Origin of the sequence: Companilactobacillus nodensis DSM 19682 = JCM 14932 = NBRC 107160 (assembly GCF_000615905.1) — a bacterium.
Classification (GTDB): Bacteria; Bacillota; Bacilli; order Lactobacillales; family Lactobacillaceae; genus Companilactobacillus; species Companilactobacillus nodensis.
The window spans coordinates 57,672-115,342 of the sequence record NZ_BAMN01000006.1; the positions used below are offsets into that span (position 1 = coordinate 57,672).

Below are 57,671 nucleotides of genomic sequence, written 5' to 3' on the forward strand. Positions count from 1 at the left end.
AATCCTGATTTATTGAACCCTTCACGCCGTCGTAGAATTGCTAGTGGATCTGGCCGTAATATTCAAGAAGTCAATCGCATGATCAAACAGTTCAAGCAATCCCGTGACATGATGAAACAAATGAGTAAGGGAAATATGAATGGTCTTGATCAAATGATGGGCGGAGGAATGTCCGGAAAAATTGGGAAGATGGCCATGCGTTCAATGGTTAAGAAACAAAAGAAGAATAAAAAGAAGCGCTTGAAGAAGATCAAACGTTTTAAATCATAAAAAAATACGAGGTGTAAAGAAAAAAACTTTACACTTCTATTTTTTTTGTGTATACTAACAAAGTTAAGTATTTAGGAGGAAACAAAATGTCAGTTAAGATTAGAATGAAACGTATGGGTAGTAAGTTAAGACCATTTTACAGAATCGTTGTTGCTGATTCACGTGCACCACGTGATGGCCGCTTCATCGAACAAGTTGGTTACTACAACCCAATTACACAACCAGAAGAAATCAAGTTAGATGATGACAAGATTATGGATTGGTTACAAAAAGGTGCACAACCTTCAGATACAGTTCGTAACTTGCTTAAGACACATGGTATTATGCAAAAGTATCATGAAAGCAAATATTCAAAATAATTGAATAATAAAAGTGGGATCAGATAAAACTTCGTTTTGTCAGGTCCTATTTATTTATCACGGAGGAGCCAATGGCCGAGAAATTATACAGAGTGGGTACAATAGTTAATACTCATGGTATTAAAGGTGAACTAAGGATCATACCTATTACAGATTTTCCAGAAGAGAGATTCAAGTCTGGTGCTAAGTTATATTTGCACAAAACTGGAAGTGCTGAAAAGCAACTTGTAGTGGAATCTTCACGTAAACACAAGAATTTTATTTTGATAAAATTCGAAGGTTATGACAATATCAATGACGTGGAACAGTATGTTAAGTCTGAGATTTTTGCTGACAATGAAGTGAAGCCTAAACTTGCTGAAGGTGAATTTTTGTACAGTCAGATTATTGGCTTAGACGTGGTTGATCCTGTGTTAGGCAATATTGGTAAAGTAAAAGAGATAATTGAACTCGGTCCGAATGATGTTTGGGTCGTTAAGGGTTCGAAGTATAAGGAAGTACTAGTTCCTTATATTGATGATGTTGTAAAAAAGGTGGATCTTGAAGGTCAAAAAATTGACGTTGAGATTCCGGATGGATTGATAGACTAATGGATATTACAGTTTTAAGTATTTTTCCCAGAATGTTTCAGTCATTGGATGAATCATTAATTGGCAAGGCTCAAGAAAAGGATTTAGTAAATATTGACGTTGTAGATTTCAGAGATTTTACGACTAATAAGCAGAACCACGTTGATGATTCACCGTACGGTGGTGGAGCTGGGATGCTTCTGCAAGCACAACCAATATATGACGCAATGGACTATGTTGAAGAACAAAAGCCTGGTAAAAAACGTGTTATATTATTAGATCCCGCTGGTAAAACATTTAATACTAATATGGCGCGTGACTTTGCTAAGGAAGATCAATTAGTATTTATTTGTGGTCATTACGAGGGATTCGACGAACGGATCAAGGATTTAGTAACGGATGAAGTTTCGATCGGTGACTATATTCTGACTGGTGGTGAATTGCCAACCATGAGTATGATCGATGCTACACTGAGATTTGTTCCAGGCGTCCTAGGCAATTCTGTCTCTGCTGAAGATGAATCATTTTCTAACGGATTATTGGAATACCCTCAGTATTCACGTCCTGCTGATTTTCGAGGTAAGAAGGTACCTGAGGTACTTACTAGTGGAGATCACGAAAAAATCCGTATATGGCGCTTGAAACAGTCTCTGAGAAAGACTTTGGAGAGACGTCCGGACTTATTGAATACGGTTGAGTTATCAAATGAAGAAAAACATTTCTTGAGAGAAATAAAATCAGAAAACAGTTTACACTGAAATACAATTAATGTATTATTGTAAGAGTGTTTGAGCACATATTAACGATATTCCGCTGTATACCATTTAAGGATATATAAGAGTGTCGAAACAGGAGAGAGTTTTATGAATAAATTAATTCAAGATATTACATCAGAACAACTACGTTCAGATATTCCTGATTTCCGCCCTGGAGACACAGTTCGTGTCCACGCCAAGGTTGTTGAAGGTTCACGTGAACGTATTCAATTGTTCGAAGGTGTTGTAATTAAGAAACACGGTACAGGCGTTAGTGCTACATATACTGTTCGTAAGATCAGTAGTGGTGTTGGTGTTGAAAGAACATTCCCACTAAACACACCTCGTGTTGACAAGATCGAAGTTATCAGACATGGTCGTGTACGTCGTGCTAAGTTATACTACCTACGTGATCGTAAGGGTAAGGCTGCACGTATCAAGGAACGTCGTCGCGATATCTAATATTGCAATTAAAGAGATGCCTACGAGGCATCTTTTTTTGTATCAAAAAAGGATACTCATTCGAGTATCCTTAAATTTAGAATATTTGTGAACGATACAATCCGACAACCTTACCAAGAACTTCAACATTGTCCAAAATAATTGGATCCATTGTATCATTTTCAGGTTGTAGACGGTAATGTCCGTTTTCACTGTAGAATCGTTTGCAAGTGGCTTCAATATCTTCAGTCATTGCAATGACGATTTCACCATTGTTAGCAGTATTTTGCTCGTGAACAATAACTTGATCACCATCAAAGATACCGGCATTTATCATACTTTCACCGTGAATATCTAACATGAATAGTTCACCAGAACTACGATTTAAGTCAGGTGGAATTGGGAAGTAGCCTTCAGGGTTACGCTCAGCTGTGATAGGTTGACCAGCAGCAACAGCACCTAGGATCGGAATTTGCTTCGATTTAACACCGATTGAATTCAATCCAGCAACTGTCAATTCAATTGCTCTTGGCTTAGTTGGATCACGTTGTAAGTAACCTTTTTTCTCAAGTCGTGATAAATGACCGTGTACAGTTGACGTTGAAGATAGATCAACTGCCTCACAGATTTCTCTGACGGTTGGTGGATAGCCATGATCGTCTAAATAATCATGGATGCATTGTAAAATTTGGGATTGTTTAGAGCCCTCAGCTTTTGACATTAGAACACCTCATTGTTAATATCTTATTTAGATTGTATCAGAATGATGATATAAATTCAAACAAGTGTTCGGTATAATTAGGAGATATATAGAAATGAAAGAACAAGAAGAACTAATTGCTAAGATAAATGAATTAGCACACAAGTCCAAGAATGGTGGATTGACACCTGAAGAGGCGCATCAACAAGGCGTGCTTCGTAAAAAGTATTTGGAAAATTTCCGTGCCAGTTTTAGATCACAAATCGAAATGATGAAGGTCTATGATAAGGAAGGAAAAGAAGTAACACCAAACAAAGTTAAAGAAATTCAACGTAAAAAGGGATTACGTGACGATTAGTCTTTTAATTACATTAAATTTTTTGTATCATTATAAGATGTATGGAAAGGGTGAAAATAAGATATGGGAATAACGATCGCAGTTGGAGTTTTGGCTTTATTAGTTGGATTGATCATTGGTTTCTTCGCCGCAAGATGGTATATGAAGAAGTACTTTGAAGATAATCCACCAATTAGCCTGATATGATTAAACAAATGATGGCACAAATGGGACAAAAACCATCACAAAAGAAGTTGAATCAATTGATGAGCTCAATGAAAGCACAACAAAAGAAAGAAAATAGCAAAAAGTAAAATTTAAGCATTTTAATTTCTAATAGGTAGACCTTGATTATTAAGTTAATCAGGGTCTACCTATTTTTTTGTTTAAAATACAAAATGTATAATAATTCCCGAACTATAATAATTTTAATAATTAAAATATTCTTTTTTAAAACGAATTCACGAATGATTATTAAAATTATAGATATTAATGTACGTCTTTTCCTTGAAAAATAAAATAATAGCTGTTAATATTTGAGTACTAATTAGAAAGGGTAAACAAATAATGAAAGATGTTGCAATAATCATGGGTTCCATTTCAGATTTAAAAACAATGGAAAAAACTATTGAGACACTTGAACAATTGGAAGTTAGTTATGAAGTTAAAGTGATCTCTGCACATAGGATGCCGCAAGAAATGCTTGATTTCGCAATTGGAGCAGCAGCAAATCATTTCAAAGTCATTATTGCCGGTGCTGGCGGTGCTGCACATTTGCCAGGTATGATTGCTTCTTCAACCATACTTCCAGTTATCGGTGTACCCGTTAAATCCAGTACGCTCAATGGCATAGACTCACTGTTATCTATTGTACAGATGCCTAGTGGTGTTCCAGTCGCTACCGTTGCAATTGGTGATGCTGGAGCAACTAATGCAGCGATTCTAGCTACCAAGATTTGTGCATTAGAAAACGAACAATATGCAATCAATTTGATTGATTATCAAAATCGAATGCATGACAAATCAGTAGAAAGTGGGAAAAATCTTGAATAATCAATCTTTATCTGGTTCAACAATTGGCATCATTGGCGGAGGTCAGTTGGGCCAAATGATGGCGTTGTCTGCAAAAGAAATGGGATATAAGGTAATCATTCTTGATCCACAAGACAATTGTTCAGCTGCGCAAGTATCAGATGCACAGATCGTTGCAGAATATGACGACTTGGATTCTCTGATTGAATTAGCAAAACATGTAGATGTAATGACATATGAATTTGAAAATGTTGATGCTGAAACTATCGAAGAAGTATCTCAATATACTTATATTCCACAAGGAACAAAGGCTCTGACTGTTACACAAAATCGAATTTCTGAGAAGGGATTTTTGGAGGATAACGGCTTTCCAGTTGTGCCACATGCAATCGTTGAAGATATGAAGGAATTTGAACAGGCAATAAAAAAAATTGGAATTCCATCGATAATCAAGACGACACGCGGTGGATATGATGGTAAGGGTCAAATCAGAATTGAAGATGAATCATTCAATGGTATTGGAGATTTAGTAAGTTCTTCAGAGTGTATTTTAGAAAAAACAATCGACCTAGATAAGGAAGTATCAGTGGTTATATCAAGGAATATTGCTGGACAAACGTCTATTTTTCCAGTTATAGAAAATATCCATCGAGATAACATTCTTCATCTAAGTATTTGTCCAGCTCGTATCAGTGATAAGTTGAGTCAACAAATTCATGAAATTGCTGAAGGAATATCTGAGAAGTTAGAGCTAGTAGGAACTATGTGTGTTGAATTTTTTATTTCTGCACAAGAAGACTTGTATGTAAATGAAATTGCACCACGACCACACAATTCAGGACATCTGACAATTGAATCGTGTAATATTTCTCAATTTGATGCTCATATCAGAGGAATTTGCAATTTACCGATGCCAAAAATAAACCTATTACAGTCGGCAGTTATGGTTAATTTATTAGGTCAGCATTTGGTTAATGCGAGATTAGATGTTTTCAATCATGCTGATTGGCATCTTCATGATTATGGAAAAGATGAAATCAAGCATAATCGGAAAATGGGGCATATAACTATTTTGATCAATGATGTTAATGAAACCCAAAAAAGTATTGAAGAAAATCCAATTTGGAACGTATAGGAGAAATTATGGATAATCAATTGATTTATTCTGGAAAAGCTAAAGACTTATTCAAAACTGATAACGAAGACGAATTGCTAGTGGTCTATAAGGATCAAGCAACAGCTTTGAATGGTAAGAGAAAGGAAATGTTTCCTGGAAAAGGTATCTTGAATTGTCAAATTTCTACCTTAGTATTTGATTATTTGATCGAAAACGGTATTGAAACACATGTAATTAAGAATATTTCTGATCATGAACAATTGATCAAAAAGACTGAGGTAATTCCGCTTGAAGTTGTTTTGAGAAATCGTGTATCTGGAAGCTTAGCTAAGAAGTTTGATTTGATTGAAGGTGAGATGTTAGAAACTCCAATCATTGAATTTTATTTCAAGAGTGACAAGCTTGATGATCCATTTATCAATGATTCACAAGTCATCTCACTGGGCATCGCTACCCAATCGGAAATTGATTATGTCAAAGAACAGGCCCTAGAAGTAAATCATTTGTTGATCAAATTTTTTGGTGATAAAAAACTTGATTTAATTGATTTTAAGCTTGAATTTGGACGTTTGAATGGGAAGGTCATTCTTGTCGATGAATTTTCCCCAGATAACTGCCGCCTATGGGATCAAAGTAGTCATACATCACTAGACAAAGATATTTTTAGACAAAAAAAAGGCGACTTAGTGGAAACATATCAAAAAGTGCTGGATAGATTAACGGCTAAATAAGGAGAAAAAAATGATTCTTGTAAAAATTTATGTAACTCTAAAGGATTCAGTTGTTGACGTGCAAGGTGAAGCTATCAAAGATGCAACGCATACCATGGGATACCCTGGTGTATCTGAAGTAAGAATGGGAAAGTATTTTGAATTAAAGTTCGATGATAGTACTGAAAGTCTTGAAAAAGATGTTGATGAAATCTGTGATGGATTACTAGCCAATCCTAATATTGAAAGTTACCGTTATGAAATTGCGGAGGAAGCATAATGAAATTTGCAGTTATTGTTTTCCCTGGTTCTAACTGTGACATGGATCTTTATTACGCCATTCGTGACGGAATTGAACAAGAAGCTGATTTGGTCAGCTACAAAGAAGAATCATTAGATGGATACGATGGAATTTTAATTCCTGGTGGATTCTCATATGGTGACTATCTTAGAAGTGGCGCAATTGCCAGTCATGCACCAATTATCAAGGAAGTAATAAGGTTAGCCAACGAAGGTAAACCAGTTTTGGGTATCTGTAATGGATTCCAGATTTTAACTGAAATTGGATTATTACCGGGAACACTAACTAATAATCGACAAAACCGTTTCATATGTAAACAAGTTGAATTAGTAGTTGAAAATAACAAAACCATCTTTACTAACAAATATAATTTGAATGAAAAAATTATGGTACCAATTGCACATGGTGAAGGCAGATATTACTGTGATGAAGAGACATTATGGGAATTAAATGAGAATAACCAGGTTGTTTTTAGATATAGTCAGGATGTAAATGGTAGCGTTGAAGAAATCGCTGGAATTACTAATAAGCAAAAGAATGTTTTAGGTATGATGCCCCATCCAGAAAGAGCAATTGAATCTATTCTAGGTTCAGATGATGGTTTGAAGTTGTTCAAGTCGATGTTAGAAACTCAAAAGAACGGGGTGCAAATATAGTGAGTGAACCAACACCAGTACAAATCAAAGAAGAAAAGATTTATCAGACATGGGGATTAAGTGATTCTGAGTATGAATTAATCAGTGAGAAGATTTTAGGCAGATTGCCTAACTACACTGAAACCGGCTTATATTCCGTTATGTGGAGTGAACATTGTTCATACAAGAATTCAAAAAAGGTTCTTCGTAAGCTTCCAAATGATAGCTCACGTGTATTAGCTGGTCCAGGTGAAGATGCCGGTATTATTGATATTGGCGACAATCAAGCAGTTGTTTTTAAGGCAGAGAGTCATAACCATCCATCTGCAGTTGAACCTTATCAAGGTGCGGCTACAGGTGTTGGTGGAATTATTAGAGATATTTTTTCAATGGGTGCAACACCAATTGCATTGCTCGATAGTTTGAAGTTCGGTCCAATTGACAATGACCAAACTAAACATTTGGTTAAAGAAGTAGTTGCTGGGATCGGCGGATATGGTAATTGTATTGGTATTCCAACTATTGGTGGAGAAATTACATTTGAGAAATGTTATGAAAAAAATCCATTGGTTAACGCGATGTGCATTGGATTACTTGACAATACACAGTTCAAACATGGTCAAGCAAGTGGTAACAATAATCTAATCGTATATGTTGGATCAACAACTGGTCGTGATGGAATCCATGGAGCCACATTTGCCTCAGATGAATTTTCAAACAAGAAAAAGAAGCAACGTTCAGCGGTACAAGTTGGTAATCCATTTATCGAGAAGTTATTGATGGATGCTTGTGTTGAGATTATCCAAGAACATTCAGATTGGATTCTGGGAGTTCAAGATATGGGAGCAGCTGGTTTGGTATCATCAACTGCTGAAATGGCTTCAAAAGCTCAAAGTGGTTTGATGCTGAATCTAGATAACGTTCCTCAACGTGAATCCGGAATGAGTGCATATGAAATGATGCTATCTGAATCTCAAGAGCGAATGGTTTTATGTATCAAGCCAGAGTTTGAGGATGATGTATTAGACTTCTTTGAAGCATATAACTTAGATGCTGTAATTATTGGAAAGGTAACCTCTGATAAGCAATATAAAATTTATCATCAAAATAAACTAGTTGTTGATATTCCTATTGATAGTTTGACGGAAGATGTTCCTGAATATGACCATCAAGGTGTTAAGCCAGCTAGACTTGAAAACAATAATGATCAATTCGTTCCGGAAATAAAATCTTTTAAAGAATCATGGATGAATATTTTGAGGAGTCCTTCAATTGCTTCAAAATCGTATCTATACGAAACATATGACTCGCAAGTTAAAAGTAATACAGTCGTTAGACTGGTAGTGATGCTGGAGTTGTTCGCATTAGAGGAACAAAAAAGGCTATTGTCGCAACCAACGATAGTAATTCTAGATATGTGTATGTCGATCCATATATCGGGGGTCAGATAACAGTATTAGAAGCCGCTAGAAATATTGTTGCTAGTGGTGGTATCCCTGTAGGAATAACAGATTGTTTAAATTATGGAAATCCGGAAGATCCAGAAATATTCTGGGAATTGGACCAAAGTGTTCAAGGAATTGCTGATGTATGTAACAAGTTTGATGTTCCAGTCATTTCGGGGAATGTTTCTTTATACAACGAATTTAATAAGGAAGCTATCTATCCAAGTCCAATGATTGGAATGGTCGGTCTAATTGAAGATATCAGCCATATCACGACATCTTCATTTAAGGACTCAGGTGACTTGATTTATTTGTTGGGTAATACTGGCAATGATTTTAATGGTTCAGAAATACAAGAACAACAATTGGGTACCGTTCAAGGAAAACTTAACGAGATTGATTTAGATATTGAATTGAATAATCAACAATTGATTTTGAAAGCAATAAAAAATAATTTATTAAAGAGCTGTCATGATTTATCAGACGGTGGGTTAGTTGCAGCTATTTCAGAATCAGCTTTTGAAAATGAATTAGGATTCAATATTCAAACAGTTTTAACATCTAAGCAGATGTTTTCAGAAACACAGTCAAGATATTTAGTAACGATTGAGAGCAAGGACAAGGAGTCCTTAGAAGAAATTTTTAAAGATAATTTTGAGTGTCTTGGCTTTGTAACTAATGATTCAGTATTTTCTATTCATACGAGTGACGATGAGATGGATATTGAATTAAGTGAGTCCTTGAGTAACTGGAAAGAGGCAATCCCATGTTTAATGAAGTAAAAAGTTTGAATGAAGAATGTGGAGTTTTTGGAGTCTGGGGAGCAGAAAATGCTAATTATTTAACATATCTGGGACTGCACAGTTTACAGCACCGTGGACAAGAAGGGGCTGGAATAGTCACCAATGATAATGGCAAGTTAATGAGTTATCGCAATCTTGGACTTGTATCGCAAGTTTTTTCAGATCAAAAGAACTTGTACGCATTAACTGGTAATTCAGCAATCGGTCACGTTAGATATTCTACTGCCGGAGAAAATAAAATTGAAAATGTTCAACCATTGTTATTTGATTTTACGGATGATCAATTTGCACTAGCTCATAATGGTAATTTAACTAACGCAATTACTTTAAAAAAAGAACTTGAACAAAGTGGTCACATTTTCAAATCAAGTTCAGATTCTGAAGTTTTGATGCATTTGATCAAAAAATCAAATAAGTCAAATCTCATAGACAAAATAAAAGAATCGCTTAATACGATTCAAGGTGGATTTGCTTATTTATTGATGACGAGAGATTCATTAATTATTGCTTTAGATAGTAATGGCTTTAGACCATTGTCGATTGGACAATTGGAAAACGGCTCATATGTTGTTGCAAGTGAAACTTGCGCATTAGATGCTGTTAATGCGAAGTTTGTTCGCGATGTTTTGCCAGGTGAACTGATCACTATCAATGATGAAGGTATGAAGATTGATCATTGGACGACAAAGACCAAATTAGCATTTTGTTCAATGGAGTTTGTTTACTTCGCCAGAGCTGATTCTAATTTGTTAGGAATAAATGTTCATTCCGCTAGGAAACGTATGGGAAGAAACCTTGCTGAAGAATATCCAGTTGAAGGAGATATTGTCGTAGGAGTTCCAAACTCGTCATTGTCCGCTGCCAGTGGTTATGCTGAAGCAATTAAGCTTCCGTATGAAATGGGACTCATTAAGAATCAATACATGGGACGTGAATTTATCCAGCCTACACAAGAATTAAGAGAAAAGAGCGTTCGCCAAAAGCTAGCAGCTGTTAAAGGTGTGGTGAAGGATAAACGTGTAATTTTGGTAGATGACTCAATTGTACGCGGAACAACGTGTGCATATATCGTCAAGATGTTACGTGATGCCGGTGCTCGTGAAGTTCATTTAAGAATTGCTTCACCACAATTTAAGTTTCCTTGTTTCTTTGGAATTGATATTCAAAAGAAGAGCGAGTTAATTGCTTCTCATAAATCAGTTGAAGAAATGAGAAAAATGTTTGATGCTGATTCATTGGAATTCTTGAGTGAAGAAGGATTGGTTGATGCCATTGGTTTGAGTAAGGATAGAAACCTACCTGATTCAGGTCTTGATCTGTCATACTTCAATGGAAAATATCCAACATACTTATATGACTACGCAGATGAAGTAGAAAAAGATTCATAAAGGAGATTATAATGACGAATCCTTACGAAGATGCAGGGGTAAATGTTGAGTCAGGTTATAAGATTTCCAAATTTGTTAAGCAAAAAACTGCAGATAAAAAATCCAATATCGGTAGTTTCGGTGGAATGTATGAGATTCCGGATGGCTATAAAAAGCCTGTCTTGATTTCTAGTAATGATGGAGTAGGAACTAAGTTACTATTAACGGAAAATGGGAAACTTGACACTATCGGAATAGATTGTGTCGCAATGTGTGTCAACGATATTCTTGCACAAGGGGCCAAGCCAGTATATTTTTTGGATTATATTTCAACTGGTAAGGTTGATGATAAAGTTGAAAAGATATTAACAGGAGTGATTGAGGGATGCCGTCAAGCAGGTGCCGACTTGATTGGCGGAGAAACTGCCGAAATGCCAGATGTTTACTCTGAAACAAGTTATGATATTGCTGGTTTTTCTGTCGGAATTTGTGAAAAGGATAATGTCCTTAATAAAGCAAACGTAAAGAAAGACGATGTTTTAATTGGGATTTCATCTAGCGGATTACACTCGAATGGGTATTCATTGATCAGAAAGATTTTCTTTAAAGATCATGACTTTAACATGGATACTAAATTGTCTGAATTGCCAAATGGTTCACTTGGGGATTATCTACTAGAACCTACTAAGATATATGTTAAAGATGTTCTACCATTATTGGATGATAAAAAAATACATGGAATTGCTCACATAACTGGTGGTGGATTCTATGAAAATATTCCAAGAATGTTGCCAAATGATCTTTCAGCTGTGATTGATACTGATAGTTGGGTGAAAAACGAAATATTTATGGCAGTTCAAAAGTATGGATCAATCAAGTCAGAAGATATGTATCATGTCTTTAACATGGGACTGGGAATGGTTTTAGCAGTTGATCCTAAAGAAGAATCACATGTGTTGTCAGAATTAAATAAGTCTAAGTTACAAGCGTGGAATATCGGTAAAGTGACTAACAGAGTTAAGAATAGTATTGAACTAACGGGGGTGGATGCATGAGAGTAGCCATCTTTGCTTCAGGTAATGGTACTAATTTTGACGCAATTGCTAACTCTACTGAATTGCAAGAGGCAGGATTAGATATAGAAGTTTTGGTTTGTGATCAGCCCAATGCACCAGTAATACAAAAGGCAAAAAATCTAAATATTCCAGTGTTTGTTAATGAGCTTAAAAATTTTCCTAATAGAAAAGAATATGAACGTACCATCGTTGATAAGCTAGTACCTTTTGAAGTTGAGTATATTTTTTTAGCAGGTTACATGCGAGTGGTGACCAGTGACTTTTGAATGAATATAGAAATAGAATCATTAATATTCATCCCTCGTTATTACCTAAGTTTTCAGGGTTAGATGCAATACAACGTGCATTTGATTCGGGCGATACAGAAACCGGAGTAACGATTCATTATATTGACGAGAATGTTGATACGGGACCAATTATTTGTCAAAAATATATTCCAATTTTAAAAACAGATAATGTAGAAACATTGGAAGAACGAATCCACACTAAAGAACATGAAATGTACATCAAAGTAATTCTTGATTTAATAAAAAAAGAAAGCGAGAACGTTAATTTTGAAAAAGGCATTGATTAGTGTTTCAGATAAAACTGGAGTTGTTGAATTTGCTCAGAGCTTGATTGAAAAGGGATATGAAATCATTTCAACAGGTGGAACATATAAAAAATTGCAAGAGAATAACGTTTCCGTAATTGAAATCGATGAAGTAACTGGTTTTCCAGAAATCTTGGATGGACGTGTTAAGACACTGCATCCCAAAGTACATGCTGGTTTGTTGGCTAAAAGGGATAATCCAGAGCACATGGAAACCTTAAAGAAGTTAAACATTGATACGATTGATTTAGTTTGTGTTAATTTATATCCATTTAAAGAAACAATTTCTAAGCCTGATGTAACACTTGATCAAGCTATTGAACAAATCGACATTGGTGGCCCGTCAATGATCAGATCAGCCTCAAAGAATTACAAGAGCGTATTTGTAGTTGTAGATCAACAAGATTATCAAGTTGTTATCGAACATTTAGATGATCAAGATAACTTGGATTTAAGACAAAGATTGGCAGCCAAAGCATTTAGACATACAGCTCAATACGACAGTATCATTGCTGGATATTTATCAAACCTTAACGGCGAAGAATTTCCTGATGTTGAAACATTGTCTTATGACTTTGAACAATCACTACGATATGGCGAAAATTCTCATCAAAAAGCAGCTTTTTACAAGAGTTCATTACCAACTAAGTATTCCGTTGCCTCTGCAGTTCAACTTCATGGTAAGGAATTATCTTTCAATAATATCAAAGACGCTGATGCGGCATTGAGAATTGTTGCCGATTTTGATCAACCATGTGTAGCGGCGCTCAAACATATGAATCCTTGTGGCGTTGGTGTTGATGACGAATGTATCTACAAAGCATGGCAGAAGGCATATAGTGCCGATAAGATTTCTATTTTCGGAGGAATCATTGCCTTTAACCGGGAAGTCACAGCAGAAGTTGCTGAAGAGTTGCATAAAATTTTCCTAGAAATAGTTATTGCTCCTAGTTTTACTGCTGAAGCGTTAGAGATTCTTGAATCAAAGAAAAATATCAGATTGTTGACGGTTGATTTTACTGAAGCTAAGAATGCTGATAAGTACGAGTACGTTTCAGTTATGGGTGGATTATTAGTTCAAGAACGTGATACTACAGTCGACAGCACCGATGATTTTGAAGTTGTAACAGATAAACAACCAACTGACGAAGAAGTCAAAGCTTTATTATTTGGACAAAAAGTTGTTAAACACGTTAAGAGTAATGCAATTATCATTTCCACAACTGATAAGACACTTGGTGTTGGTGCTGGACAAATGAATCGTATTGGATCAGTTAAAATTGCTATTGAACAAGAGGAAACTGGTGATACACATACACCACTAGTTATGGCATCAGATGCCTTCTTCCCAATGGATGACTGTGTCCAATATGCTGCAGAACATGGCGTAACAGCAATTATTCAGCCTGGTGGTTCGATCCATGATCAAGATTCGATCGATATGGCAAATAAATATGGCATTGCAATGATCTGTACAGGCAGACGTCACTTTAGACATTAAGAGGTAAAATATGAAAATACTTGTAATTGGGTCTGGCGCTCGTGAACACGCTATATGTGATGCACTCTCGTCAGAAAGCAATAAAATATTTTGTGCGCCAGGAAACGACGGTATGAAGTTATCAGGTATCAATATTGCCAAAATAGACGAAGATGATTTTGATGGTTTGGTAAACTTTGCCATTAAAGAAAACATTGCATATACGATTGTTGGACCTGAAGCACCGCTAGTAAATGGAATAGTTGATTTTTTTGAGGCACATGGTTTAAGAATTTTTGGCCCCAATAAGAGAGCCGCTCAGATTGAAGGTTCGAAGGCATTTACAAAATCACTTTTGAAATTAGCTAATGTACCCACGGCTGAATATTCTGAATTTAGTGATTTCAAAGCTGCAGAGAAGTATTTGAAACATTTATCTGAATATCCAGTTGTAATCAAGGCCGATGGTCTTGCGGCTGGTAAGGGTGTTTATATTGTTGAAAATGTTGATGAAGCAGTTCAAGTAGTGGACGGCCTATTGAATGGACATAAGTTTGAAACTAGTAAAATTGTTATTGAAGAGTATCTAGACGGTGAAGAGTTTTCACTAATGGCGTTCGTTAATAATGGCAAGTTCTATCCTATGCCCGCTGCACAAGATTATAAGAAATTAAAAGACGACGACAAAGGGCCTAATACTGGTGGAATGGGTGCCATTTGCCCCGTTAGTAACATTTCACAAGCTACTTATGATCGAGCGGTAAATAAGGTACTTAAACCTTTTATTGAGACCTTAACTGAAGATCACATCAAGTACACGGGTGTTTTGTATGCAGGATTAATTTTGACTAATAAGGGAATCAAGGTAATTGAATTCAATGTTAGGTTTGGTGATCCTGAAACAGAGGTTGTTTTGCCACGTCTCAAGAATAATTTGGGGCATGTCATTTTCTCAATTTTGAATGATGATAATCCTGAAATTAATTGGGAAACGTCTGGTGTCGATTTAGGTGTATTTGCATCGGTTAGTGGTTATCCCGATTCACCTATTAAGAATGCAGATTTAGGAACGGTTGGTTCATTTGAAAATTTGAATTGTGAAATAAATTATGCAGGCGTTAAACTTAATGGAGATTCACTTTGTTCTGATGGCGGTAGATTATTCGTTGTTAAAACACATGCTGATGATTTAGTTGATGCTCAAAATAGGATTTATCAAGATATGCAAAAATTGAAACAAGAGAATATATTTTATCGTAAAGATATTGGTAATAATTCAATCTAAAACAAAAAATCGGCAATTATGAACTTTCACGTTCACAATTGCCGATTTTTTTGTTTATAATTATAAGGTTATTTATTTTTTACAGGTGGAATGTATTTGAAATTAGGATCGATCTTTTCATCGATGGCATCCCATGCTAATTCCATATCCTTGTTGACTTGCTTTGTTTGTGTTTCGTCAAGTTTAGCTTTAAAATCAAAGTCGATTTCAGGGCCAACGCCGATAGTTATTTTTTGATGCTTTAGTAGTCCAGAGAATTTCAATGGCCCTTGGTAAACAAAAGGCACTAGTGGTGCTTTCGATAGTTTAGCGATTAATGATGCGCCACCTTTTAAGTCCTCGGAATATCTAGTTCCAGAAGGAAACATAATTAGTACTTGTCCTTTTTTCTTGAGTGCTTTAACAGGTGTTTTAATTACTGAAGGTCCGGGATGCTTGCGATCTACAGGAAAAGCATGGGCATGGACTAAGATATATCTTAAAATCGGATTTTTGAATAGCTCTATTTTTGCCATAAACGTTGCTTCTTTAGGTGCAATTGCTAAAGCAAAGAAAATTGGTTCCCACCAATTTCTGTGCGGTGCAACGATGATAAATGGTTTGTCAGGTATGTTTTCTTTACCGTCGATCTCAAATCGTCCATTTAACAAGAAGACGATACCTCTGGCAATAACACGGATGAATTTATAAAACATAAATTATCATTCTCCCTAAAATAATTTTTACTTTAATAAAATACCACAAAGCAGGTGTAACATGTCTAATCTTTCTCAGGATATAATTTCAAATAGTGGAATTAAAATTTTCCAGGATAAGGAATTATATTCGTTTAATCTAGATACTATTTTACTTTATAATTTTGCAAAAACCGTAAAAAAAGGCAAAATTGTTGATTTGTGTGCCGGTAATGGTGCAATTGGATTAAGTCTGGCATCAAAAACCAAAGCACAGATCTACTTGGTTGAACTTCAAGAACAGTTGTCTCGACTTGCTGAAAAAAGTGTTAGTGAAAATGGATTAGAAAACCAGGTCGAAGTAATCAATACTGATATTAAGAATATTCAAGATCATATAATGCATGATTCTATTGATATGTTAGTTTGCAATCCACCATATTTTACTTCAAAGCAAACAACTTTGATCAAGGATAATCAAGTTTTAGCAATTGCTAGGCATGAGCTCAAAACAAATATTAACGAAGTATTATATACGATCAAGGTTCTATTGAAGGAAAACGCTCATGCATACATTGTGTATCGTCCTGATCGATTAAGTGACCTATTTGCAGGGATGTCTCAGAATCTTCTGCAAGCGAAAAGAATAAGGTTTGTTAGGTCACATGCCAACGATGATGCCAACTTGGTTTTGGTCGATGTAATCAAAACTGTGAAGTCCGCTTCTTTGAGAGTGGAACCGGATTTGATAATGTATGATGGTGATAATTTGAGTACGGAGGGTAAAAGGATAATTGATGGAGAATGACGGTTATTTTGTTTACATACTATTATGTGCAGACAAAACATTTTACATTGGTACCAGTAATGATGTATCAAAGAGGGTAGCAACTCATAATGCGGGTAAGGGTGCTAAGTATACCAAGACACGTCGCCCAGTAAAGTTGTTATATCACGAAGATCAGCATACTAAGTCTGATGCATTAAAACGAGAAATTGAATTAAAAAAGTTTAGCCGCAAAAAAAAAGAACACTTTTTGCAGAGTAAAGGAATTAATTGGCGAGATTTCTTGATTTCGTGAGTAGATTCCACTATAATATTTTCTTGTATTGAATACACACACTTAACGATTCAGTTGTTGGTGCGCTACGGCGTGTCAACTGAACACGACTTAAGTGGAGGTAAAAACCAGGAGGAATTTTTTATGTCAGTTATTTCTATGAAACAACTACTTGAAGCCGGTGTACATTTTGGACACCAAACAAGACGTTGGAACCCTAAGATGAAACCATTTATCTTTACACAAAGAAATGGTATTTACATCATTGATTTACAAAAAACAGTTCGCATGATCGACGATGCCTACAACTATATGAAGGCTGTTGCCGGTGATGATGGTATCTTCTTATTCGTTGGTACAAAGAAACAAGCACAAGATGCTATTGAAGAAGAAGCTACACGTGCTGGTCAATACTACGTTAACCACCGTTGGTTAGGTGGTACTTTGACTAACTGGAACACAATTCAAAAACGTATTAAGAGATTAAAGGATATCAAAGCAATGGCAGAAGACGGTACTTTCGAACGTCTTCCTAAGAAAGAAGTTGCTTTGCTTACAAAACAACAAGCTAAGTTAGAGAAGTTCCTTGGTGGTATCGAAGATATGCCAAGAATCCCTGATGTTATGTTCATCGTTGACCCTCACAAGGAAAACATTGCTGTTAACGAAGCTAAGAAACTTAACATTCCTATCGTAGCTATGGTTGATACAAATACTGATCCAGATGACATCGATGTTATCATCCCATCAAACGATGATGCTATCCGTGCCGTTCGCCTAATTGTTTCTAAGATGGCTGATGCTATCGTTGAAGGTAAACAAGGTGAAGAATCAGTTGCTGCTGATGATTTTGCTAAAAATGATAATGCTTCATCTGACAAATCAATCGAAGATGTTGCTGAATCGTCTGATAATGGTAACGCAGAAAAATAAAAAGATAATAGTTATAGATAGAGTCATCTGAGCAAGATGGCTTTATTTATACGACTGGAGGATATTCATGGCTAAAATTACTGCTGCTCAAGTTAAAGAATTACGTGATAAGACAAGCGTTGGTATGATGGATGCTAAAAAGGCATTGGTTGCTGCTGATGGTGATATGCAAAAAGCTATCGACGAACTTCGTGAAAAGGGTATTGCTAAGGCTGCCAAGAAGAACAGCCGTATTGCTGCTGAAGGTCTAGCAGAAATCGTTATTTCTGGTAACAAAGCTGCTATCTACGAAGTAAACTCAGAAACTGACTTTGTTTCATCAAATGACAAGTTCAAGAATCTTGTTGCTAAGATTGGTAAAGCACTTGTTGAAAATGAACCAAAGACAATGGACGAAGCATTGGCACTTAAAGCCGGTGACGAAACAATCAACGACGCTATCACTGGTTTGACAGCTGTTATTGGTGAAAAAATCACTTTGAGACGTTTCCAAATCGTTGATAAGACTGATGACCAAGTATTCGGTTCATATCTACACAATGGTGGATTGATTGCTGCACTTACACTTCTTAACGGTTCTGATGAAGAAGCTGCTAAAGATGTTGCTATGCATGTTGCTGCTATCAACCCAACATACTTGAATCGTGATGCTGTTCCTGCTGATGTTTTGGAACATGAAAAGAAAGTATTTACTGAAGAAACAAAAGCTGAAGGTAAGCCTGAAAAGATCATTCCAAGAATCGTTGAAGGCCGTCTAAACAAGTACTTGTCAGAAATTAGTTTGGCTGATCAAGAGTTTGTTAAGGATTCAGATATGACTGTTCAACAATATGTTGAATCAAAGAAGAGTTCATTAGTATCTTACGTTCGTTTTGAAGTCGGCGAAGGTATCGAAAAGGCTCAAGATAACTTTGTTGACGAAGTTATGAACCAAATCAAGTAATTAATTTGTAATTTTATAGAGGGGATCGCTTAATTCATATGAATTAAACGGTCTTTTCTTGTATATAGGATATATTTCGGTCAATTTTTGCGTAAAATTAGCTATTAATTCAATCTACTGTAATTGATTATGTTAAAATGTTTAGTAGCAAAATTAAAGGAGAGTACTTATGCCTGATATCAAGTATAAAAGAATTATATTAAAAGTTTCCGGTGAAGCTTTAGCTGGAGAAAAGGGATTTGGAATCAACCCTCCAGTCATCAAAAAAATCGCTGAACAAATTAAAAGTGTCCATGAACTTGGAGTTCAAGTAGCCATTGTCTGTGGTGGTGGTAACATCTGGCGTGGTGAAACAGGTGCTGAAATGGGAATGGATCGTGCCCAAGCAGACTATATGGGTATGATGGCCACAGTTATGAATGGTTTGGCCTTACAAGACGGTTTGGAACAATTGGATGTACCAACACGTGTACAGACTTCAATCGAAATGAGACAAGTTGCAGAGCCTTATATCAGAAGAAAGGCTGTTAGACACCTTGAAAAGGGACGTGTAGTTATTTTTGCTGGTGGTACTGGTAATCCATACTTCTCAACAGATACTACTTCCGTATTGCGTGCTGCAGAAATCGAAGCCGACGTTATCTTAATGGCTAAGAATAACGTTGACGGTGTTTATTCAGCAGATCCTAAGAAAGATCCAAATGCTAAGAAGTATGACGAGTTGACTCAACTTGATATCATTAATAAGAACTTAGGCGTAATGGACTCAACTGCTTCATCATTGTCAATGGATAATAATATTCCATTGATCGTGTTCAATTTAAATGAACCAGAAAATATTAAAAAGGTTGTCCAAGGCGAAAACATTGGAACAATCATAAAGGGTGGTAGTAATGACTGAAAATAACGCAGTTTCAAAAGCTCAAGAGAACATGTCCAAATCTATCGATGTATTGAGAAAAGAATTGGCTAATATTCGTGCCGGAAAAGCTAACGCTTCGATCCTTAACAATATTAAAGTAGAATACTATGGTACAGAGGTTCCATTGAATCAAGTTGCTTCAATCAATATCCCTGAAGCACGTGTCTTATTGATTTCGCCTTATGACAAGTCATCATTGGATGCTATCGAACACTCAATCAACTCATCTGATCTTGGTTTGAACCCTGCTAATGACGGTGACGTAATTAGATTGGTTATCCCACAACTTACTGGTGAACGCCGTAAGGAAATTGCTAAGCAAGTTGGTAAAGAAGCTGAAGAAACTCGTATCGCTGTTCGTAACGTTAGACGTGACGCAATGGATGATATTAAGAAGCAAGAGAAGAAGAGCGAGATCACCGAAGATGATTTACATGATTTAGAAGATCAAATTCAAAAGGTTACTGATAAAGCAGTTGCAGATATTAATAAAATCGCAGCAGATAAAGAAAAGGAAATCACTGAAGGGTAACCTTCGGAGTGATGGTTTATGACAGAAATTAATAATAGTGAATTAAGTTCTGAGTTAAGAGTTCCAGAGCATATAGCTATCATTATGGATGGTAATGGTAGATGGGCTAAGCGCAGTGGTCAACCTCGTATTGCAGGTCATAAAGAAGGCATGAATAATGTCAAACGTATTGCCACGGCAGCTAGTCATATGGGCGTTAAGGTGTTGAGCCTTTACGCCTTTTCTACGGAAAACTGGAGTAGACCTAGTAAAGAAGTCAGTTTTCTGATGCGTCTCCCAGTAGATTTCTTTGGAACATTTATGCCAGACTTAATTAAAGAAAATATTAAAGTTTTAGTTACTGGATTCACTGAGCATTTGCCAGAAAAAACCAAAAAAGTTGTTTTTAAAGCAATGGATGACACCAAGGACAATACTGGTATGGTATTGAACTTTGCGTTCAATTATGGTGGCCGTGCAGAAATCGTCAATGCGGCAAAAAATTTGGCAAAAGAAGCAGTTAATGGTTCAATTAGTCCAGACGACATTGATGATAAACTATTTGCGGATCAGCTATTAACTAGTCCTTTGGGAAGTTTAGCTGATCCTGATTTGTTAATCAGAACAAGTGGTGAAGAACGTATTTCTAACTTCTTGTTGTGGCAATTAGCCTATTCAGAAATGGTCTTTGATAAGACCTACTGGCCTGATTTTACAAAAGATAATTTGGTTGAAGATATCAAAATTTTTAACGACCGAGATCGTCGATTTGGTGCGATTTAATTTGGGGGAAGATTATGAGACAACGTGTAATCACGGCTGTTATTGCTTTAGCAATCTTCATACCAATCCTACTTGCGGGTGGAATTTGGCTTGAAATTGCTGCAGCAGCATTGGCAGTTGTAGGTATATTTGAAATTTATATTATGCGAAAACGAATCATTGTTTCAATGGATTTTGTGATCACAGTATTAGGAACATTGGCAGTTGCTGTTCCGATGAACTTTTACAAGGGATGGTTGCCTGACAGTTTTACACGACTGGACGTATTTTACGTTTTTGCCGTCTTGTTATTGATAATCACAGTGTTATCGAAGAACAAGTTTAACTTTGAGGATGTTGGTGTTTCAGTTGTATCGATGATCTATATTGGTACAGGATTCCATTATCTTGCTTCAGTTAGAAACTCTGATGGTGGTTTAGGACTATTGATGTTTGCATTGATCGTTGTTTGGTCAACTGATATCTTTGCATATACATTTGGACGTAAGATCGGTAAGCACAAGTTGTGGCCTGCTATAAGTCCTAATAAGACTTGGGAAGGTACCATTGGTGGTGTTGTATCAGCGTTGGTCCTTTCAGGTATTTACATGTACTTTGTACCACAACAATATTCAATGATATCAATGTTATTGATTGCATTTGTTCTATCCGTATTCGGACAAATGGGTGATTTGATTGAATCAGCATATAAGAGATACTACAAGGTAAAAGATTCTGGAAATATTCTACCTGGTCATGGTGGAATTTTGGACAGATTTGACAGTATGTTAATTGTCTTACCTTTGCTACATATTTTTGGCCTAGTATAGGCGATTCGTGGAGGTAAAAATGACCGCGATAATTACATTTATTATTGTTTTTGGAATATTGGTAATTGTTCATGAATTTGGACATTACTATGCTGCAAAAAAATCTGGAATTTTGGTTCGAGAGTTTTCAGTCGGAATGGGTCCCAAACTTTTTGCATATCGAAAAAATAGTACGACGTACACATTGAGACTATTGCCACTAGGTGGATATGTCAGAATGGCCGGAGCACAAGAGGACGATTCTGAGATACAACCTGGTACTATGGCCTCTTTGGTTTTGAATGACGAACAAAAAGTTAGGAAAATCATTACTTCAAGTAAAGTATATGATGCTAATGGTGTTCCAGTTCAAATATCCAAAGCAGATTTGGTAGATGCACTGACGATCGAAGGATATGAAAATGGTGATGAAACAGCTATCAAAACATATTCAGTAGACCACGATGCTACTATCGTTGAAGAAGATGGCACTGAAGTGCAAATAGCACCGAGAGATGTTCAACTTCAATCAGTATCTGTTTGGAAGCGAATGATCACTAATTTTGCCGGACCGTTCAACAACTTTATCTTGGCAATTGTTTGTGCTATTATTGCCGCCTTCATGATGAATGGTGTGATCGATAATAGTAATCAACTGGGTCAAATTCAAAGTGGTAGTGTTGCTGCACAAGCTGGATTGAAGGCTAATGATAGAATTCTTGCAGTCGGTGGTCATAAGACTAACGATTGGACGAGTCTGTCAACGACTATTCAAAATTATCCAGGCAAGAAGACTACTTTTAAGATTAAATCAGGAAATAAAGTTTCTAATGTTACATTAACTCCGAAAACAATTAAATCATCGGGTCAAAAATATGGTCAAATCGGCATAATGCCAAAACGAGACTATAGTTTTTCGGCTAAAATAAAATATGGATTTACGTACAGCTGGCAAACAACTGTGCAGATTCTACATGTATTAGGGAAAATGGTAACTGGTGGTTTCAGTATTAATCAGTTGTCTGGACCTGTTGGTATTTATTCGATGACGTCACAAGTGTCGTCACAAGGATTGTTGAGTATAATATTATTTATGTCGATGCTGTCAATGAACTTAGGTATCGTCAATTTGATTCCTATTCCAGCTTTGGATGGTGGAAAGATTTTACTTAATATTATTGAAGCAATTAGAAGAAAACCACTTCCAGAAGAATATGAAAATGTCATTACACTTATTGGGGTCGGCATTTTGGTATTACTGATGGTAGCTGTAACTTGGAATGATATCCAACGCTTTTTCATAAAATAGGGGGATAAAAATTTGAAACAATCAAGACTGTATATTCCAACATTAAAGCAAACTCCTTCAGATGCTGAGGCAATTAGTCATCAGTTGATGTTGAGAGCCGGCTATGTAAGACAAGTTTCTGCTGGTATTTACAGTTACTTACCACTAGCTTGGTCAGTAATTCGTAAAATCGAAGACATTATTCGTAAGGAAAATGACAAGATGGATGCTGCTGAAATGCGCATGCCAGCCATTATTCCTGCGGATCTATGGAAAGAGAGTGGTCGTTATGACACATATGGTCAAACCTTATTCAAGGTCAATGATCGTCACGATAGAGAATTTATTCTCGGACCAACTCATGAAGAAACCTTTACTAGTGTTGTAAAAGAAAGTTTGAATAGTTATAAAAAACTTCCTCTAATTCTATATCAAATGCAAATGAAGTATCGTGATGAAGACCGTCCTCGCTATGGTTTATTACGTGGTAGAGAGTTCAATATGTATGACGCATATTCATTTACCGCTGACAAAGATCAACTGGATGTTATCTTCAATCAAATGGAACAGGCTTATCGCAATATTTTTGATATTTGTGGCTTGAACTACCGTTCTATCATTGGTGATGCTGGTGCCATGGGTGGTACTGACTCCAAGGAATTCTCAGCCATTGCTGAGATTGGTGAAGATACTATTGCTTATTCAGACGAAAGTGATTATTCTGCTAACTTGGAGATGGCAGCAAGTAAGTTGCCAGACAATCCCCAAGCAGAACACAAAGAATCTGAACTAGTTGATACACCGGATGTACATACAATTGATGCTTTAGCATCACTTCTAAAAGTTGAAACTTCAACAATTATGAAGGCTGTTGCATATATTGCTGACGAGAAGCCTGTATTAGTTATGATTCGTGGAGACTATGAAGTTAATGATGTTAAGTTGAAGAATTACTTAGGTGCAGACTTCTTAAAAGAAGCTACAGCTGAAGAAGTTCAAAATGTATTTAAGAGCGTACCAGGATTCATTGGTCCTAAGGGCATTGCTGAAGATGTTCAAGTATTGTACGATAGCTCACTTGAAGGATTGACAAACTTTGTCGTTGGTCCTAACCAAGCTGACAAACACTTGATCAATGCAAACTTTGAAGATATTACAGATGAAGAACCAACATTTAGAGACTTCCGTGTTGTTAAAGAGGGCGAAATGTCACCTGATGGTCACGGTAATATTAAATTTACTCGTGGTATCGAAATTGGTCACATCTTCAAACTTGGTACTAAGTTCTCTAAGGCACTTGGTGCTAACTTCCTAGATGAAAATGGTAAATCAAATCCATTGATCATGGGATGTTACGGAATTGGTATCTCACGTCTATTGTCAGCTATTATTGAACAACATAATGATGAGAATGGTATTATTTGGCCAGTAGCTTTGGCACCATATCAAGTTCACGTTGTTCCAATTAAGTACAATAACGATGTTCAAGGCAAACTTAGTGATGAGATCGTGCAATTACTACAAGATGAGGGCTATGATGTCTTATTAGATGATCGTAAAGAACGTCCTGGCGTTAAATTTGCCGATTCAGATTTGATGGGTATGCCAATCAGAATCACAGTTGGTAAGAAGGCTGCTGATAATATCGTTGAATTGAAGATCAGAAGTACTGGCGAAACAATTGAAGTAAGTAAAGATGAATTAGTAAATTCAGTAAAAATATTGCTTAAGAATCAGTAATGAGGCTTAAGCCTTTTTTTATTTTTTGAAGGGTAAGTTATGTCTGATAAAAGTCAACTTTTTAAAATTTTAATTAAACAAATAAAACTAGATAATTTATTGGAGTCAGATAAATTATTTGATACAGCAAAATTAGACAAACTAGAGGTGCATAAGAAATCACGTCGTTGGACATTTTATTTTGATTTTGATGATGTGCTTCCTTTTGAGGACTTCCAAATTTTTGTTAGTTCATTAAAAGATAGCTTTGATGGAATCGCAACCGTTGATTTTAATATCAATGCAGCTAATACACAGTTAGACGAAAAACATATTCGCGATTATTGGAATTATGTACTAGAAAACTGTGAGGAAAGATCACCGGTTGTTTCGCAACTTATGAGTCAACATCCACCAAAGCTTGAAAATGGTCAAGTTTTCTTGACAGTTTCTAACGGTTTCATCGCTGATTTTATGGATGGAAAATTAACTGCTAGTTTGCAAGATGCGTATACTTCACTGGGATTTCCACCATTCAAGATACGTGTTGATGTGGATGAAGCTAAGGGACAAGAGAAGGCACAGGCACTTGAAGCTGCCAAGCTTGAAGAGACCAAACATTTTCAGGCTCAAGCTCAAGAGGTCAGCCAAAAACGAGCTAAGAAGCCGGCTGGTAATGTAGTTAAAATAGGTCGCAAGATTCCTGACGATGCTGAAATTACACAAATGGTCGATATTACTGAAGAAGATCGTAACAAGGTCATTGAAGGACATATCTTCAATAAGGATGTTAAGAAGTTAAAGTCTGGTCGATCATTATTGCTATTGAAGGTAACTGATTATACTTCTTCATTCAGCGTCAAGAAGTTTTCTAATGGAGAAGACGATGAAGCCTTCTTTGATAATTTGGACAGTGGTGCTTGGATCCGTGCACGTGGTAGTGTGCAGGAAGATAATTTTTCACGTGAGTTGTCAATTATGGCCAATGATATTATGGTGATCAAGCATGCAGGACGTAAAGATACTGCTGATGATAACAATAAGCGGATTGAATTACATGCACACACTAATATGAGTCAGATGGATGCTATTCCTAGTGCAACCGACTTGATCAAACGTGCTAGTGAATGGGGTCAGCCAGCAATTGCTATTACTGATCACCGTGCACTTCAAGCTTTCCCGGAGGCTTATAGTGCTGGTCAAAAGTATGGTGTAAAGATTGGTTACGGTGTTGAAGTTGATTTGGTCGATGAAGGCAATCCGATTGCTTATAATTTAAGGGATGAAAAATTGAATCCTGCTGAATATGTCATCTTTGACGTCGAGACGACGGGTCTTTCGGCTGTTTATGACAGTATCATCGAACTTGCGGCCACGAAGATGAAAGATGGAGAGGTTGTTGATTCATTCGATGAGTTCATTAATCCACATCATCCATTGTCAGAATTCACAACTAGTTTGACTAGTATCACAGACGATATGGTTAAGGATGCTCCTGATGAAGCCGTAATTATTCAGAAGTTTATTGATTTCGTCGGTGATGATATTCTTGCCGGTCATAACGTAACTTTTGATATTGGTTTCATTAATTCTGCGTTGACGCGAATGGGGCATGCTCGTGTGTCAGTTCCTGTAATCGATACACTAGAAATGTCACGTACACTGCATTCGGAGTATCGTAATCACAAGTTGGATTCACTGGCCAAGCGATACAATATTGTTCTAGAACACCATCACCGTGCCAATGCTGATGCCGAGACAACTGGTTATTTGATGTATAAGTTGTTTGATGAGATGGAAGATAAATTTCAAATCACTAATGTATTACAATTGAATGATCACGTTGGTGGTGAAGAAGCATACAAACAAGCTCGTCCAAGTCATGCTATTTTGATAGCTCAGACTCAAGCTGGACTTAAGAATATGTTCAAGATCGTTTCGTATGCGATGACACAATATTATTATCGAACAGCTCGTGTTCCCAGACGCTTGTTGAATAAGTATCGTGAAGGTATCCTCGTGGGTTCTGCCTGCAAGGATGGAGAAGTCTTCAATACTATGATGCAAAAGGGGTATGAGGATACTCGAGAAGTTGCTCAATATTATGATTATCTCGAAGTTATGCCTAAGCCTGTCTATCAACATTTACTTGATGCAAAGTTGATTAAAGATGAAGCTGGATTAGAAGAAATATTGAAAAATATCGTTAAGTTGGGTAAGGAGATCAACAAGCCAGTTGTTGCGACTGGAGATGTCCATTACTTAGATCCACATGATAAAATTTATCGCGAAATAGTCATCAAGGCGGTTAAGAGTAATATTTTGGCTCGTCAAACTTTGCCAGATGTGCAATTTAGAACCACTAATGAAATGTTTGATGAGTTTGACTTCCTTGATCAAGATACTGAGCAAGAGATCATTGTTGATAATCCAAAGAAAATAATGGATATGATCGATGAGATTTCTCCCGTTAAAGATAAGCTCTATACTCCTAAAATGGAGGGTGCCGAGGATGAAATTCGTAGTTTAACTATGAATAAGGCACATGAATTGTATGGTGAAAACTTACCGGCAATCGTTCAAGAACGTATGGACAAAGAACTCAAGAGTATTATCGGTAATGGATTCTCTGTTATTTATTTGATTTCTCAACGACTAGTTTATAAGTCTAATAAGGATGGATATTTGGTTGGGTCCCGTGGCTCCGTTGGTTCTAGTTTCGTTGCGACGATGACTGGTATTACCGAGGTTAATCCGCTGGCTCCACACTATCGTTGTCCTAAGTGTAAGTATTCAGAGTTCTTTACCAAAGGTGAAGTTGGTTCAGGATTTGATTTGCCAGATAAGAATTGTCCTAAGTGTGGAACTGAATTGAAGAAGGATGGACAGGATATTCCATTCGAAACCTTCTTAGGTTTTAAGGGTGATAAGGTTCCTGATATTGATTTGAATTTCTCCGGTGATTACCAACCGGTAGCGCACAATTACACTAAGGTATTGTTTGGTGAAGATCACGTGTTCCGAGCTGGTACTATTGGTACAATTGCTGATAGAACGGCGTTTGGATATGTTAAGAATTATGAAGAATTAACTGGGCAACAGTTGCGTAATGCTGAAGAGGAACGTTTGGCCATGGGTTCGACTGGTGTTAAGAGAACCACTGGACAACATCCGGCTGGTATCATTGTTGTTCCTGATTACATGGATATTTTTGATTTCACACCGATTCAATATCCAGCTGATGATCAAAATGCAGCATGGAAGACGACCCATTTTGATTTCCATTCAATTCATGATAATATTCTAAAACTTGATATCCTTGGACATGATGATCCAACGATGATTCGTACTTTACAAGATTTGTCGGGTATTGATCCATTGACTATTCCAGTTGATGATCCGGAAGTCATGGAGTTGTTCAGGGGTACCGAATCACTTGGCGTTACACCTGAGCAGATTTTTTCTAAGACTGGTACGCTTGGTGTTCCTGAATTCGGAACAAGATTCGTTCGGGGGATGCTAGAGAAGACACATCCAACGACATTTGCTGAATTGCTACAGATCTCAGGATTATCACATGGGACTGATGTTTGGTTAGGTAATGCTGAAGAATTAATTGATGATGGTGTGGTTACTCTGAAGGAAGTTATCGGTTGTCGTGATAATATCATGATGGATTTGATCCACTGGGGTATGAAATCACAGACGGCCTTCCAAATCATGGAACATGTTCGTAAAGGACGCGGTATTCCAGACGAATGGCAACAGGATATGAAGGATGCTGATGTGCCTGATTGGTATATCAAGTCATGTTTGAAGATCAAGTATATGTTCCCTAAGGCTCATGCCACAGCATATATTCTGATGGCGTTGCGTATTGCTTACTTCAAAGTTCATTATCCGCTATACTATTACAGTGCTTACTTCTCAGTCCGTGCTGATGATTTTGATCTTGTTTCAATGACAACTGGTAAAGATGCTGTCAAGAATGCAATGAAAGAAATCAACGATAAAGGTATGGATGCTTCCACAAAAGAAAAAAATTTATTGACAGTTTTGGAACTTGCCAATGAATGTTTAGAGAGAGGCTTCAAGATCAAGATGGTTGACCTTGATAAGTCAGATGCATTTGAGTTCAAAATCATCGATGATAAAACTTTACTGGCACCATTTAATGCCATTCCAGGCCTTGGTGACAACGTTGCTAAGCAAATAGTTGCTGCACGTGAGGAACAACCTTTCCTATCTAAGGAAGACCTGTCAACACGTGGTAAAGTATCCAAAACTATCATTGAATACATGACCGATAATCATGTTTTGGACGGTATGCCAGATGAGAATCAACTCTCACTCTTTTAGTGTCAAGCGTTGAAGGTTGATTTAATTGTTAAGATATGTTAAATTAACTACTAGTTAATTATTGATTAATGAGTGAGCAGAGATGCTCACTCTTTTTATTGCCGATTACTTTGGAGGATTATTTTTGAATACAAAAATTGATGAATTAAAAGCCATCTTACAACCAGTTTTAGATAAGCATGATTTCTTTCTTGTTGATTTAGAACTTGTTCATGAACGTGGAGATTGGTATTTGCGAGTATATGCTGATAAGAAGGGCGGCATCAGTATTGATGATTGTGCTGTTATCAGTGAAGAGTATGGTGAACGATTAGATGAATTAGATCCTATCGACCCTGCTTATTACTTAGAGGTTTCTTCGCCAGGTGCGGAGCGTCCATTGGAAAATGACGAGAGCCTTTCTAATTATGAAGACGCATATGTGAATGTTTCGTTATACCAAAAGCAAGACGGTGACAAGATTTTTGAAGGTAAAATGACCGAAGTAACTGATTCACAAATAACTTTAATAATAAAAGTGAAGAATCTTAAAAAAACAATTGTTATCGATCGTGATAAGATTGCTAAGATTCGACTCGCAATTGAATTCTAGATAGTATCTAAGAACTCATTTAAGGAGAATAGCATGAGTAAAGAAATGGTTGACGCACTTGATGCGTTGGAAACTGAAAAAGGTATCAAAAAAGAATATGTTATTGAATCACTCGAAGCAGCTTTAGTTGCAGCATACAAACGTAACTACAACCAAGCTCAAAACGTTGAGGTTGAATTTGACCAAAAAAAGGGTAATATACATGTTTATGCAGTTAAAGAAGTTGTTGACGAAGTCGTTGATGAACGTTTGGAGATCTCACTTGAGGATGCTTTGAAGAAGAGCAAGGGTTATGAACTAGGTGACCATGTTCGTGAAGAGGTAACACCAAAGGATTTTGGTAGAATTGCTGCTCAAACAGCTAAGCAAGTAATTATGCAACGTGTTCGTGAAGCTGAACGTGATATCATCTATAATGAGTATAGCCAATATGAGCATGAAATCATTCAAGGTATAGTTGAACGTAGTGATAGTAGATTTGTATACATCAACTTTGGTAAGATTGAGGCAGTTATGTCGAAGTCTGATCAAATGCCAGGTGAAACTTATAATTCACGTGACAGAATTCGTGTATATGTTACAAAAGTTGAAAATGCTACAAAGGGACCTCAAGTGTTCGTATCAAGAACAGATCCAGGTTTGGTCAAGAGATTATTTGAACAAGAAGTTCCAGAAATATATGATGGAACAGTAGAAATCGTCTCAATTGCTCGTGAAGCTGGAGACAGAACTAAGATTGCTGTTAAGTCAGATAATCCTGATATTGACCCAGTTGGTACTTGTGTTGGACCTAAGGGTTCACGTGTTCAAGCTGTTGTTGATGAACTAAATGGTGAAAATATTGACGTCGTACCTTACGTTGACGATCCAATTGACTTCATTGCTAATGCATTGAATCCAGCAGAAGTTATTGCTGTACAATTTGATGACACTGATAAGAAACAATGTATTGTAATTGTTCCTGATTATCATTTATCACTAGCAATTGGTAAAAAAGGTCAAAATGCAAGATTAGCTGCTAAGTTAACAGGCTATAAAATTGATATCAAACCCGAATCACAAGTTGAATTTGTCGACGATAACGACCAAGATGTAGATATCGATGATATTGACAAGAAGTTAGACTCTGATTCAAGTTCAGATACTGATACAGAAACCGAATCAGATACTGATTCAAAAGAATAAGGGGGTGATGGGTTTGGCAACGCGTAAGATACCCATGAGAAAAGATGTTCTAACTAACAAGATGTTCCCTAAAAGAGAACTAGTTAGAATTGTGAGAGACAAAGAAGGCAACATTTCTATTGACCCAACTGGTAAGAAGTCTGGACGTGGTGCTTATGTCGGGCTAGATCCAGAAGCCGTGAAAGAAGCCAAGTCAAAGAAAACTTTGGAGAAGGTTTTTTCACATGCAGTTCCAGATGAATTTTATGATGAACTGTTTGACTTTGTTGATCATCAAAAGGCTCGAATGGACCTATTCGGAGATTTAGGTAAGAAACATTGAAAAAGTCATTTTTAGATTTTTTAGGTATAGCTTTACGTGCCGGAAAAATGATTAGTGGTACAGAGTTAACCCTGCAAGGAATTAGAAACCAAAGTGTTAAATTAGTAATAATGGCAAGTGATTGTAGTAATCGGACTAAGAAGGATCTGACGAATAAGACAAATTCTTACGATGTAACGTTGATCGATAATTTCACTAGTCAAGAACTAAAAGATGCAATCGGTAAGGATAGAAAAGTTATCGGTATTACGGATCTTGGAATTGCTAGAAGGTTAATTGAAATTATGGAAAATTAAGGAGAGTGATAGGATGGCCAAAAAACGAATTTATACTATTGCAAAAGAAAATAGTGTCGACAACCAGGTTGTGTTAGATGCTGCTGCCAAATTAGGTATCGATGTAAAAAATCACATGTCATCAGTTGATGAAACAAGTGAAAAGAAGATTGTGGGTAATCTTAAGGGTGGTAAACCAGCTGCTAAGTCAGTTCAAAAACCAGCCGCAAGACCTGCTGCTAAAGCAACTTCAAATAATACATCAAACAATGCTTCAAAAGAAAAGACAAGTGAGAACCACCAACAAAGTGGTGATCACAAGACAAAGATCAAGATTACTGCTGTAAGAAGAGACCCTAACAAGAATAAGGGTCACTATGACCATAACCGCAATAACGGTAATGGTAACGGACACAGTAATTACCGTGGAAATAATAATAATAACCAGAATGGTAACCGTAATAATACTTCTAATACAAATAATAGAAGTAATAATAACAGCAATAGTAACGGAAACCGTACTGTAAATAATAATGGGAATAACCGTCCAAACGATAACCGTAACAATTCAAACAATCGCAATGGCAATCGTAATAATTCTCAAAATCGTGATCGTCGTAACAATGGCAGTGTTAGACGTGACCGTCCACAAACAGCGCAAGCACCAAGACCTAGACAAAGTGCTGGTAACAAGTATCTAGAACAATTTAAGACAAATATCCAAGAAGCAAGTCGTTCAACTAACCGTCCTAGAACTAACAACCATAATAACCGTAATGGTAACAATGCCAGTCGTTCAAACGATAACCGCAATAATAACCATAATAACGGAAACCGTAATAACAACACTTCAAGCAATAATAACAACCGTCCTAATAACAATCGTTTCAATAATAACAATAGCAATAACAGTAACAACAGAAATAATAATACCAACAATAATAACAATAGAAGACCGGTAGCTTCAGATAACAAGGCCAAGGAGAACACAAGAGCAAATGTATCACCTGCAAGTGTTGAAGTTCCTAAGCCAGAATACAAGAAGAGCAAGCCAACTAACAATCGTGACTTTGGCCACAAGCAAAATTTGGCAAATCCTTTCGGAACTCGTAAGAAGAAGAAGGAAAGAAAGAGACAACAACGTCAAAGAACTGAACCAAAGAAGCCAATGCCACAAAGAAAAGATCGTCCATTGCCAGAAACACTTAACTACACAGTTGGTATGAACGCTCAAGATATTGGTAAGTTGATTCACCGTGAACCAGCTGAGATCGTTAAGAAGTTATTCATGCTTGGTATTATGATCAACCAAAACCAATCATTGGATAAAGACGCGATCGAGTTGTTAGCAACTGATTACGGCATTAACGCTGAAGAAAAGGTCCAAGAAGATATTGCTGATATCGACCAATACTTCACTGCTGAATCAACTAACAAAGAGAACTTGGTACCACGTCCTCCAGTTGTTACTATCATGGGACACGTTGATCATGGTAAGACAACATTGCTTGATCACTTGAGACATACTCACGTTACAGCTGGTGAAGCTGGTGGTATTACTCAACATATCGGTGCTTATCAAGTAAGATTGAACGATCGTTTGATCACATTCCTTGATACTCCAGGACACGCTGCCTTTACAAATATGCGTGCTCGTGGTGCTGATATTACTGATATCGTTATCCTAGTTGTAGCCGCTGATGATGGTGTTATGCCACAGACTATCGAAGCTATCAATCATGCTAAGGCTGCTAACGATCCAATCATCGTTGCTGTTAACAAGATTGATAAACCAGGTGCAAATCCACAACACGTTATCGAACAATTGATGGAATATGAACTTGTTCCTGAAGATTATGGTGGGGATACTATCTTTGTTAATATTTCTGCTAAAGTCGGAACAAACATTGATCAATTGCTAGAAATGGTTCTTCTACAAGCTGATGTTATGGAATTGAAAGCAAATCCTAAGCAAAAGGCTGTCGGTACTGTTATCGAAGCCAAGCTTGATAAGGGTCGTGGACCCGTTGCATCACTATTGGTACAACAAGGTACACTTCACGTTGGAGATCCAATCGTTGTTGGTAATACTTATGGTCGTGTTAGAACAATGACAAACTATAACGGTAAAGAAGTTAAGAAGGCATTGCCTTCTCAACCAATTGAGGTTACTGGTTTGAATGATGTTCCTGAATCAGCTGACAAGTTCGTTGTCTTCGATGATGAGAAGACAGCTCGTGCAGCCGGTGAAGAACGTGCTAGTCGTGCTCTTCAAATCGAACGTCAAAACACTAACCCTGTAACTCTTGATAACTTATTCGAAACAATGAAAGAGGGAGAACTTAAGACTGTTGATGTAATTATCAAAGCCGATGTACAAGGTTCTGCTGAAGCCATTGCCGGAAGTTTGAAGAAGATCGAGGTTGAAGGTGTTCGTGTCAATATTATTCACTCTGCCGTTGGTGCCATTACTGAAAGTGATGTTAACCTTGCTGCCGCAAGTAATGCCATCATTATCGGATTTAATGTACGTCCAACAGCTCAAGCTCGTGTCCAAGCCAAAGATGAAAATGTTGATATCCGTCTACACAGAGTTATCTATAAGGCTATTGATGAAATTGAAGCCGCTATGAAGGGTATGCTTGAACCAGTTTATGAAGAGAAGATCACAGGTAACCTTACTGTTCGTGAAACATATAATGTTTCTAAGATCGGTACCATTGCCGGATGTATCGTAAATACTGGTAGCATCACTCGTGAAAGTGGAGTTCGTTTGATCAGAGACGGTATTGTTGTCTATGAAGGTAAACTTGCCTCACTTAAACGTTTCAAGGACGACGTCAAAGAAGTTAAGTCAGGATTCGAATGTGGTATCACAATCGAAAACTACAATGACATCAAGATTGGCGACGAAGTTGAAGCTATGTGATGGAAGAAGTTCCAGTCAAATAGGAGATGATAATATGGTAAAACATCGAATCGGTCGTGTAGAACAAGAGATTCAAAAAGAAGTAAATGATATTCTACTAAAACGTGTTCGTGATCCACGTGTTCAAGGCGTTACAGTTACTGGGGTTGAGATGACAGGAGACTTACAATCCGCTACGATTTATTACAGTATCTTATCTGAGAAGGATGAAGATATTGAAAATACTCAGGCAGGACTTGATAAGGCAAAGGGACTTATTCGTAAAGAACTAGCTCCAAGACTGACATTGTATAAGATTCCAGAACTCGAATTTAAACAAGATAAGTCCATTCAATATGGAGAAAAAATCGATCGTTTAATCGCTAAGATGCACCAAGACGAAGCGAACAAATAAGATAATTTAAGACTCAGCAAATTTTGCTGAGTCTTTTTTTGGCTGTCTTTCAAAAAATGAATGCTATTATTTTTAATAACTAGTAAAATAGTTCTTGATATGGTTTGAAATTAATAATTTTGATGAATCGGGAGATAGTAATGAACGGAGTAATTCCCCTAAATAAAGAAATCGGAATGACAAGTTCCGATTATGTATATAAATTAAGAAAAGTTTTGCATACAAAAAAAATTGGCCACACTGGTACATTGGACCCACTAGTAGATGGTGTCTTGCCAATTTGTGTAGGTCAGGCTACCAAACTAGTTAATCGACTGACAGGTTCGCCCAAGGAATATGAAGGTGAAATAACGCTCGGTCGTTCGACGACAACTGAGGACCGTGAAGGTGAGACCGTCAAAGAAGTAAGTTTAGCAGAACCATTCTCAAATGATGCTCTGGAAGCTAACTTCAAAAAGATGATCGGGGATTTAACACAGATTCCACCGATGTATTCAGCTGTCAGAGTCAACGGTAAGAAACTATATGAGTATGCCCGAGCTGGTATTGAGGTTGAACGTCCGGAACGCCACATTCACATCTATGATTTTTATATGATGGGTGAACCCGAGTTTGATGCCGAAACTGGCAAGCAAAAGTTGAGATTTCACGTAAAATGTTCTAAAGGAACTTATGTTAGAACATTGGCAGTTGAGTACGGTGAATTGTTAGGTGTACCGTCATTCATGTCTAAGCTGACTAGAACTGAGAGTGCCGGATTCAGTATCGAGGAAACATACAAGTTGGCTGATATAGAAAAAATGATGGCAGAAGATAATCATGGATTCTTGCGCTCAACTGATGAAGTGTTATCAGATATGCAAGCCCATGAATTGACTGATGAAGAATGGGAAGTCCGTGTCCTGCACGGTGGTTTCTTAGATTTAGTTGGCTATAACGAAGACGATATGATGCGAGTTACTCGTAATCATGTGACTAAGGCAATCTATAAGTTCAATGATGAACGACAGTTATGGATACCGGAAACAATGCTTTTGAATAACGATTAGGGGGATGAATTGATGGAAATTGTGAATGTTAAGCATCCATTGAGGGATAGTCAAATACCTGAATCAGATATTGTTTTGATTATGGGATTCTTTGACGGTGTTCACCGTGGTCATCAAAAGGTGATTCAACGTGGAGTCGATTTGGCACATGAAAAAGGTTTGAAATCGGTGCTTTTAACTTTTGATCGTTCCCCCCGTGAAATATATCAACATGAAGAAAATTATAAATATATTTCCACGATGGATCGTAAGGCAGAATTAGTTGAAAAATTAGGTGTAGATTATTTGTACTTTGTTGAATTTACGACTGATTTTGCCAGTCTAGCCCCACAGGACTTCGTTGACGACTACATGGTACGAATGAGAAGTAAATATATTGTAGCTGGATTCGATTATACGTACGGTAAAAAAGATATTGCTAATATGCAAACATTACCGGATTATGCCAAAGGGCGATTCGAAGTAGTGACTGTGCCTGAGCAAACAATCAATGGTGACAAGATCGGTTCTAGTACGATCAAGAAGTTGGTCTTAGATGATCAAGTTGATACAGCCAATACTTATCTTGGCTATGATTACCAAAATCAAGGTCATGTTGTACATGGCCTTCAGCGTGGCCGTACACTGGGATATCCAACAGCTAATGTAGTTACTAGTAATGATCAATTAAAGCCCTCTATCGGCGTATATGTGACTCGTATCGAGATAGATGGTAAATGGTATCAGTCGATGACCTCAGTCGGATACAATGTAACGTTCAAAGAGGATACGGGCGTCACGATTGAATGTAACATTTTTGATTTTGATCGAGATATTTATGGCAAGGATGTCCGTGTTGAATGGTTGCACTATTTGCGTGGTGAAGTTAAATTTGACGGTGCAGATGGATTGGTCAAGCAGCTTCACAAAGACAAAATGGATGCACTCAATTACTTCAAAGAACATGAAGATTAGCAGGTTTAGCAGACCTGCTTTTTTCTTTGTGCAAATTTTAAATTTTATGAGTCTCACCACTTGACACTATAAGGATAGATTGTTATATTTTACATTGTTAGCACTCCAATATGAATAGTGCTAAAAGGAGGACGGTAGAATGTTATCGGAACGTCAAGATGCAATCTTGAGAGAAGTCGTGCGCATTTTCACAGATACCGGCCAGCCGGTTGGTTCAAAGACATTGATGAATGCATTGTCATTTCATGTTAGTTCAGCGACTATCAGAAATGAGATGGCTGTGTTGGAAGAAATAGGCTATTTAGAGAAGACTCATTTATCTTCCGGTCGTATTCCTTCCGCAATGGGATATCGTTATTATCTAGATAATTTGGTACAACCAACTACCGTACCGCAAGATATCGCAAAGAGGATCGACGAGGATTTTGGTCAAACATATCATCAAATTGATGACATCATTGAACAATCGGCGAAGATCTTATCTCATCTAACTAGTTATACGGCAATCACTTTAGGACCAGAGAGCAGTTCGATCTTGTTAACAGGATTCAGGATCGTGCCTTTGAATCCACGTCAAATCATGGCGATCATCGTCACGAGTGACAATAATGTTGAGAGTAATATTTATACGATCGATGAAAACTTTGATACTGAATTGATCGAAAAAATTGTAAGAGTTGTTAATGATAAGTTGGTTGGACAACCATTGCCTAGAGTTTTGAAAATGCTTCACAATGATATACCAGCTATCTTGTCTGAGTATATGTATTCAAACGACGGATTGATCGATATGATCGATCAGTTATTCAAAAAAGCCGGATCGGAAAAGTATTTCGTTGATGGTCAACTTAACTTGTTAAATTATGCGAATAATCAAGATCTTTCAGATGTTCAGTCGTTATTCTCAATTATTAATCAAAGTACAGATTTGAAAAAACTACTTGATCCAAGTGATGCTAATGACGGCATTCGTGTTCGCCTAGGTAGTGAGTTAGGGTCAGATGCATTTAAGAACTACAGTATTATCACGGCTAACTATGATGTTGGACATCATGGTAAAGGTGTGATTGCATTACTTGGTCCAACGACAATGCATTATTCACAATTAATTGGTTTATTAGGTGAATTTAGACAGGAATTGGCTAAGCGCCTGATCGACTATTATTCACGGTATGATGATTCTTGATATTTAGGAGGAAGTAATGGCAGATAAAGAGAAACAAGAAGATGTAAAAGCTTCTAGTGAACAATCAAAAAAAGCACCTAAGTCAGAGGCAAAGAAAGACGCCAAAGATGTTAAGAAGGATGCTGAAAAAGTAACCAAGATCGATCCTAAGGATACAAAGATCAAGAATCTTGAGGCTAAGAATTCAGAGCTAGAAGATAAGTTTTTGAGAAGCCAAGCTGAAATTCAAAATATGAATAATCGTCATAAGAAGGAAGTTGCTGGAATCCTTAAGTATGATGGTCAAAAGTTGGCTACAGAAATTCTTCCAGTTATCGACAACTTGGAACGAGCTTTGGCAGTTGAAGTCAGCGATGATGCCGGCAAGCAACTAAAGAAGGGTATCGAAATGGTTCAGCAACATATGGTTAAGGCTTTGACAGATAACCATGTAACGATTATTGACAATGCTGGTGATAAGTTTGATCCAGCTGATAGTCAAGCTGTTCAAACTGTTCCTGCTGACAAAGATCATGCAAAAGATACTGTCGTTCAAGTTCTACAAAAGGGTTACAAATTAGAAGATCGCGTTCTACGTCCAGCAATGGTCGTTGTAGCTCAATAGGTTTCATAATTTAGTTAATAAATAATATTAAAAATCAAAAGAGGTTTATATTTATGTCAAAAGTTATTGGTATTGATTTAGGTACAACCAACTCAGCCGTTGCTGTACTTGAAGGTGGATCACCTAAGATTATTGCTAACGCTGAAGGTGCAAGAACTACTCCTTCTGTTGTAGCTTTCAAAGATGGTGAAATTCAAGTTGGTGAAGTTGCCAAAAGACAAGCAATCACTAACCCTGATACAGTTTCATCAATCAAGAGACACATGGGTGAAGCAGGTTACAAAGTTAACGTAGCCGGTAAATCATACACTCCACAAGAAATTTCAGCTATGATCTTGCAACACATCAAGAAGTTCTCAGAAGATTATCTTGGCGAACCAGTTACAGATGCTGTTATCACAGTTCCTGCATACTTCAATGATTCACAAAGACAAGCTACTAAGGATGCTGGTAAGATTGCTGGACTAAATGTTCAACGTATCGTTAACGAACCAACAGCTTCAGCACTTGCTTATGGTCTTGACAATGACAAGGGTGACGAAAAGATCCTTGTTTATGACCTTGGTGGTGGTACATTCGATGTTTCTATCCTTGAATTAGGTGACGGTGTCTTCGAAGTACTTTCAACAAATGGTGATACACATCTTGGTGGTGATGACTTTGATCAAAAGGTTATCGACTGGTTAGTTGAACAATTCAAGAACAAGAATGGCGTTGACTTATCACAAGACAAGATGGCTCTACAAAGATTAAAGGATGCTGCTGAAAAAGCTAAGAAGGACTTATCAGGTGTTGCACAAACATCAATCAGTCTTCCATTTATTTCATCAGGCGCTAATGGCCCACTTCACTTGGAAGAAACATTGACACGTGCTAAGTTCGATGAATTGACAGCTGACTTAGTTGAAAAGACAAAGATCCCAGTTGACAATGCCTTGAAGGATGCCGGCCTATCAATCAATGATCTTGATAAGGTCATCTTAAATGGTGGTTCAACTCGTACACCAGCTGTTCAAGCTGCTGTTGAAAAGTGGACTGGTAAGACACCTGACCACTCAATCAACCCTGACGAAGCCGTTGCCTTAGGTGCTGCTATTCAAGGTGGTGTTATCTCTGGTGATGTTAAAGACGTTGTTCTACTTGATGTCACACCACTTTCATTAGGTATTGAAACAATGGGTGGAGTATTCACTAAGTTGATCGATAGAAATACAACTATCCCAACAAGCAAGTCACAAACATTCTCAACTGCTGCTGATAACCAAAGTGCTGTTGATATCCATGTTCTACAAGGTGAACGTCCAATGGCTGCTGACAATAAGACCTTAGGTCGTTTCCAATTAACAGATATTCCTGCTGCACCAAGAGGTGTACCTCAGATCGAAGTTAAATTCGATATCGATAAGAACGGTATTGTAAATGTTTCTGCTAAGGATCTTGGTACTAATAAGGAACAAAAGATTACTATCAAGAGTTCATCAGGTTTGAGCGATGAAGAGATCGATCAAATGATGAAAGAAGCTAAGGAACACGCTGACGAAGATAATAAACGTAAGGAAGAAGTAGACGTTAAGAATGATGTTGAACAAGCATTGTTTGCTACTGACAAGACTCTTAAAGATATTAAGGGTAAGGTTTCTGACGATGAAATCAAGAAGGCCGAAGATGCTCGTGATGCTTTGAAGAAGGCTCAAGACTCTGGTGATATTGAAGACATGAAGAAGAAACGTGACGATTTGAATAAGATCGTTCAAGACCTTTCTGTAAAACTATATCAACAAGCTCAAGATGCTCAAAAGGCTAGTGGTGCTGACGGTGCTGCTGGTGCAGGTACTGATTCAAAGGACGGTAAGAAGTCTGATGACGGTACAGTTGATGGTGACTTCGAAGAAGTAGACCCAGATAAAGACAAAAAATAATAAATATTAATTTGTGATAAAGAGCAGTCATTTTAATTACTAGACCAACAATGGTATAGTATTAACAACTGCTCTTTTGAGCATAAAAGATAAAATCGGACGTACAGTCCTAGTCAACACAAGGGTGATTTTTAAATGGCAGATAGAGATCCGTATGAAACTTTAGGCGTTGATAAAAACGCTTCTGAAGACGAAATTAAAAAAGCTTTCCGTACACTTTCGAAGAAGTATCATCCAGATATCAATAAGGCTCCTGATGCTGAAGAAAAGTTCAAAGAAATCAACGATGCTTACGAAACTTTGAAGGATCCTCAAAAACGTGCCGCATATGATCAATATGGATCAGCTGGTATGAATCAAGGCCAAGGATTTGGTGGCTTTGGTGGAGGAGCCGGCGGAGAACAATTCGGCGGTTTTGAAGATATCTTTAGTCAGTTCTTTGGTGGCGGTACAGCTCGTCAAAGTCCTAATGCTCCAAGACAAGGTTCAGACTTGCAATATCGTATGGATCTAACTTTTGAAGAAGGTGTCTTTGGTAAGAAGAGTGATATTTCTTATGATCGTGAAGAACTATGTAAGACATGTGACGGTAGTGGTGCCAAACCTGGTACACATCCTGAAACATGTTCTAAGTGTCACGGTTCTGGTTACGTCGAAGTAGATCGTCAAACACCACTTGGCCGTATGCGTACAAGAGTTGTTTGTGATGTCTGTGGCGGTACTGGTAAAGAAATCAAAGAAAAATGCAACATTTGTCATGGTAAGGGTAAAGTTAATGAGAAACATACTCTTAAGGTTACTGTTCCAGCAGGTGTTGAAGACGGTCAACAAATGCGTCTAGATGGCCAAGGTGAAGCCGGAGAAAACGGTGGACCTTACGGTGATCTATATATCGTGTTCCATGTTGCCGCAAGTAAAGAATTTCAACGTGATGGATCAACAATTTATTCATCAGTAAATATTAGTTTCCCTCAAGCTGCATTGGGTGATGAAATCCAAGTTAATACTGTGCATGGTGCTGTTAAATTGACAGTTCCAAGTGGTACTCAAACTGGTACATCATTCAGATTGCGTGGTAAGGGTGCTCCAGTTCTTAATAGTAAGAATATCGGTGACCAAAAGGTTACAGTTAATATTGTTACACCACGTAAGATGTCTGGAGAACAAAGAGAAGCTTTGAAGAAGTTTGCGGAAGCAGGCGGAAACAAAGTTAAAGAAAAAGATAGTAATTTTTTCAATAAGATTAAAGATGCATTTAATGGTTAAATAAAAAAGTCGCAAATAATTTGCGACTTTTTTGATACTTTGATTGGGTTATCTGTGATGGTGGTATAGGTTGAAATAGTGTAAAATAAGTAAGATGAGAATTAATTCAATAAATGATAAAACATTGATAGAAGGGAAACATTTATGGATCTGGATCTTGATAAATTAAAAGAACGACAAAAAAGAATTCGTAATTTTTCTATCGTAGCGCATATCGATCATGGTAAATCAACAATTGCCGATCGTATTTTGGAAAAGACACATACTGTTTCAAAACGTGATATGAAAGCTCAAATCCTTGATGATTTGGACTTGGAGCGTGAACGTGGAATTACAATCAAATTAAACGCGGTTGAACTTGAATATACTGCTAAAGATGGAAAGGATTATATTTTCCATCTGATCGATACACCAGGACACGTCGATTTCTCTTACGAGGTTTCGCGTTCCTTGGCTGCCTGTGAGGGTGCCTTGTTAGTAGTTGATGCTGCACAGGGTGTTGAAGCACAGACACTTGCTAACGCTTATTTGGCCATTGATAATGACTTGGAAATAGTTCCAGTTATCAATAAGGTCGATCTCCCTTCTGCTCAACCTGAAAAGGTTCAAGAAGAAATTGAAGAAATGATTGGAATCGATGCCTCTGACTCAGTCATGACTAGTGCCAAAACTGGTTTGGGTATTGACGAGTTACTCGAAAGAATCGTTTCTGATGTGCCTGCTCCTGAAGGGGATATCACCAAACCGCTGAAGGCTTTGATCTTCGATTCTGTGTACGACAGTTATCGTGGTGTTGTGCTGAACGTACGTGTTCGTGAAGGCCTTGTTAAGGTCGGAGACACGATTGAATTGATGAGTAATAAGAAGACCTTCGAAGTTACTGATGTCGGTGTCATGTCACCTAAGGCTGTTTCACGTGATTACTTGATGGCTGGTGATGTTGGTTATATTACTGCTAGTATCAAGTCGGTTGTCGAAACACAAGTTGGTGATACTGTCACATTGGCTGACAATCCTACTGATGAACCGTTAACTGGCTATCGCAAGAGCACACCAATGGTTTATGCCGGTATGTATCCAGTTGACAATGGTAAGTATGAAGACTTGCATGAAGCTCTAGAAAAATTAAAGCTTAATGATGCGGCTTTGGAATACGAGCCTGAAACTTCTCAAGCATTAGGATTTGGTTTCCGTGTTGGATTCTTAGGATTGCTTCATATGGACGTTGTCCAAGAAAGATTGGAACGTGAATTCAATCTTGATTTGATCATCACATCACCATCAGTTGACTATCACGTTACAACGACTTCTGGTGAAGAGATCGTGGTTGATAATCCAGCAGAATTGCCAGATGCTTCTGAGATCAAGGAGGTTCGTGAACCTTATGTTCGAGCTGAGATCATGGTACCAGAGGACTTTGTTGGCCCAGTGATGGAATTGTGTCAGCGTAAACGTGGGCAATTCGTGACAATGGATTATCTCGATAAATATCGTGTTAATGTTATTTACAAGTTGCCACTACTAGAGATCATTTTTGATTTCTTTGATGACTTGAAATCTAACACAAAGGGCTATGCTTCACTTGATTATCGTGTTGAAGAGTATGAGCCAAGTGAGTTGGTTAAGATGGATATCTTGCTTAATGGTGAGTCAGTCGATGCCTTGAGCTTTATCGTCCACAAGGACTTCGCTTATCAACGTGGACGTGACATCGTTTCACGTTTGAAGGAAGTAATCCCTCGTCAGATGTTTGAGATTCCTGTTCAAGCCGCAATTGGTAACAAGATTGTTGCCCGTGCGACTGTTAAAGCTTATCGCAAGGATGTTACTGCTAAGTTGTATGGTGGTGACCGTACTCGTCGTGATAAGCTATTGAACAAGCAAAAGGCTGGTAAGAAGCGGATGAAGGAAGTCGGAAAAGTTTCGATTCCTCAAGAAGCCTTCATGTCAGTCCTTAACTTGAACAAAGGTCAGACAGACGATTCAGGCAAGTAGGTAATTTGGACTTTACAAGCTGCACAAAGATATGCTACATTTAAGAAAATTAATATATAGATATTAAAAGAAGGAGTACTATATACTTCATCCACAGAGAGTCAAGGTTAGTGAGAGCTTGGCGTGTCGGTATATACGAAAAACATCTTTGTTCTTCTGACTGAAATTTCGAGAGTAGGTTCAGACGTGCACCAGTACGTTATAATTGGCAAGTATTTTAATGTACGTTGAGGTGTTTTTTACAAAAACTTGGGTGGTACCGCGGAAAATCTTTCGTCCCTTTTATTGGGGATGGAGGATTTTTTTTCGTCTATAGTATTCCAAAATCAAAAGGAGAAATAAATGCAAAACATTTTAGTTAAAGATTTATACAAAAAAGAATTTGCGGACGGTGATCAAATCACTGTTTCTGGTTGGATCCGTACGATCAGAGGTTCAAAACGAGTAGGTTTCATCGAATTAAACGACGGTTCATTCTTCAAGAATGTTCAAGTTGTTATTACAAGTGACATGGAGAACTACGCTGAAGTAGTTAAGTTCCCAATCAGTACAACAATCAAAGTTGTTGGTGAATTAGCATTAACTCCTAAGGCTCAACAACCATTTGAAATCCACGCTACTGAAGTTATCGAAGAGGGTGCTTCTGATGCTGATTATCCATTGCAAAAGAAAGCTCACTCATATGAATTTATGAGAACAATTGCTCACTTGCGTCCAAGAACCAACACATTCTATTCTGTATTCCGCATTCGTTCACTAGCTTCTTTTGCTATCCACGAATACTTACAAAAAAATGATTTCGTTTATGTTCACACACCAATCATCACTAGTTCTGATGCTGAAGGTGCTGGTGAAATGTTCCAAGTTACAACACTTGATATGAACAATGTTCCGAAGACTGATGATGGTAAGATCGACTACAACGAAGACTTCTTCCGAAAAGAAACTAACTTAACTGTTAGTGGTCAACTAGAAGTTGAACCATTTGCTTTGGCCTTCAGAAATGTCTATACATTTGGCCCTACATTTAGAGCTGAAAACTCACATACAGGCCGTCACGCATCTGAATTCTGGATGATCGAACCTGAATTAGCATTCGCTGATTTACAAGATGAAATGAACTGTTCAGAAGAGTTGCTTAAGTATGTTATCAACTACGTTATGGATCATGCCAAAGAAGAACTCGACTTCTTGAACGAAAATGTTGATAATACTTTGATCGATCGCTTAAAAGCTACTGCTGGTGAAACATTTGCCCACGTATCTTATACAGATGCTATTGATATCTTGGAAAAAGCTACAGACGTTGAATTTGAAGTTAAACCTTACTGGGGACTTGACCTTGATTCAGAGCACGAACGTTACTTATCAGAACAAGTTTACAAGAAGCCTGTCTTTATTACTGATTATCCTAAGGACTTCAAGGCCTTCTATATGCGTGCCAACGATGATGGTAAGACCGTTGCGGCAGCTGACTTATTAGTTCCTGAAATCGGTGAATTGATCGGTGGATCGCAACGTGAGGAACGTCTTGAAAAGCTTGAGAAGAGAATGTCTGAACTTGATATGAACGAAGACGACTACAAGTGGTACTTAGAATTACGTAAGTACGGTGGTACAGTTCACTCAGGCTTTGGTATTGGATTTGAAAGATTGATCATGTACATCACTGGTATGGAAAACATCAGAGATGTCATTGCTTACCCTAGAACACCAGGTAATGCTGAATTCTAGTTCAAGCATATAACTAAAATATTTATACATAGACTCCTATAATAGAAATGTTACAGGGTCTATTTTTTTACTCAAATTATCGGAGGTAGTTAGATAAATGAACAAATTCGATGCAATAATTATTGGCGGTGGTCCAGCTGGCCTCGCTGAAGCATATGCACTTAAAGCTGCTGGCAAAGATGTAGCCGTGGTTGAAAATTATCAATGGGGTGGAACTTGTCCTAACCGTGGCTGTGACCCTAAGAAAATGTTATTGAGTGGTGTTCAAGCACGTGACCGTGTATCACAACTAAAGGGTAAAGGATTCGGAGAAGCACCACTAGTTAAGTGGTCAGAACTTGAAGCTTTCAAAGATACATATACTAGTAAGATTCCTGATGGTAGTCGTAATGGTCTGATTAGTGCCGGTATCACAGCAATTGATGGTAGTCCGAAGTTTGTTGCTGAAGACCAGATCAGTGTCAATGATGAAGTCTATCAAGCTGATAAGTTTGTTATTGCAACTGGTCAGCGTCCCAGCCGTCTGAATATTGATGGTAAGGACAATTTATTTACGAGTACGGACTTTATGAATTTGAAGTCAATGCCTAAGAAGGTAACCTTTATTGGAGCCGGCTATATTGCCTTTGAGTTGGCAACTATTGCCAGTTCAACGGGTGCTGAAGTTCATATAGTGCATCACAATGATCGTCCTCTTAAGGGCTTTGATAAGGAATATGTGGATGCTCTGGTCAAACAACTAGAAAGACGTGGTATTCAATTTCATTTCAATGTTGATACCAAGTCAATCACTAAAATCGGCAATCAGTATGTTCTAGATGCAGGTGATTTTAATTTGGTAAGTGACTTAGTCGTTGGTGCAACTGGACGTATTCCTAATGTCGATAATCTGGACTTGGAAAAAGCTGGAGTGGAATACTCGCGTAGAGGTATTCAAACTAACAGGAAGTTACAGACAACTAATCCTAATATTTATGCGATAGGGGATGTGGTTGATAAAGAACAACCTAAGTTAACTCCAGTCGCCGGATTTGATGCTCGGTATGTCGCTGACGTGATTAACGGTAAGACTGATAAGGATATCGAATACCCAGCTATTCCAACTCTGGTGTATGGCTCACCAGAGTTGGCCAAAGTCGGAGTAAGTACAATGGAAGCAGAAAAAAATCCTGATGACTATTCGGTAGTCGATCAGGATCTAACTAAGTGGTTCACGTATTACAGAACTAATGAACCGATTGCCAAAGCAAAGGTTGTCTTCAATAAAGATAATCAAATCGTAGGGGCAACTTTGATGAGTAATGAATCCGATGAGGTTATTAATTATTTAACGTTAGCTATTAATAAAAAGCTAACTCATGATGAAATTTTGAATACTATCTTTGCTTATCCAACACCAGCAAGTGATTTGCAGTATTTGATTTAGGAAGTTTGATATCACACAGTTAGAAGACAAATTGTTATATGAATTGTTCCATGCTAAGGTGAATAATATAATGTGATTAAATTAAGGAGTGATAAAAGTGCTCAAGACTAATATTTATGTTAAGTTAATCGGAGTTTTGCTCATTGTCATTTTATTATCGTTGATATTTATTACAGGTTGGTCATCATATACACTGTTATTCATTTCACTTTCTGTAGCATATGGCATTTTTGTACAGATATATTTTAGGAAAAAATAATTAAAGCAGGTGCGAATTTTCGCATCTGCTTATTTTTATAGTAACATTTCAACTAACTTCTGTAAGTCGTGTTTTTCAGGAATTTCCGGCAACATATTTATGTCGAACAATGCTTGGTCTTTGTACTCTTTGATCATAACTTGTGAAGCATCAACGCCGTTGTCGATCACTTCTTCAGCGGTTTCAGCTAATGCCTTTTCGCCTGTGCGACCAGCTTCGGCAATTTTGTTCATGAAGTCAGGTCCTTTTTTACCAATGGCAAAAATTACTGGCAAGGTGAATTCGCCACTTTGTAACATGTAGAGTGGTCCAAATTCTTCTTCAGTTGTGTTGATACCAACCAAATCGAGGACCTCACTCTTGATCTGGTAGGCAATGCCGATTGTTCGACCAATTTGTCCAGCAGAATCCACGATGATATCAGATGCGTGCGCTGCTTGAGCACCGAAGCGACAGGCAAACTCGAACATGATAGCTGAACGACCTTCGACTCGCTTGATATATTCAGCAATATCTTCGACTGGTTTAACCATTTGCTCGTCAGCGAGTAATTGTTGTGTAGTGATTTCTTGAATCGCATCGATTTTTCCTTGCAAGGCATCGTCGTCAGCTGAACATTTACGGAGTTCAACGTCGATCAAATCAGAGAAATATTCGACCATAAAGTTTAGTTTGATTGAGTCTGGACCAGCTTGATGTCGACGCATCATTTCATTACGAATATAAAACATTTGTGTTGCGGCTGCAGCTGATTGTAGAGCATTATCTCGTAGGTCCTCAGTTTTACCGAAACTAGAGAATAGATAGAAGAAGGCTCCGTGTAAGAAGCGGCCAGACTTCAAGAATCCACTTGCTTCAGAGATGATGTCGTCTTTGTTTAATTCAATCAAGTGGAGGATGTAGTCTTCCAAATTGATCAATTTTGGATTGAGATGTTCAAATTGTTCAAATGGTGATGCCATAATGGATGTTTCTCCTTACTTGAATTTATCGATTTCGACTTCTAGATTTTCAGCAATCGGTAAGAATACTGAACTGAAGAACTTCTGTGATTCAAATTTTTGCTCTTTTTCGATGATATCATTCGACTTCTTCCAGGCATCTTGGCGCATAATTGCGGCTAAGTTCTTGCGGAGTGTTTGAAGATGCTTCTTTAATCTAGGATCTTTGGTTCCGTATGCTTCAATGTAAAAATACAATATTTCATTGAATGTATTATCCAATACATAGAAGAAAGTATTACGCATTTCGGCCAAATTCATCATCTGTGGGAATGGCTTGTCTTTTAAAATTTGTTCTTTAGTGAAGGTACTCGATGAGGTGATGATCGAGTTAACTTGGCTCATATCCGCAATGTAATTTGAGTAGTGTTCTAGTTGATCTTTTTTAAGAGGAACACCAAGTTTTTCTTTGATCTCTGATTCATTCAATGGTTCCAACTGCTTGAGGGTCAAATCTCTAACTTCAATTCTTTCCTCATCAAGTTTCTTTTCGATTTCTTTGAGGATGGTTTGATTCTCGTTCAAGTACTTCATAACTGCAGGCCAGATATGGTCGTTAAATGTTTCGTGGAAGTGGTTGAACATGTCGTCGGTATAGACGTCAAGAACCTTCTTTTCAGATTCGAATTCTTTGACGTGTGAAGTGAACTGGATAACTAGTGGCATGCCGGTACGTTTGTCCGGGTTACCGATCAAGATACCAGTATCTTTACGTTGTTGGTCTTCCCATTGTTTTAGTTCATTTAAGTCTAATAATCCCAATGGCATAAGGGTGATCTCCGCGTGTGTGCAGAGGATCTGTAAGGCAAAGGGGGTGATCATCTTTTGTGTTTCTGTGAATGCCTTTAGTGTTGTTCGCAGTTTCTTTTGGTTGTCTAAGTGATCTTCTGGATCAGCGTAGAAGGCAGAAGATTGAATAGGGGCATTTTCAAAGCGGCCGCTCATTTGTTTCTTTAGATCATCGATGTCCATTACTTTTCTTCCTCCTTACCGTAGATTTTTTTAAGTTCAGATAATTTGTTGATACCAGCCTTAGTTAAAGTGGCAGGTTTCAATGTAGCTGTGGCAAGTGCATAATTTTCGATTTCTTCGAGTTTCAAATCATTGAACCAACCTTTGCCTTGAACTTCATCAATTGTTTGATACAACATTGATTGTTTATTTAATTGACGGTTAGAAGTAAAGTAATTACGATTTACGTCGTTTAGTAATTGATAGATTGATTGTTCCATACTTACATTTTCAGCCATAATTAATTAATTCTCCATTCCTATATTACTTATATTTTAGCGTTTTTATGAATAATAAAAAATTAGTAAAATTCCTAAGTTAAATTAATTTCTTACTGCGTTATTATAAAAAAGTAATAGAATTAATATATTGGAGGAATATCTTATGGAAAAACAAATTTTAGTAAGCGGATTGCATTGTGAAAACTGCCCAAAGCACATTGCAGAATTAATCAAGGACGCTAAGGGTGTTGAGAAGCTCGACAAAGATATGGACAAGATGACTTTAACTATTTCTGGAAATGAAGATTTGGATGTAAATGAAATTAAAGCTGATTTAGCAAGTAAACCATTTAAGGTTGAGGAATTAGCTTAGTGAATTCTATGACTACCAAAAAAGCCCAACTTCTAGGAGTTGAGCTTAATTTAATCTCGTTATTATTTAGTAGTATCAGTCCAGTTCTTAACAAATTCTCATTAGTCAGTCTTAATCCAGTTATTGGTGCATTGTTCACCAGTGTTTTTGCCGCAATTTTCAATTTGATTTTGATATTTGTGATGTATCACGATTTTTCTATTATTAGAAATAAGTGGGTGATCGCATTGGGATTGTCCAATGCCGTCGGTGTTATTTTGCAATATATTGCACTAACATTATTGAGCCCAGTCACAGTTACATTGATTGCTCGAATATATTTAGTTTATGTTTTTGCGTTATCATATGCTTTTTTGAAAGAAAAATTAGTCAAGTGGGATTATTTGGCCATTGCGATGTGTATCGGTGGATCGATTTTTGTTTCAACCGGTCGGATTCAAATTGATAGTATCTGGGGAATCGTTTGTGCTTTCATATATCCTTTAATGTATGCCATAAATAATATTATTGCTAAATATTTGGTAGAGGACAATAATCCGGGAAATGTCTTGTTCTATAACCACTTGGTTTCAGCAGTATTATTGTTTGTCTATGCATTGATCATTCCAGGAACATTCGGTGGAATTCAAGCAAAGGCTGTCACATTTAACTTTTTCGGAGCTTTCTTTAATGGTTTCTTATCATTATTATTGTTCTACACTAGTTTGAAATTTATTACTGCTGGTAAAGCCAATATCGTTAGAGCATTGGGACCAATCGTTGTAATTATTTATTCTTACTTCTTCTTCCCAATTCAGATTACCGCAAATATTATTATTGGTGCTTTGTTGTTGATAACATCAACCGCAATCGTCACATTTACTCGTGCCAATACTGATTAGATCTCTTGCCTTCGGGTGAGAGATTTTTTTCTCTTTACGGTTTTATCTGAAACGTGCTTATGAAGAACAATCTCTTCCGCTCACTACGAACAGTGAAATCACCAACGTGGCAATCCCACTATTCTAGGTGATGCTCAAGGTCTACCGCCTTTCAACGCGCTCTATCCTAAACGCGCTACAAAAACCAACTACCTCCGCTCACTACGAATAGTGAAATCACCACTACGTGGCAATCCCACTATTCTAGGTGATGCTCAGTAGTTACCCGGTTTTTGTAGCGCTCTGATTTTATAGGGCTTTTACCAATTCCTAATGGAATAAATCTAATACATAATAAGATTAGTTAATTATATACTTCACAAGTTAAAATAGTATTCGGAGGTTTTCATTATGGAAAAATTGTATGACCAATATGATCGGGTGCATGATTATGTGCGACTATCGATCACTGATAGATGTAATCTGAGATGTGTTTATTGCATGCCCAAAGAAGGTCTGCCATTTTTCCCAACCGATAAGGTTTTGTCTCAGGATGAAATCGTCCAGATGATTGAGAACTTTGCTGAAATGGGTATTTCCAAAGTACGTATAACTGGTGGAGAACCTTTATTACGTACGGATGTAGTTGATATCGTCCGCCGAATTAAGGCTGTTAAGGGTATTGAGGATGTCTCAATCACTACTAATGGATTGTTCCTAGCTAAGAAGGGCTAAGGCTCTGAAAGAGGCTGGTCTTGATCGATTGAATATTAGTCTTGATACATTCCAGGCGCAACGTTATAAGGAGATTACTCGTGGTGGTAATATTGAACAAGTTCTCGATGGAATCAATGCTGCGGCTGAATTGCACTTTAAAAAAATCAAATTGAATATAGTTCTGATCAAAGGTCAGAATGATGATGAAGTGTTGGACTTCCTAAAATATACTCAATATCATGATGTGAACGTCCGCTTCATTGAGTTCATGCCGATCGGTAACTCTGAAAAAATGTGGAAGAAGGAATATGTTGGTTTACAAAACGTCTTCAATACGTGTGAGCAAAATGGGTTAGAATATTCACCGATTGAGTTAAAAGGTAATGGACCATCAGATAATTATCAAATCAAAGGGTTCAAGGGTAGTTTTGGTTTGATTCACCCTATCAGTTCCAAATTCTGTGAAAATTGTAACAGATTGCGTATTACAGCTGATGGATATGTTAAGGCATGTCTATATTGGAATGAAGAAATTGATATTCGCAAAGCCATTCCTTACAAAAAGGAATTCAGACGTTTGATCCAAAAATCGCTTGACCGCAAGCCGCTTAACCATGAAATGGCAATGGACGAAGCTGATCGTGTCATTGACAAGGCGCCAACTTGGAGACACATGAGCCAAATTGGCGGATAAGTGAGATAATAAGTTTAAACAACCTGAAAGGCGGGAATGTGTCATGACTGAGACAACGATGGAAGACCAAGTTAAAGAATCTTTGATGGACGTGATTGATCCGGAACTGGGAATTGATATTGTAAACCTTGGATTGATCTACAAAATTGATATAATAGATAGTAATTGTATTATTACCATGACTTTGACGACTATGGGATGTCTCTAGGTGATTATTTGCACGATGAGATCGTAGATGCAGCCGAATGTGTGGAGGGCATCAAGTCTGTAGAAATAAATTTGGTTTGGGAACCAGCTTGGGAAATCGATAAGGCAAGTCGATTTGCTCGAATATCTTTAGGAATATTTGACAGCTAAACTTTGGAGTGTTAATTGTGAGAGAAATTAATATAGATATATTTATAAAGAGACGTAAGGAACTTAAATTATCGCAAGTTAAATTGTGCGAGGGAATATGTACTCAGGCAACTTTGAGTAAGTTTGAAAATAACGGTCGTGTACCGTCATTGACGATTCTCAATAAGTTATGTGCAAGATTGGGATTGATGGTCGATGACTTGTATCAGGATTCAACGACTTCAACCGCTAAGATTCGTGACGGACTTAATCATGCTGAAAAGGAATTGATGATGGAGAATTATCAAGAGGTCATTAATATCCTTTCCGACATTAAGCCAGAAAAAATTGAGTTTATTCCATTAAAAACTCAGTTCTATTACTTGCGTGGATTATTAAATGCTTTGACCAATCAACAACCGGTTGATATTTTATTTGATTTCTCACAAATTCTTGATGATTTGGATGACAAACATCAGTCAATCTATACTCAACTGGCATACTTAGGTTCGGGTGTGATGTATTCTCGCGAGAAGCAAAATGACAAGGCTGACTTTTATTTTGAGAAGATCTACCAATTTGTCGAAGCCTACCATCATGAACCGGCCAAGGATTCGGATGAAGAAGACGATCATTATCTGAAGATTCTGACATTGATCTTCTTCACATCTGAATATTATGCAACTAAGGGTAATATCAAGTTGAGTAATCAATTGGTAAAAATGGGGATTGATCTTTGTTCCGAGTATCACGTTACCTATTACTTACCAAGATTAAAACTACAAGCTGCTCAGAATGCGATTGATGAGAAGAAGTCAAGTGTTGAGATCAAGCGCTTGATGAATGAAGCTTTGGCATTTGCTCATATCAATAATAATCAAGTTGTTGAGATCAGAGTTGCAGCATTGAGAACGAAGTATGAAAGAGATAATAAAACTATAGAAAACGCCTAGCCATTGCGGCTAGACGCTTTTGTGTATTTAGAGTAAAAATTAGGGGGGATGGCATTGACTAAAGATGGAGATATCGCAAAGTTTATTCAGAATCTAATTGAAAAAGGGTATCCTGAGGATTCAATTGTTACCAACGTAGAATTAAAACATAATGAATCGGTTGACGTTGCGATAATATCGAATGATATGATTGTGGCAGGATTTAATGTTACCCATACAAAGGATGAATTATATGAAGTTTATGAAATTACTGATCATATAACAACAAAACTTTCTGATGATGATTACTTTCCGACATATGAACAGTTAATTACAAAGCAGAACTTTGAATTGAGAAGTAAGTGGAGTAGACAGTGGTCCAGTTTAGATGTTTATTGTGCCTCATTAGCGGGATTTTCGATTCTCTTTATACTGCTTGAATTATTCAGTGAAATTAAACTTTCCGTGGTGGGTTTAATAATGTGGCTGATAACGGTCATTCTGATATTGATTCCAGTTTTTGTAAAACTTAATAAATATAATAATAAGATTAAATAAAAAAGATTATGCAAATGAGAATCGCATAATCTTTTTTTAGAATTCAATTAAGTGATGATGAATAGCATAACGGACCAAGTCGGCACGAGTGTCTAATGATAATTTACGAATAATATTAGCCTTATGCGCTTCAACTGTCTTCGTTGAAATAAACATTTGTGATGCTATTTCTTTGTTGGAATATCCCAGAGCAATCAATGGGAAGATTTCCTTTTCACGTTTGGATAAACCATTATATCCCTTTAAGTCAACATCGACGCCATCAGAGTTTATTTCTTGAACATCTGACTTGGTGATCATGATATTTGTGTCGATGTAGTTTTGTCCGTTAGATAGTGACTTCAAGGCTTTGATCAGCTCGTCATCGGATGAGCTTTTGAGGATGTATGACATGGCGCCATTGTGAATCGCTTTGTTGATATATTCTTGTTCCTCATGCATTGATAGAATCAGGATTCTAACGTCAGGATATTTGTCGTGGATTCGTTGTGTGGTAATCAATCCACTTTCACCAGGTGGCATGCTGAGATCCATTATCAAGATATCAATGCCGCCTTGTTCAACACGCATATAAGTATCAGTTCCGTTTGCTTCTTCTCCAACGACTTTGAAGTTGTTTTGTTTGTTTACCAAGAATGATAAGCCAGATCTAACAATTGCATGGTCGTCAGCAATTAAAACTTTATACATGAAGTCCCCCCTAATCATGCTACTGGAAATTTAACTGTAACTGTTGTTCCTTCATTTTTTGTTGATTTGATGTTAAAGGCACCGTTCAATGCTTTGACACGTTCGTTCATATTCATTAATCCCAATGAATGACCATTGAAAACCTGATGAGCAGGGACGTCGAATCCTTCGCCATCGTCGATTACTTCAAGTGTGATGAAGTGATCGTGTGACACTACTAAGATTGAGATTTCATCGGCATTAGCGTGCTTGAGCGCGTTGTTGATGGCTTCTTGTGCGATACGATAGAAGACGCTTTGAATGTCATTTGATAGGTGGCTTGTGTCCGCATTACCAATAACGTCAATCGTTACACCAGAGTTCTCTTGTAGTCTCTTGGCCAATACTCGTAGTGCCGCCAACAGTCCAAAACTGTCAAGGACTGAGGGACGTACATCTAGTGCCATCCGCTTAACCTCGGTCAATGTATCATTCAATTGTGATTGGACGATCTCGGTTAGTTTATTGAATTCGTCTTGTGATATGTTTTGGTCACCAATTCTGCGCACACCCATAATGGCTGAGTAGACACCTTGAGCAATGCTGTCGTGTAAGTCTTCAGAGATTCGCTTACGTTCATCTTCATAGGCGCGATTGACGTATTGTGTTAGCTTGCGCTGTTGTGCTAATTGATCCATTCGATTGATAGTTCCACGGTTCTTTAATGTTAGTGAGAAGACATGTTCTTCAGCATCGATGACATTGTAGATCATGAAGTAGGGCAGTGGATGCGGCATATCTTTTGCTAAGGTAATAGGAATAGATATCTGCTTCATTTTGTTTTGAATTATGCAGTTGAAGCAGTCATCAGTTGATGAGAACTTTTGTTTAACTGATGAGTCAGCAATCTCCACTAGATACTTAGGATTCATATGTAGTTCTTCTTGTAATTCATGAGCCATATGGTTACTTACAATCAGTTCAGTATCTTTGAAGATCATGATTGCATCAGATGATTCATCGAAGTAATCATTGATCCATTGCGTAGTTTCAAGCAAAAAAAATCAGCCCTTTCTCAATTTTTGACGAATCAAAGATATTGGGAGAGTTTCTGGGCTGTTTTTTCTGAAACAATAGTATGTGTATGATATCCCGCTAGTAAAACACCATCGACTAATCCAAGTGTGTCAATGATCGGCACAGCTGCGGCTGTCTGGAGCGTTTCGCTTTTTGCAATGGGTGTATACATTTTACTAGTGTATTCATATTCAGTTAAATTGTTATCCCAAAATGGTTTACCAGTTCTTACAACGAGGCCGGCAATCCCAATACCACTGCGTAAGACGATTTTTCTAAATCTTTCGTTAGAATTTCCAGCGACGAATGACCATTTGATGGAATGTGGAGGATTTTGAGATTGAATGGCAATTCCGACAAAGTCAAAATTCTCGGTTTGATATATCTGATCAACGATTTTTTGATAATTGATCTGGTTGTCAGATAAGCTAGTTGGCTGTTCTGGATTCACGTCTTATTTCCTCCTAATAATAACATTTTTAAAGTTTATTAACATTGATTTTACTGGTTTTTATTTAATTTTGGAATATTTTATAGATATATTATATATAAATATCATTCAAAATCACTTTTAGCGAATGTGATCGGCAAACATTGCAATTCATTGGTAATGAATTTCTCAAGTTCGAAGTTTTCAAGCTTTAAATAGGGGACTAAATCAGCTTTTTGAATTTGAAAATGGCCGATGGTATAAAAGTTAGTTGTCGTGGTAACAGCATAACTGTTTTGATTGTCAGCTAGGGTTGAAATCACTTCTTGGTTGATTCGGTAATGAGTAGGTTCCATGGTTAAAAAGTCCGTCATATCGGGATGCTGACAACTTGCGGCATAGATATCAGTTAGAGTTCCACAATCTTTGAAGTCATTTTTGTTAGTTATAACTTCAATATTTGTTTTGGCACTGAAGTGAGATTTTAAAGTCCCAAAGTCGGCATTGCCAGTGGGAATAATAACTTGTGAAGTCATTAGAAGCAGTTTGTTTGCAGCAAGGTCGATTTTGTCGATTGAGGTTTTACTTAATTGTTCATTTAGAATAAGTCCAATCATGATTAACCTCCTTAGTTATCAATAAGTGAAGTGACCACTCTTGCCACCGTCTTTTTCTACCAAGTGGACATCGGTGATCAGCATCCCTCGGTCGATAGCCTTGCACATATCATAAATAGTCAACAGTGCAGTCTGTGCAGCAAGAATTGCCTCAATCTCAACTCCAGTGACGTGCTTAGTTTTAACCTTGGTCGTTACAGTGATAGTAGTGTCATTATCATCTTCGAAGTGGATATCAACACCAGTCAATGGAATTAAATGGCACATGGGAATCAACGAACTGGTTTGTTTTGCGGCCATAATGCCAGCAATTTGGGCGACTGCTAGGACATCACCTTTTTTGATTTTTCCTTCGTGAATACGATTCAACGTTTCAGGGTGCATTTTGATTTTACCAGTTGCGACAGCAAATCTTGATGTTATTTTTTTGTCAGTAACGTCGACCATTTTGGCTCTGTTTTGATCATTGAAGTGGGTTAATTCATCCATTTTAATAACTCCTTATTAGATAATATAAAAATATCTTTATCCAAAGTATATCAAGTGTTGTAGGAATTAAGTATTAGGGGAATTGCTCAAAACAAAACGGCCACTTCTTTTTGAAGTGACCGTTTGTTTATGCATTTTGCTTTCGTGCCTTATCAGCCATTAACTTGGCTTCACACTTGTAATCACAAGCAGCACATTTACCTTGTTTTGATTTTTTAGTAACTTTATAAATTTCATATCCAGCGAGACCAATAATTATTGCGGCAATTAATATATTAATAAAAAGTGACATCTAATCTCTCCTCATAATTAAGATTTAAAATAATAGACTTCCGACTTGGA

56 protein-coding genes, 6 pseudogenes and 1 other annotated feature (2 of these 63 cut by a window edge) are annotated in these 57,671 nt (G+C 37.3%); of the genes and pseudogenes, 50 read left to right on the forward strand and 12 right to left on the reverse strand.

Annotation, left to right across the window (positions count from 1 at the left end; translation table 11 throughout):
• The 5 genes from ffh to rplS form a co-directional block, all read left to right on the forward strand.
• Positions 1–270, forward strand: partial view of a signal recognition particle protein gene (ffh, locus tag JCM14932_RS05760; RefSeq protein WP_025024050.1) — the 3' portion only. Its footprint begins 1,167 nt before the window's first position; the window shows 270 of its 1,437 coding nt (coding positions 1,168–1,437); the start codon falls outside the window, past its left edge; the stop codon is at positions 268–270.
• Between the two features lie 86 nt (positions 271–356).
• Positions 357–629: a 30S ribosomal protein S16 gene (rpsP, locus tag JCM14932_RS05765; RefSeq protein ID WP_025024051.1), complete on the forward strand. Its 273-nt coding sequence runs from the start codon at positions 357–359 to the stop codon at positions 627–629.
• A 71-nt stretch (positions 630–700) separates the two neighbouring features.
• Positions 701–1,219 (forward strand): ribosome maturation factor RimM, encoded by a 519-nt coding sequence (gene rimM / locus JCM14932_RS05770; RefSeq protein ID WP_025024052.1) that lies wholly within the window; start codon positions 701–703, stop codon positions 1,217–1,219.
• Complete coding sequence (trmD, locus tag JCM14932_RS05775) at positions 1,219–1,956, forward strand: tRNA (guanosine(37)-N1)-methyltransferase TrmD (protein ID WP_025024053.1); 738 nt, start codon at positions 1,219–1,221, stop codon at positions 1,954–1,956. The genes rimM and trmD overlap by 1 nt, the downstream gene beginning before the upstream one ends.
• A gap of 105 nt (positions 1,957–2,061) precedes the next feature.
• A complete protein-coding gene (gene rplS, locus JCM14932_RS05780; RefSeq protein ID WP_025024054.1) occupies positions 2,062–2,415 on the forward strand; it encodes a 50S ribosomal protein L19 in 354 nt (117 codons plus the stop codon).
• 76 nt (positions 2,416–2,491) lie between these two features.
• On the opposite strand, the gene lexA is transcribed toward rplS, so the two are convergent.
• The gene (lexA, locus tag JCM14932_RS05785) at positions 2,492–3,115 is read right to left on the reverse strand and encodes a transcriptional repressor LexA (RefSeq protein WP_025024055.1); all 624 of its coding nucleotides are present in this window, start codon (positions 3,113–3,115) and stop codon (positions 2,492–2,494) included.
• A gap of 94 nt (positions 3,116–3,209) precedes the next feature.
• On the opposite strand from lexA, the gene JCM14932_RS05790 reads away from it, so the two are divergent.
• From JCM14932_RS05790 to purD, 13 genes and pseudogenes are all read left to right on the forward strand, one after another.
• Positions 3,210–3,452 carry a DUF896 domain-containing protein gene (locus JCM14932_RS05790; protein ID WP_025024056.1) on the forward strand — a complete coding sequence of 81 codons (243 nt, stop codon included), beginning with the start codon at positions 3,210–3,212 and terminating at the stop codon, positions 3,450–3,452.
• Between the two features lie 63 nt (positions 3,453–3,515).
• Positions 3,516–3,745, forward strand: a pseudogene (locus JCM14932_RS14665) (YneF family protein).
• Positions 3,746–3,998: 253 nt separating this feature from the next.
• Positions 3,999–4,484, forward strand: coding sequence for a 5-(carboxyamino)imidazole ribonucleotide mutase (gene purE / locus JCM14932_RS05800; protein ID WP_025024057.1), 486 nt, complete (start codon positions 3,999–4,001; stop codon positions 4,482–4,484).
• Positions 4,477–5,598 (forward strand): 5-(carboxyamino)imidazole ribonucleotide synthase, encoded by a 1,122-nt coding sequence (gene purK, locus JCM14932_RS05805; RefSeq protein ID WP_025024058.1) that lies wholly within the window; start codon positions 4,477–4,479, stop codon positions 5,596–5,598. The genes purE and purK overlap by 8 nt, the downstream gene beginning before the upstream one ends.
• Before the next feature lie 8 nt (positions 5,599–5,606).
• Complete coding sequence (gene purC / locus JCM14932_RS05810) at positions 5,607–6,311, forward strand: phosphoribosylaminoimidazolesuccinocarboxamide synthase (protein ID WP_025024059.1); 705 nt, start codon at positions 5,607–5,609, stop codon at positions 6,309–6,311.
• A gap of 10 nt (positions 6,312–6,321) precedes the next feature.
• Positions 6,322–6,570 (forward strand): phosphoribosylformylglycinamidine synthase subunit PurS, encoded by a 249-nt coding sequence (gene purS, locus JCM14932_RS05815; RefSeq protein ID WP_025024060.1) that lies wholly within the window; start codon positions 6,322–6,324, stop codon positions 6,568–6,570.
• The gene (gene purQ / locus JCM14932_RS05820) at positions 6,570–7,247 is read left to right on the forward strand and encodes a phosphoribosylformylglycinamidine synthase subunit PurQ (protein WP_025024061.1); all 678 of its coding nucleotides are present in this window, start codon (positions 6,570–6,572) and stop codon (positions 7,245–7,247) included. The genes purS and purQ overlap by 1 nt, the downstream gene beginning before the upstream one ends.
• Positions 7,247–9,453: pseudogene (gene purL, locus JCM14932_RS14670) on the forward strand (phosphoribosylformylglycinamidine synthase subunit PurL). The gene purQ and the pseudogene purL overlap by 1 nt, the downstream one beginning before the upstream one ends.
• Positions 9,438–10,862: an amidophosphoribosyltransferase gene (gene purF / locus JCM14932_RS05830; protein WP_025024062.1), complete on the forward strand. Its 1,425-nt coding sequence runs from the start codon at positions 9,438–9,440 to the stop codon at positions 10,860–10,862. Before purL ends, purF begins: the two are co-directional and overlap by 16 nt.
• A gap of 11 nt (positions 10,863–10,873) precedes the next feature.
• Positions 10,874–11,896, forward strand: a complete 1,023-nt coding sequence (gene purM, locus JCM14932_RS05835; RefSeq protein ID WP_034542692.1) for a phosphoribosylformylglycinamidine cyclo-ligase — start codon at positions 10,874–10,876, stop codon at positions 11,894–11,896.
• Positions 11,893–12,491 (forward strand): annotated as a pseudogene (gene purN / locus JCM14932_RS17550) (phosphoribosylglycinamide formyltransferase). Before purM ends, purN begins: the two are co-directional and overlap by 4 nt.
• Positions 12,472–14,010, forward strand: coding sequence for a bifunctional phosphoribosylaminoimidazolecarboxamide formyltransferase/IMP cyclohydrolase (gene purH / locus JCM14932_RS05845; protein WP_025024064.1), 1,539 nt, complete (start codon positions 12,472–12,474; stop codon positions 14,008–14,010). Before purN ends, purH begins: the two are co-directional and overlap by 20 nt.
• Positions 14,011–14,020: 10 nt before the next feature.
• Positions 14,021–15,274 (forward strand): phosphoribosylamine--glycine ligase, encoded by a 1,254-nt coding sequence (purD, locus tag JCM14932_RS05850; RefSeq protein ID WP_025024065.1) that lies wholly within the window; start codon positions 14,021–14,023, stop codon positions 15,272–15,274.
• 68 nt (positions 15,275–15,342) lie between these two features.
• On the opposite strand, the gene JCM14932_RS05855 is transcribed toward purD, so the two are convergent.
• Entirely contained in the window at positions 15,343–15,969 is a 627-nt protein-coding gene (locus JCM14932_RS05855; RefSeq protein ID WP_025024066.1) for a lysophospholipid acyltransferase family protein, read from the reverse strand.
• A gap of 61 nt (positions 15,970–16,030) precedes the next feature.
• On the opposite strand from JCM14932_RS05855, the gene JCM14932_RS05860 reads away from it, so the two are divergent.
• The 26 genes and pseudogenes from JCM14932_RS05860 to JCM14932_RS05985 all read left to right on the forward strand — a co-directional run bounded on the left by JCM14932_RS05860 (position 16,031) and on the right by JCM14932_RS05985 (position 47,085).
• Complete coding sequence (locus tag JCM14932_RS05860) at positions 16,031–16,756, forward strand: tRNA1(Val) (adenine(37)-N6)-methyltransferase (protein ID WP_025024067.1); 726 nt, start codon at positions 16,031–16,033, stop codon at positions 16,754–16,756.
• Positions 16,746–17,030, forward strand: coding sequence for a GIY-YIG nuclease family protein (locus tag JCM14932_RS05865; RefSeq protein ID WP_025024068.1), 285 nt, complete (start codon positions 16,746–16,748; stop codon positions 17,028–17,030). The genes JCM14932_RS05860 and JCM14932_RS05865 overlap by 11 nt, the downstream gene beginning before the upstream one ends.
• A 123-nt stretch (positions 17,031–17,153) precedes the next feature.
• A complete protein-coding gene (rpsB, locus tag JCM14932_RS05870) occupies positions 17,154–17,942 on the forward strand; it encodes a 30S ribosomal protein S2 (protein WP_025024069.1) in 789 nt (262 codons plus the stop codon).
• Between the two features lie 67 nt (positions 17,943–18,009).
• On the forward strand, positions 18,010–18,885 hold the full coding sequence (tsf, locus tag JCM14932_RS05875; protein WP_025024070.1) for a translation elongation factor Ts: 876 nt from the start codon (positions 18,010–18,012) through the stop codon (positions 18,883–18,885).
• Between the two features lie 169 nt (positions 18,886–19,054).
• Positions 19,055–19,786, forward strand: coding sequence for a UMP kinase (gene pyrH, locus JCM14932_RS05880; RefSeq protein WP_034542697.1), 732 nt, complete (start codon positions 19,055–19,057; stop codon positions 19,784–19,786).
• Positions 19,779–20,339 carry a ribosome recycling factor gene (frr, locus tag JCM14932_RS05885; RefSeq protein WP_025024072.1) on the forward strand — a complete coding sequence of 187 codons (561 nt, stop codon included), beginning with the start codon at positions 19,779–19,781 and terminating at the stop codon, positions 20,337–20,339. The genes pyrH and frr overlap by 8 nt, the downstream gene beginning before the upstream one ends.
• 18 nt (positions 20,340–20,357) lie before the next feature.
• Entirely contained in the window at positions 20,358–21,101 is a 744-nt protein-coding gene (gene uppS, locus JCM14932_RS05890; RefSeq protein ID WP_025024073.1) for an undecaprenyl pyrophosphate synthase, read from the forward strand.
• Between the two features lie 14 nt (positions 21,102–21,115).
• Entirely contained in the window at positions 21,116–21,910 is a 795-nt protein-coding gene (locus JCM14932_RS05895) for a phosphatidate cytidylyltransferase (protein ID WP_025024074.1), read from the forward strand.
• A 19-nt stretch (positions 21,911–21,929) separates the two neighbouring features.
• Positions 21,930–23,198 (forward strand): RIP metalloprotease RseP, encoded by a 1,269-nt coding sequence (gene rseP / locus JCM14932_RS05900; RefSeq protein ID WP_025024075.1) that lies wholly within the window; start codon positions 21,930–21,932, stop codon positions 23,196–23,198.
• A 12-nt stretch (positions 23,199–23,210) separates the two neighbouring features.
• Positions 23,211–24,917: a proline--tRNA ligase gene (locus JCM14932_RS05905; RefSeq protein WP_025024076.1), complete on the forward strand. Its 1,707-nt coding sequence runs from the start codon at positions 23,211–23,213 to the stop codon at positions 24,915–24,917.
• A gap of 39 nt (positions 24,918–24,956) precedes the next feature.
• Positions 24,957–29,255: a PolC-type DNA polymerase III gene (locus tag JCM14932_RS05910; RefSeq protein WP_025024077.1), complete on the forward strand. Its 4,299-nt coding sequence runs from the start codon at positions 24,957–24,959 to the stop codon at positions 29,253–29,255.
• A 124-nt stretch (positions 29,256–29,379) separates the two neighbouring features.
• Positions 29,380–29,847, forward strand: coding sequence for a ribosome maturation factor RimP (rimP, locus tag JCM14932_RS05915; protein ID WP_025024078.1), 468 nt, complete (start codon positions 29,380–29,382; stop codon positions 29,845–29,847).
• Positions 29,848–29,880: 33 nt separating this feature from the next.
• Complete coding sequence (gene nusA, locus JCM14932_RS05920; RefSeq protein WP_025024079.1) at positions 29,881–31,032, forward strand: transcription termination factor NusA; 1,152 nt, start codon at positions 29,881–29,883, stop codon at positions 31,030–31,032.
• A 13-nt stretch (positions 31,033–31,045) separates the two neighbouring features.
• Positions 31,046–31,354 carry an RNase P modulator RnpM gene (gene rnpM / locus JCM14932_RS05925; RefSeq protein WP_025024080.1) on the forward strand — a complete coding sequence of 103 codons (309 nt, stop codon included), beginning with the start codon at positions 31,046–31,048 and terminating at the stop codon, positions 31,352–31,354.
• On the forward strand, positions 31,351–31,650 hold the full coding sequence (locus JCM14932_RS05930) for a L7Ae/L30e/S12e/Gadd45 family ribosomal protein (protein WP_025024081.1): 300 nt from the start codon (positions 31,351–31,353) through the stop codon (positions 31,648–31,650). Before rnpM ends, JCM14932_RS05930 begins: the two co-directional genes overlap by 4 nt.
• Before the next feature lie 13 nt (positions 31,651–31,663).
• Positions 31,664–34,581 (forward strand): annotated as a pseudogene (gene infB / locus JCM14932_RS14680) (translation initiation factor IF-2).
• Positions 34,582–34,592: 11 nt separating this feature from the next.
• Positions 34,593–34,952 carry a 30S ribosome-binding factor RbfA gene (gene rbfA, locus JCM14932_RS05940; protein ID WP_025024082.1) on the forward strand — a complete coding sequence of 120 codons (360 nt, stop codon included), beginning with the start codon at positions 34,593–34,595 and terminating at the stop codon, positions 34,950–34,952.
• A gap of 140 nt (positions 34,953–35,092) precedes the next feature.
• Positions 35,093–36,001 carry a tRNA pseudouridine(55) synthase TruB gene (gene truB, locus JCM14932_RS05945; RefSeq protein WP_025024083.1) on the forward strand — a complete coding sequence of 303 codons (909 nt, stop codon included), beginning with the start codon at positions 35,093–35,095 and terminating at the stop codon, positions 35,999–36,001.
• Positions 36,002–36,013: 12 nt separating this feature from the next.
• Complete coding sequence (gene ribF, locus JCM14932_RS05950) at positions 36,014–36,955, forward strand: riboflavin biosynthesis protein RibF (RefSeq protein WP_025024084.1); 942 nt, start codon at positions 36,014–36,016, stop codon at positions 36,953–36,955.
• Positions 36,956–37,094: 139 nt separating this feature from the next.
• The gene (gene hrcA, locus JCM14932_RS05955; protein ID WP_025024085.1) at positions 37,095–38,141 is read left to right on the forward strand and encodes a heat-inducible transcriptional repressor HrcA; all 1,047 of its coding nucleotides are present in this window, start codon (positions 37,095–37,097) and stop codon (positions 38,139–38,141) included.
• A gap of 16 nt (positions 38,142–38,157) precedes the next feature.
• Positions 38,158–38,745: a nucleotide exchange factor GrpE gene (grpE, locus tag JCM14932_RS05960; protein WP_025024086.1), complete on the forward strand. Its 588-nt coding sequence runs from the start codon at positions 38,158–38,160 to the stop codon at positions 38,743–38,745.
• A 53-nt stretch (positions 38,746–38,798) separates the two neighbouring features.
• Positions 38,799–40,664, forward strand: coding sequence for a molecular chaperone DnaK (gene dnaK / locus JCM14932_RS05965; RefSeq protein ID WP_025024087.1), 1,866 nt, complete (start codon positions 38,799–38,801; stop codon positions 40,662–40,664).
• A gap of 135 nt (positions 40,665–40,799) precedes the next feature.
• Positions 40,800–41,930, forward strand: coding sequence for a molecular chaperone DnaJ (dnaJ, locus tag JCM14932_RS05970; RefSeq protein ID WP_025024088.1), 1,131 nt, complete (start codon positions 40,800–40,802; stop codon positions 41,928–41,930).
• A gap of 144 nt (positions 41,931–42,074) precedes the next feature.
• Positions 42,075–43,925: a translation elongation factor 4 gene (gene lepA, locus JCM14932_RS05975; RefSeq protein ID WP_420834776.1), complete on the forward strand. Its 1,851-nt coding sequence runs from the start codon at positions 42,075–42,077 to the stop codon at positions 43,923–43,925.
• Positions 43,926–43,978: 53 nt separating this feature from the next.
• Positions 43,979–44,209 (forward strand) — a binding site (T-box leader).
• A gap of 58 nt (positions 44,210–44,267) precedes the next feature.
• Positions 44,268–45,659: an asparagine--tRNA ligase gene (gene asnS / locus JCM14932_RS05980; RefSeq protein ID WP_025024090.1), complete on the forward strand. Its 1,392-nt coding sequence runs from the start codon at positions 44,268–44,270 to the stop codon at positions 45,657–45,659.
• A gap of 97 nt (positions 45,660–45,756) precedes the next feature.
• Entirely contained in the window at positions 45,757–47,085 is a 1,329-nt protein-coding gene (locus JCM14932_RS05985) for a dihydrolipoyl dehydrogenase family protein (RefSeq protein ID WP_025024091.1), read from the forward strand.
• Positions 47,086–47,379: 294 nt separating this feature from the next.
• Here JCM14932_RS05985 and JCM14932_RS05990 read toward each other — a convergent pair whose 3' ends face one another.
• From JCM14932_RS05990 to JCM14932_RS06000, 3 genes are read right to left on the reverse strand one after another with little or no spacing between them, the layout of a single operon-like run.
• On the reverse strand, positions 47,380–48,306 hold the full coding sequence (locus JCM14932_RS05990; RefSeq protein WP_025024092.1) for a polyprenyl synthetase family protein: 927 nt from the start codon (positions 48,304–48,306) through the stop codon (positions 47,380–47,382).
• A 15-nt stretch (positions 48,307–48,321) separates the two neighbouring features.
• On the reverse strand, positions 48,322–49,317 hold the full coding sequence (locus tag JCM14932_RS05995; RefSeq protein WP_025024093.1) for a hypothetical protein: 996 nt from the start codon (positions 49,315–49,317) through the stop codon (positions 48,322–48,324).
• Complete coding sequence (locus JCM14932_RS06000) at positions 49,317–49,595, reverse strand: hypothetical protein (RefSeq protein ID WP_025024094.1); 279 nt, start codon at positions 49,593–49,595, stop codon at positions 49,317–49,319. The genes JCM14932_RS05995 and JCM14932_RS06000 overlap by 1 nt, the downstream gene beginning before the upstream one ends.
• Positions 49,596–49,740: 145 nt before the next feature.
• On the opposite strand from JCM14932_RS06000, the gene JCM14932_RS06005 reads away from it, so the two are divergent.
• The 6 genes and pseudogenes from JCM14932_RS06005 to JCM14932_RS06030 all read left to right on the forward strand — a co-directional run bounded on the left by JCM14932_RS06005 (position 49,741) and on the right by JCM14932_RS06030 (position 54,047).
• Positions 49,741–49,950, forward strand: coding sequence for a heavy-metal-associated domain-containing protein (locus JCM14932_RS06005; protein ID WP_025024095.1), 210 nt, complete (start codon positions 49,741–49,743; stop codon positions 49,948–49,950).
• Positions 49,950–50,831: a DMT family transporter gene (locus JCM14932_RS06010; protein WP_025024096.1), complete on the forward strand. Its 882-nt coding sequence runs from the start codon at positions 49,950–49,952 to the stop codon at positions 50,829–50,831. Before JCM14932_RS06005 ends, JCM14932_RS06010 begins: the two co-directional genes overlap by 1 nt.
• A gap of 390 nt (positions 50,832–51,221) precedes the next feature.
• Positions 51,222–52,221 (forward strand): annotated as a pseudogene (moaA, locus tag JCM14932_RS14685) (GTP 3',8-cyclase MoaA).
• Between the two features lie 43 nt (positions 52,222–52,264).
• Positions 52,265–52,578: pseudogene (locus tag JCM14932_RS14690) on the forward strand (metal-sulfur cluster assembly factor).
• A gap of 26 nt (positions 52,579–52,604) precedes the next feature.
• The gene (locus JCM14932_RS06025) at positions 52,605–53,510 is read left to right on the forward strand and encodes a helix-turn-helix domain-containing protein (protein WP_025024097.1); all 906 of its coding nucleotides are present in this window, start codon (positions 52,605–52,607) and stop codon (positions 53,508–53,510) included.
• Between the two features lie 54 nt (positions 53,511–53,564).
• The gene (locus JCM14932_RS06030; RefSeq protein WP_025024098.1) at positions 53,565–54,047 is read left to right on the forward strand and encodes a hypothetical protein; all 483 of its coding nucleotides are present in this window, start codon (positions 53,565–53,567) and stop codon (positions 54,045–54,047) included.
• A 36-nt stretch (positions 54,048–54,083) separates the two neighbouring features.
• Here the strand turns inward: JCM14932_RS06030 and JCM14932_RS06035 are convergent, their stop codons facing one another.
• The 7 genes from JCM14932_RS06035 to feoB all read right to left on the reverse strand — a co-directional run.
• A complete protein-coding gene (locus JCM14932_RS06035) occupies positions 54,084–54,737 on the reverse strand; it encodes a response regulator (RefSeq protein ID WP_025024099.1) in 654 nt (217 codons plus the stop codon).
• A 14-nt stretch (positions 54,738–54,751) separates the two neighbouring features.
• A complete protein-coding gene (locus tag JCM14932_RS06040; RefSeq protein ID WP_025024100.1) occupies positions 54,752–55,774 on the reverse strand; it encodes a sensor histidine kinase in 1,023 nt (340 codons plus the stop codon).
• Between the two features lie 32 nt (positions 55,775–55,806).
• Positions 55,807–56,244 carry a GAF domain-containing protein gene (locus JCM14932_RS06045; RefSeq protein ID WP_025024101.1) on the reverse strand — a complete coding sequence of 146 codons (438 nt, stop codon included), beginning with the start codon at positions 56,242–56,244 and terminating at the stop codon, positions 55,807–55,809.
• A gap of 104 nt (positions 56,245–56,348) precedes the next feature.
• On the reverse strand, positions 56,349–56,840 hold the full coding sequence (locus JCM14932_RS06050; protein ID WP_025024102.1) for a hypothetical protein: 492 nt from the start codon (positions 56,838–56,840) through the stop codon (positions 56,349–56,351).
• 18 nt (positions 56,841–56,858) lie between these two features.
• Positions 56,859–57,329: a cyclic pyranopterin monophosphate synthase MoaC gene (gene moaC, locus JCM14932_RS06055; RefSeq protein WP_034542704.1), complete on the reverse strand. Its 471-nt coding sequence runs from the start codon at positions 57,327–57,329 to the stop codon at positions 56,859–56,861.
• Between the two features lie 127 nt (positions 57,330–57,456).
• Positions 57,457–57,621: a FeoB-associated Cys-rich membrane protein gene (locus tag JCM14932_RS16280; RefSeq protein WP_081776113.1), complete on the reverse strand. Its 165-nt coding sequence runs from the start codon at positions 57,619–57,621 to the stop codon at positions 57,457–57,459.
• Between the two features lie 24 nt (positions 57,622–57,645).
• A protein-coding gene (feoB, locus tag JCM14932_RS06065) for a ferrous iron transport protein B (protein WP_025024104.1) crosses the window boundary here: on the reverse strand, positions 57,646–57,671 show its 3' end. 1,972 nt of this gene lie beyond the right edge of the window; only the last 26 of its 1,998 coding nucleotides appear in the window; its start codon lies off the right edge, out of view — the gene reads right to left on this strand; it ends in the stop codon at positions 57,646–57,648.

Excerpts from the sequence above, each read along its gene's own strand:
- JCM14932_RS06050 (WP_025024102.1), bottom strand. The coding sequence starts at position 56,840 with ATGATTGGACTTATTCTAAATGAACAATTAAGTAAAACCTCAATCGAC.
- hrcA (WP_025024085.1), top strand. The coding sequence starts at position 37,095 with ATGTTATCGGAACGTCAAGATGCAATCTTGAGAGAAGTCGTGCGCATT.
- purQ (WP_025024061.1), top strand. The coding sequence starts at position 6,570 with ATGAAATTTGCAGTTATTGTTTTCCCTGGTTCTAACTGTGACATGGAT.
- moaC (WP_034542704.1), bottom strand. The coding sequence starts at position 57,329 with ATGGATGAATTAACCCACTTCAATGATCAAAACAGAGCCAAAATGGTC.
- rpsB (WP_025024069.1), top strand. The coding sequence starts at position 17,154 with ATGTCAGTTATTTCTATGAAACAACTACTTGAAGCCGGTGTACATTTT.
- lexA (WP_025024055.1), bottom strand. The coding sequence starts at position 3,115 with ATGTCAAAAGCTGAGGGCTCTAAACAATCCCAAATTTTACAATGCATC.
- frr (WP_025024072.1), top strand. The coding sequence starts at position 19,779 with ATGACTGAAAATAACGCAGTTTCAAAAGCTCAAGAGAACATGTCCAAA.
- JCM14932_RS05895 (WP_025024074.1), top strand. The coding sequence starts at position 21,116 with ATGAGACAACGTGTAATCACGGCTGTTATTGCTTTAGCAATCTTCATA.
- nusA (WP_025024079.1), top strand. The coding sequence starts at position 29,881 with ATGAGTAAAGAAATGGTTGACGCACTTGATGCGTTGGAAACTGAAAAA.
- rpsP (WP_025024051.1), top strand. The coding sequence starts at position 357 with ATGTCAGTTAAGATTAGAATGAAACGTATGGGTAGTAAGTTAAGACCA.
- dnaJ (WP_025024088.1), top strand. The coding sequence starts at position 40,800 with ATGGCAGATAGAGATCCGTATGAAACTTTAGGCGTTGATAAAAACGCT.
- truB (WP_025024083.1), top strand. The coding sequence starts at position 35,093 with ATGAACGGAGTAATTCCCCTAAATAAAGAAATCGGAATGACAAGTTCC.
- JCM14932_RS06000 (WP_025024094.1), bottom strand. The coding sequence starts at position 49,595 with ATGGCTGAAAATGTAAGTATGGAACAATCAATCTATCAATTACTAAAC.
- grpE (WP_025024086.1), top strand. The coding sequence starts at position 38,158 with ATGGCAGATAAAGAGAAACAAGAAGATGTAAAAGCTTCTAGTGAACAA.
- asnS (WP_025024090.1), top strand. The coding sequence starts at position 44,268 with ATGCAAAACATTTTAGTTAAAGATTTATACAAAAAAGAATTTGCGGAC.
- uppS (WP_025024073.1), top strand. The coding sequence starts at position 20,358 with ATGACAGAAATTAATAATAGTGAATTAAGTTCTGAGTTAAGAGTTCCA.
- rbfA (WP_025024082.1), top strand. The coding sequence starts at position 34,593 with ATGGTAAAACATCGAATCGGTCGTGTAGAACAAGAGATTCAAAAAGAA.
- JCM14932_RS05990 (WP_025024092.1), bottom strand. The coding sequence starts at position 48,306 with ATGGCATCACCATTTGAACAATTTGAACATCTCAATCCAAAATTGATC.
- purE (WP_025024057.1), top strand. The coding sequence starts at position 3,999 with ATGAAAGATGTTGCAATAATCATGGGTTCCATTTCAGATTTAAAAACA.
- JCM14932_RS16280 (WP_081776113.1), bottom strand. The coding sequence starts at position 57,621 with ATGTCACTTTTTATTAATATATTAATTGCCGCAATAATTATTGGTCTC.
- JCM14932_RS06005 (WP_025024095.1), top strand. The coding sequence starts at position 49,741 with ATGGAAAAACAAATTTTAGTAAGCGGATTGCATTGTGAAAACTGCCCA.
- rseP (WP_025024075.1), top strand. The coding sequence starts at position 21,930 with ATGACCGCGATAATTACATTTATTATTGTTTTTGGAATATTGGTAATT.
- JCM14932_RS05855 (WP_025024066.1), bottom strand. The coding sequence starts at position 15,969 with ATGTTTTATAAATTCATCCGTGTTATTGCCAGAGGTATCGTCTTCTTG.
- JCM14932_RS05860 (WP_025024067.1), top strand. The coding sequence starts at position 16,031 with ATGTCTAATCTTTCTCAGGATATAATTTCAAATAGTGGAATTAAAATT.
- JCM14932_RS06035 (WP_025024099.1), bottom strand. The coding sequence starts at position 54,737 with ATGTATAAAGTTTTAATTGCTGACGACCATGCAATTGTTAGATCTGGC.
- tsf (WP_025024070.1), top strand. The coding sequence starts at position 18,010 with ATGGCTAAAATTACTGCTGCTCAAGTTAAAGAATTACGTGATAAGACA.
- pyrH (WP_034542697.1), top strand. The coding sequence starts at position 19,055 with ATGCCTGATATCAAGTATAAAAGAATTATATTAAAAGTTTCCGGTGAA.
- rimM (WP_025024052.1), top strand. The coding sequence starts at position 701 with ATGGCCGAGAAATTATACAGAGTGGGTACAATAGTTAATACTCATGGT.
- JCM14932_RS05790 (WP_025024056.1), top strand. The coding sequence starts at position 3,210 with ATGAAAGAACAAGAAGAACTAATTGCTAAGATAAATGAATTAGCACAC.
- purD (WP_025024065.1), top strand. The coding sequence starts at position 14,021 with ATGAAAATACTTGTAATTGGGTCTGGCGCTCGTGAACACGCTATATGT.
- JCM14932_RS05865 (WP_025024068.1), top strand. The coding sequence starts at position 16,746 with ATGGAGAATGACGGTTATTTTGTTTACATACTATTATGTGCAGACAAA.
- purC (WP_025024059.1), top strand. The coding sequence starts at position 5,607 with ATGGATAATCAATTGATTTATTCTGGAAAAGCTAAAGACTTATTCAAA.
- purM (WP_034542692.1), top strand. The coding sequence starts at position 10,874 with ATGACGAATCCTTACGAAGATGCAGGGGTAAATGTTGAGTCAGGTTAT.
- JCM14932_RS05910 (WP_025024077.1), top strand. The coding sequence starts at position 24,957 with ATGTCTGATAAAAGTCAACTTTTTAAAATTTTAATTAAACAAATAAAA.
- rplS (WP_025024054.1), top strand. The coding sequence starts at position 2,062 with ATGAATAAATTAATTCAAGATATTACATCAGAACAACTACGTTCAGAT.
- lepA (WP_420834776.1), top strand. The coding sequence starts at position 42,075 with ATGGATCTGGATCTTGATAAATTAAAAGAACGACAAAAAAGAATTCGT.
- JCM14932_RS05995 (WP_025024093.1), bottom strand. The coding sequence starts at position 49,317 with ATGGACATCGATGATCTAAAGAAACAAATGAGCGGCCGCTTTGAAAAT.
- trmD (WP_025024053.1), top strand. The coding sequence starts at position 1,219 with ATGGATATTACAGTTTTAAGTATTTTTCCCAGAATGTTTCAGTCATTG.
- JCM14932_RS05985 (WP_025024091.1), top strand. The coding sequence starts at position 45,757 with ATGAACAAATTCGATGCAATAATTATTGGCGGTGGTCCAGCTGGCCTC.
- purF (WP_025024062.1), top strand. The coding sequence starts at position 9,438 with ATGTTTAATGAAGTAAAAAGTTTGAATGAAGAATGTGGAGTTTTTGGA.
- purS (WP_025024060.1), top strand. The coding sequence starts at position 6,322 with ATGATTCTTGTAAAAATTTATGTAACTCTAAAGGATTCAGTTGTTGAC.
- dnaK (WP_025024087.1), top strand. The coding sequence starts at position 38,799 with ATGTCAAAAGTTATTGGTATTGATTTAGGTACAACCAACTCAGCCGTT.
- ribF (WP_025024084.1), top strand. The coding sequence starts at position 36,014 with ATGGAAATTGTGAATGTTAAGCATCCATTGAGGGATAGTCAAATACCT.